Genomic DNA, 57671 nt, shown 5'->3' with positions numbered 1-57671 from the left:
CCGAGCGGATCTCCAAACTCATGGTTCCCCAGCTTAGCTTTGACGACTCCGTCGATCACAAGGGCGTGCTGATCGTCGGCAACTACGGCACCGGTAAGTCGCACTTGATGTCGGTACTGTCGTTGGTGGCTGAAGACGCGGCCTACGCACCGATGATCCGCCACCCCAAGGTCGCAGAGGCGGTTGCCCCGATTGCTGGTCGCTTCAAGGTGCTGCGCATCGAGGTAGGCGGGCTGCAGATGCCACTGCGCCAGATCATCACCCTGCAGCTTGAGCGCTTCCTCGAAAAGATCGGCGTCGATTACACCTTCCCGACCGCCGACAAGGAGCTCAACAACAAGGACTCATTCGAGGAGATGATGGCCGCGTTCGCGGAGAAATTCCCGTACCAGGGCGTCCTGCTGGTTGTCGACGAGTTCCTGGAGTACCTACAGTCCCGTCGGGATCACGAACTGGTGCAGGACCTGGCCATCCTGCGTCAGATCGGCGAGGTCACCAAGCACCTGAAGTTCCGCTTCGTGGCTGGTGTGCAGGAAGCCATCTTTGACAGTGTGCGCTTCCAGCACGTCGCCGACAGCATGCGCCGGGTCAACGAACGCTTCACGCAGATCCTGATCGACCGCCAGGATGTCAGCTTCGTTGTCTCCGCGCGCCTGCTCAAGAAGACGGCCGACCAGCAGAACAAGATCCGCGAATACCTCACGCCGTTCGCCAAGTTCTATGGCTCCATGAACGAGCGGATGGACGAGTACGTGAGGTTGTTCCCCGTTCACCCAGACTACCTGAAGACCTTCGAGCAGATCCACTTCACCGAGAAGCGTGGCGCGCTCAAGACCATCGAGGCTGCCATGCTGGCCATCCTCGACCAGGAAGTACCCACTGACAAGCCGCTGTTCATCAGCTACGAGAATTTCTGGAACACCATCAAGGCCAACTCGGTCCTGCGCGCTGACCCCAACATCAAGGACGTCATGCGCGTCTCCGAGGTGCTGGAGTCGCGGGTCCAGCAAGCGTTCACGCGCCCGGCCTACAAGGCAATGGCGCTGCGCGTCATCAACGCGTTGGCCGTGCACCGTCTGACGACGGGCGGCGACATCCATGTGCCGATTGGCCCGACGGCTGCCGAGCTACGCGATGCCCTGTGTCTGTTCCAGCCGGGCGTAGAGGACATGCCGGGCGATCCGGCCGAGAACCTGCTGTCGATGGTCCAGACCGTCATGCGGGAAGTGCTGAAGACCGTCAACGGCCAGTTCATCTCCAAGGCACCGGACACCGAGCAGTACTACCTCGACCTCAAGAAGGACATCGACTACGACGCGCAGATCGAAAAGCGCGCCGAAGCCCTGTCCGACGACGCACTGGACCGCGCCTACTACAGCGCCGTCAAGGCGCTGATGGAGTGCAGCGACGACCTGCGTTACCCCGGCTTCCAGATCTGGCAGTACCAGCTCGAATGGCAGGAGCGCCGCGTCGAACGCATGGGCTACCTGTTCTTCGGGGCGCCGAACGATCGCCCCACGGCCCAACCCGAGCGCGACTTCTACGTCTACTTCATCCAGCCCTTCGACAAGCCGAAGTTCGCCGACAACAACCTGTCGGACGAGGTCTTCTTCCGCCTCACCGGGCTTGACGACGATCTCAAGCGGCACCTGTCGTCCTACGCGGCGGCGCTCGATCTGGCCTCCACCGCCAGCGGCGGTGCCAAGGCCATCTACCTCTCCAAGGCACAGGATTTCCTGCGTGCCATGAGCAAGTGGCTGCAGGAAAAGCAGATGACCGCGTTCGAGGTTACCTACCAGGGCAAGAAGAAGAATCTGCAGGAGTGGGCCAAAGGCGTGTCTCTGCGTGACCGGGCGCGGCTGGGTGCGGACGAGCGCATCAACTTCCGCGATGTGGTGAACGTGATTTCGGGCCTGGTGCTGGGCCAGCGCTTCGTCGATCTCTCGCCGGAATACCCCACCTTCTCGGTGCTGGTCACCGAGGCCAACCGCAAGCAACTGATCGGCAACGCGCTACGCGCACTGGCCGGCGGCACTCGCACCAAGGATGCGCTCGCCGTGCTCGATGCGCTGGAGTTGCTCGATGGCGACCGCGTCGACCCGGCCAACTCCCGCTATGCGCAGGAAGTGCTGAACCGGCTCAAGGCCAAGGGCCACGGCCAGGTGCTCAACCGCAGTGAGCTGCTGTCGGGTACCTCGGACGTCGAGTACTTCGCGCCGATCAAGTACCGGCTGGAGCCCGACCTGCTGGTCACCGTGCTGGGCGGGCTCGTCTACTCAGGTGACATCGTGCTTTCGATTCCCGGCGACAAGATCGACTCCGGCAAGCTCGTGCAGCTCGCAGAGCGTTCGCTGGAAGAGCTCAAGCAGTTCAAGCACGTCGAGGCACCCAAGGAGATCAACCTCGCGGTGCTGCGTGCCCTGTTCGAGTTGTTCGATCTGCCGTCTGGTCTGGCCCAGAAAGCCAGCCAGGGCGACACCGAGCCGGTCATCAAACTGCAGGAGAAAGTCAGCGCGCTGGTGCCGCGCGTGCTCAAGGCCGGCTCCGACCTACAGCAAGGCAAACTCGGCTTCTGGGGCCAGAACCTGCTGCGCGAAGAAGAAGCCAAAGACTGGCACGCCCGGCTGGACTCGCTGAAGAAGTTCACCGAATCGCTCGCGCCGTACAACACCGTCGGCAAGCTCAAGAACCTGCGCGTCACGCAGGAAGACCTGGACGGCCAGAAGAAGAATCTGGAGATCCTGGCCGCCGTCGAGCGTCTGCTCGAACTGGTGGTGGAGTTGGGCAGCACGGCGTCCTACCTCTCGCAGGCCGAGATGGTGTTGCCCGCCGAGCACCCGTGGGTGAAGCAGGCCGAGACCGCCCGCAAGGCGCTACAGGAGAAGCTGACCCAGGACCGCACAGCCGAGCACGCCGCCGAATACCGGCAGACGCTCAACCAGCTCAAAAAAGACTACATCACCGCCTACATCGCCAGCCACAGCAAGGCGCGGCTGGGCGTGGCCGAGGACAAGACCCGCAACGCCCTGCGCAAGGACGACCGCCTGCTGGCACTGCGCGTGTTGGCCGGCGTGTCGCTGATGCCCACCAGCCAGCTCACCGCGTTCGAAGAATCCCTCAACGGGCTGAAGAGCTGCTCATCGCTGGACGAACCGACCCTGGTCACGACCGCCGTCTGCCCGCACTGCCAGTTCCGCCCGTCTGCCGAGCAGTTGGAGCTGATCCCGGCTGCCAACCGCCTGCACAAGCTGGATGACGATCTGGACGAACTGCTGGTCAACTGGCAGCAAACCCTGCTGGAAAACCTGGAGGACCCATTCACGCAGGACAGTCTAGGTCTGTTGCCGCCCGCATCCAAGAAGCTGATCGATGCCTTCTTGGCCTCACGCAAGCTGCCCGACCCGATGACCACCGAATTCGCCAATGCAGTGCAGGAGGCGCTATCGGGGCTGGAGAAGATCGCGGTCAAGGGCGACGAGATCAAACAGGCGCTGCTGCAGGGCGGCTCGCCGGCCACGCCCGACGACCTGCGCAAGCGCTTCGACACCTTCATGAACGAGCGCTGCAAGGGCAAAGATGCCACCAAGCTGCGCTTCGTGATTGAGTGAGCGTAAGTCTGTAAGTCATATTGATCTGACCAGCTTAAGTTTGAACTGCGAATGCCGCCGCCACGTGGGTTATTAATGCGCGGCAATTTCAAAAATGCTCAGGCCGTCTCACCACGTTCGCTGTTCCAACAAACTTTGAATGAGAGAACCATGAAGCAAATCCAGCACCTTCATAAAGTTGATGTTTTCTACAATTGGATTAGTGCAAATTTGCCCAGCCATATGGGTTATGCCACATATTGGCCTCAGATTTGTTATGACTGGACTACTGAAGTTCCGTTGCACATCGTTTTTGAGAAAAAAGACGGGGTGTTTATTTGGCCATGGAATCACCTCGTAAATCTTCCTTGGCCTCACACTGATATAAATTTCTCAAGTAACGTACCGACTCTTGCCAATGGCTCTCCCTGGGACTACCACAACTGGCATAAGACAGCACTTAATGGTGGCCTTGCCACGCAGTGTTCAAGAGTCCCTGCCAATTTTTGGGATTGGCGACTTCAGGTAAAGCCAAAAAACAATCTGACGTGTGACTTGGATGTTCTCCATCGGCGCAGCAGCGATGGAGTTTGGGTTGGCGTCGAGGCGACCGAGATCTGGTTTGTCGATGAGGATTCAAATAATCTTAATCGTGACTTCTACCAGCACGTTCACAACCTTATCCACTTACGGAAAAGTTTTAATTTCAAAGCGCTGAGAGCGCAGAACAAACTTATGTCGGCACTTGGTGGAAAACACTACCTTGTGCTTCATCAAAACAATCCCGACAAAGCCTCGCTCGTAAGCTCTAGGGTCATGACCTTAGAGCTCAATGTGGACATGATTTCTTTATTGGAAAACAAGACCGGATCAAGGCTCGATGTTAAACGTAACCTAGGGCAGTATTTCGTTTTGTGTGATTTGAAGAGTTTGTTTCTCTAATTCCGCATTCACTACGATTAAGTCCGGAGCTGATGTTTTTAAATAGGAGTTAACTTTATGGGGCAGCTATTTGGGCCTTCTCGAAACAAGTCCGCCAATGCATATACATTTGGCCGTCAATTTTCAAGTGACGATGAACGTCGCAGCCACTATATGAAACTTCTGAAAGAGAGGCTGCAGGACCGTTCATTCCGCAATTCCAACGGCTTTCCCGAAGCTTCCGATGAAGACATTTTGAAGGCATCAGATCCGCCCTATTACACGGCTTGCCCGAACCCTTTTCTTCAGGACCTGTTGTCAACTTTGCCGACCCAGCCGGTTGAGAACTCATATAAGAGAGAGCCCTTCGTTGCCGATGTAAGTGAGGGGCGGAGTGGTCTTTTTTATGATGCACATAGCTATCACACTAAAGTTCCTCACAAAGCGATCATGCGGTTCATTTTGCATTACACGAATCCAGGTGACGTTGTGCTCGATAGCTTTTGTGGCACTGGGATGACTGGAGTTGCGGCGCAACTATGTGGAAACCGGGAGATAGTCGCGTCACTTGGTTACAGAATCGATCAGGCAGGTGTGATCTATGAAAATGTAATTGATGAGGGCAAGCAAGTTTGGAGGGCATTTTCAAAAATTGGTGAGCGCGTTGCCATCCTTAATGATTTGTCACCAGCGGCGACGTTTATCGCCGCCAATTTGAATATTCCGACCGAGGTTGCGTCTTTCAAAGAGGAAGCGGAGTCCGTTCTAAGAGATGTTGAACGTCAGCTTGGATGGATGTATGAGACCAAGCACTCAGATGGACACTCCCTTGGTCGGATCAACTACATTGTCTGGTCTGATGTGTACGGATGCCCTCACTGCGCTCATGAGTTAGTTTTCTGGGATGTAGCGATTGACGCCACACAGGGAAAAATCAACGAGAAATTTAACTGTTGTAACTGTTCTGCTGAGTTGCAGAAAAAGGATCTCGAGCGCTTATGGTCAACAGAAACTGATCCGGTGCTTTGCAAAACGGTTCGGCGGCGTCGCCAAGTACCTGTTTCAATTAATTACAGCCTTGGGAGCAAACGTTATGACAAGCGCCCAGAACCGTCTGACCTTGAACTAATCGCGAAGATCGCATCGGTGCCAGTTGAGGGAAACATTCCCTTAGCTAAGCTGCCTGATGGATTTAATACCCGTCAGCCAAAAGAGTCTCACGATATTGAGTATGTCCATCAGTTCTACACAAGACGCAGCCTCCATGTTTTGGCAGCGCTTAGAAAGAGAGCAATGACCTCGCAGTTTCCTCGTGAGATTTCGTTTTTGATCAATTCTTACGATCTAACTCATAGCACGCTAATGTCCCGAATTATTTTTAAGGGTGGCGGGAAGAAACCTGTTCTGACAGGGTATCAATCAGGAACGCTCTATGTTTCTTCGCTTCCAGTAGAGAAGAACTTAATTGAAGGCTTGAGAAAACAGAAGTTGGGAGTGATTGTCGAATCTCTCCAGCACATTCGGTCGGCCCAATTCGTCTCCACTGGAAGTGCTTCCAATTTGGATATGCCAGATAATTCTGTGGATTACATATTTATTGATCCGCCGTTTGGTGGGAATATCATGTATTCCGAACTTAATTTTCTTTCTGAAAGCTGGCTTGGCGTTCATACAAACAACAAGCTTGAAGCCATTGAAAACAAGATCCAGGATAAAGACATCACCAACTATCGTGCCCTTATGACCTCAGCGTTTGCAGAGGCGTTTCGCGTACTAAAGCCTGGCCGATGGATGACAGTAGAATTCTCAAATACTCAAGCGTCAGTCTGGAACAGCATTCAGACTGCGCTCCAAGAAGCAGGATTTGTTGTCGCCAATGTTTCTGCTCTAGACAAAAAGCAAGGAAGTTTTAAGGCTGTCACGACAACAACGGCTGTTAAGCAAGACCTGGTTATTTCAGCCTACAAGCCAAATGGTGGCCTAGAGGCTCGCTTCGCCAAAGCCGGCGGTAGTGAGGATTCTGTGTGGGATTTCGTTCGAACGCACCTGGGCTATCTGCCAACCGTTAAGGCAAAGGCCGGTGATCTTGAGTTTATTGCTGAGCGCGATCCTCGGATCATTTTTGATCGAATGGTTGCATGGTTTGTACGACACAATTTCCCCGTTCCAATGTCCACCCATGAGTTCCAGGCAGGCCTTTCTCAGCGCTTCGTCGAGCGAGATGGAATGGTGTTTCTTCCGGATCAAGTGGCAGAGTACGACAAGAAGCGTTTGCAGGTTGCCGCTGCGCCTCAGATGGAGATGTTTGTATCTGACGAACGCAGTGCAATAGACTGGCTTTCAGATTTTCTGAAACGTCGGCCATCGACTTACCAAGAACTCAGCCCTGAGTTCATGGGTCAGCTTGGCGCAGGGTGGAAGAAGCACGAGGCTAAGCCCGAGTTGGCTGCTTTGCTAGAGGACAACTTCCTGAAGTACGACGGGACGGGTGAGGTGCCGAGCCAGATCCACAGCTACCTTTCGACCAACCACAAGGATCTTCGCGGGTTGGAGAAGAACAGTCTCGCACTGGTCGCCAAGGCCAAGGATCGCTGGTACGTGCCTGACCCGAACAAGTCCCAGGATCTGGAGAAGAAGCGCGAGAAGGCGCTGCTGAAGGAATTCGAGACCTACAAGACGTTTACAGGTCGCAAGATCAAGGAATCGCGCCTGGAGGTGCTGCGTGCTGGTTTCCGCGCTGCGTGGGCCGCCAAGGACTACCAGACCATCATCGGCATCGCCAATAAGCTGCCAGAGGAAACTCTGCAAGAGGATGAGAAGTTGCTCACCCTCTACGACCTCGCGCTGACCCGTACCGAAGACGGGATCTGAACGTGGCCGGCGGCGGGTTCTCCATCGGCGACTGGTGCTGGTTCACCCGGCAGGCATCGCCGTGCCGCGTGATCGAACGCCAGGACGTGTGGGGCGAGGTCGCTTACCGCGTGTGGCTGCCTGCCAAGGACGCGGTGGTGCGCGCCCGCGCGGAGGACCTTGCCCTGCTGGAAAGCGTGCGCCCGAGCGTGGAGCAGATCCTGCACACCACGGCGGCTGCCAAGCTGCTGGATGCACTGGAGGACAACCTGCTGCTGGCACCGATCCAGTCCAGCGTGGTGCCGCTGCCGCACCAGCTCTATGCGCTGAACCGCGCCATCAGCCGTGACCGCATCCGCTACCTGCTGGCCGATGAGGTGGGCCTCGGCAAGACCATCGAGGCCGGCCTGGTGCTGCGCGAATTGAAGTTGCGTGGCCGGGTGAAGCGCATCCTGGTGGTGGCGCCCAAGGGGCTGGTGCGCCAGTGGCAGGCGGAAATGCGTCTGCACTTCGGCGAGAAGTTTCAGTTCATCGAGCCGTCCGAGCTGGCAGCCTTCCGCCAGTGGCGCAGCGGTGGCGCAGGCGAGGAAGAGAGCCTGTGGCGTATGCACGACCAGGTGATCTGCTCGCTGGATTCGGTGAAGCCGCTGGAAGGCCGTCGCGGCTGGAGTCTGGAGCAACTCAACACCTACAACCGCGAGCGCTTCGAGGACCTGATCTCAGCGTCGTGGGATCTGGTCATCATTGACGAAGCCCACCGCATGGGCGGCAGCACCGAGCAGGTGGCCCGCTACAAGTTGGGCGCAGCGCTGGCGGAAGCCTCGCCGTATCTATTGCTGCTGTCAGCCACGCCGCACCAGGGCAAGACCGATCAGTTCATGCGGCTGATGCAGTTGCTGGACCGCGAAGCCTTCCCGGACGAGAGCAGCGTCAGCCGTGACCGGGTGCGGCCCTTCGTGATCCGCACCGAGAAGCGCGCATCGATCAATGCCGAAGGCCAGCCACTGTTCAAGCCGCGTGTCACCCGGCTACAGGCGGTTGCCTGGCAGGCCCGCCACGGCTCGCAGCAGCGCTTGTACGAGGCGGTGACCGACTATGTGCGCCACGGCTACAACCAGGCCATGGTGGCCAAGCAGCGCCACATCGGCTTCTTGATGATCCTGATGCAGCGGCTGGTGACGTCCAGCACGGCGGCCATCCGCACCACACTGGAAAAGCGCCAGGCCTTGCTCGATGCGCCGCAGCCGCAAGCCAACCTGTTCGAGAACACCAGCGCCGACGAGTGGGCCGATCTCGACGGCCAGTCCCAGGTGGATCTGGCGATGCAGTCCAGTGGCTGGGAGCTGGAGAAGTCCGAAGTCGAGATGCTGCTGGATCTGGCGCGGGAAACGGAGGCCGCCGGCACTGATGCCAAGGCTGAGGCACTGCTGGAGCTGATCTACAAGCTGCAGCAAGAGGAAGGCGACCCGGCCCTGAAGGTACTGATCTTCACCGAGTTCGTGCCGACGCAGGCGATGCTGGCCAACTACCTGGAGAGCCGGGGCTTCTCGGTAGCGACGCTCAACGGCAGCATGGACCTGGAAGCGCGCACACGGGCACAACAGGTGTTCTCCAAGGATGTGCGCGTGCTGATTTCGACGGATGCCGGTGGTGAAGGTCTGAACCTGCAGTTCTGCCACGTCATCGTTAACTTCGACATGCCGTGGAACCCGATGCGGATCGAGCAGCGCATTGGTCGGGTAGACCGTATCGGGCAAAAGCACGTGGTTCGCGCCATCAACTTCGTGCTCGAAGACACCGTGGAGCACCGCGTACGTCAGGTGCTGGAAGAAAAGCTGGAAGTCATCGCACTGGAGTTTGGCGTCGACAAGGCGGCCGATGTGATGGATTCGGTCGAAGCCGACCCCATCTTCGACGAGCTGTTCGTGCATGGCCTGCAGAACCCGGATGCCATAGAACAGGAGTGCGACGCGGTGGTGTCGCAGCTCCGATTCACACTGGCGGAGTCGAAGAAGAACAACGATCTGCTCACCGCAGACCACGATCTGGACGCCGACGATGCCCGCAAGTGGCGCGACCACCCTGCCCAGTTCTGGCTGGAGCGGGCCATCACAAGCGGGTTGGCTGCGCGCGGCGGCTCGGCAACGAAGGTTGGAAAGGCGTGGCGGGTGAAGTGGGCGGACGGCAGCGAGTCAGCACAGGCCTGCTTTGACGCCCGCACGGCGGATGAGAACTCGGAGTTGGAATGGGTCACGATGGAAGACCCACGCGCTCGGGCGGTGATCAGCGAGCTGCCGCGCTTTGTCGCCGGCCTGCCGCTGCCGGTGATCCGCGTGACCGGGCTGCCAGATTCGGTACGCGGCATCTGGTCGCTGTGGGAGATCAGTCTGTTGGCTGAAGGCTTGAGTCGGAAGCGCTTCCTTCCGGTGTTCATCAACGAGGAAGGCCGTCCCTTTATACCGACCGCCAAGCGAGTCTGGGATCTGCTGCTGACTGAAATCGTGGACATCCATGCCGTGACAGGTTCAGATGAGTCGGTGAAGTGGTTCGAGGCATCGCAGGCGGCTGCAAGCACCCAAGGTGAACGGATCTTCACCGAGCTGCTGACCGAACACCGCGCCCGGCTGAAGGATGAACGCGAGCGTGCGGTGTATGCGTTCGAGGCCCGAGGCCTGGCTATTGGGCGTATCGGCCTGCCCGCTGTGCGTGAGCACCGGCGCAAGCGGCTGCAACAGGAACACAACGCACGCGTGGCCGCCATCGATGACATGGGGGCCAGCGTGCCAGATTTGAATGCCGTGATGATGGTGCGCATTGGAGGTGATGCATGAGCCTTTGGACGGAGCGCATCCTGAGCCACTTCACGGCCGACCTCACCCGGCTTTGGGTGGCGTGCGACCCTGATGATGTGTTGCTCGACGAGAAGGTATTGACCGAGCTGCGCGGTCGCGGCTTCGAGCTGATGCTGTACGAAGACCCGTTTGTCTTCCGCGCGGAATATGAGGAACGCTACCGCGCGGCATGGGATCGCGGTGAGCAAGGGCCAGCGCCCTCGCTGGTGCTGCATCTGCGTAGCGCCGACGCGAATGCGTTGCCGTGGGACATCGTGCATCACGGTCGTGCGGTGCGCCTCAGCCTTGCCGATCTATTCCCCAAGCTGTCTTACAGCGCGGTCCAGCAAGTCGAGCCGGAGCATCTTGCGGGGCTGTTTCATGCCCACCAGACGGAATTGCAGAGTGCACGGGGCGAGAACGAGTCGAAGGACTTCATCCTGGAACACGTCTATCAACTGGCGCCGAGGTCGATTCGCAACCCGGTGGACTTCTGGCGTGAGCTGTTACGGCTTCACTTTGCCAACCGCTCGTTGCCACCCCTGTTCGCACAGCACGCGGCAGACATCATTCAAGGCAAGGGACTGTTTACCGACCAACCCGTCGCCACCTGGCTGGCGTCAAAAAGTGGGCTGCTGCGCGTGGTGCAGGATGCGTGGTATCGCTACTTGAAGACACTTGGACTGGATGGCACGCGCACGGGCGAACCGCCACCGCCAGACTACGTCGCCAAGATCGAGATTCCGTTCGATCACTCCGATGTGCAGGTGTTGGTCGACTCCATGTTCCTCGACGGCAGCTTGCATCCGCTGGCGGTGCACAGCGTCCCGGCGGGGATGCCGAGTTGGATCAAGGCGGGGATTGTCCAGGACCCAGCGGCATTGCAGACTTTGGTACTCAAAGGCATTGATGGCCTGATCGAGACGACGCCAACTGCCGCGTCCTCGCACAAGGACTGGAGCGAGTTCGCCAAGCGTTACGGTGAGATCCTGGCCCGCACGCATAGCCTGCCCGGTACGGAAGGCAGCGAACACTTGCCTGCGATCCGGGATCGCATCAAGACATTGCAGGCGCAATCGGACGAGCGACTGCAGGCCTGGGTCGCAGCCAAGCACTACGCCGACCTGATTCTGCAGCCAGTGACCAAAGGCCCGGTGATGGTTCACCACGTACCGCGCTTTTTGCGCCATCGTCGGTCCGCAGGGGAAACCAAGGTGGCTCTGCTGGTCTTCGACGGACTGGCCTTCGACCAATGGGTACAGATCCGCGAGCGCCTTGTCGCTATCACCAAGCGATTCGCGTTCGACGAAGGAACCGCGTTCGCATGGGCGCCGACCGTGACGTCGGTGTCGCGCCAGGCGCTGTTCTCCGGCCTGAAGCCGCGCGAGTTCGACGACTCCATCGACCGGACGGACAAAGAGGAGTCCTTGTGGAAGACGTTCTGGCAGAACGAAGGCGTCAACTCGAATGAGGTGATGTACCGACGCGCGCTGCGCCAGATTGATCAACTGGACGTGCTTGAGGCGGACTTGAACGACCGGCGCCCGAAGGTGGTGGGCCTGGTCATCGATGAGGTGGACGATCGGCTCCACAAGGAGCGATCCAAGAAGGACGTGGCGATGTGGGTCGGCAACTGGCTGACGACCGGTTTTATCGACCGGTTGTTCTCCCTGCTGCTGGACAAGGGGTACCATATCTACCTCACGGCGGACCACGGGAACGTGGAATCGACCGGGATCGGCAGGCCCAACCAAGGCGTGATTGCAGAGACGCGCGGAGAGCGCGTGCGCGTGTATCGAAGCGAGCCACTCCTGGCCGATTCCGCCGCTGCTTATCCCTCCACAGTCAGGCTGGATATCGCTGGGCTACCCGCGGGCTTCATGCCTCTGTTTGCAGGTGGAAGAACTGCCTTTGTGCCGGAAGGCGAGCAGGTGGTGGTCCATGGCGGAGTGTCGGTCGAAGAGTTGATCGTGCCCTTTGTGAAAGTCAGTTATGTAATTGATACCGAATGAATTCATCAACCCCAAAAATTGGCTTTGATCGGTTCATTCAGCTTGATTGGGCGGCTGCTGCACTGAACGTTCGTGCAGGCCTGGCTGGACTAGCTGATCTGAATGCACTGCTTGATGCCGCCGAACTTGGAATGGAAGCCAAGAAGAAAACGCGCACTGTCCTGAATCGCCTGTGGCTGGAGCCACGCTCTGAACTTACTGACTTCGCGGATCGCGGCGCAGCCATACACGAGATGCAGCCAGACATTCCCGTCTCAGCGCTCTGCTGGGGAATGTCCGTGGCGACGTACCCTTTCTTCGGCAAGGTCGCCGAGTTTGTAGGCCGCCTGTCCGCTATTCAGTGCGACTGCGCGTCTGCCGAGGTCCATCGACGCATGAGTGAAGCTTATGGGGAGCGCGAAGGTACCCGGCGTATGACCAATATGGTCATCCAAAGCCAGGGGAGCTGGGGCGCGGTTGAGCGCGTGGAGAAGGGTAGGCGTGTGATCAGGCTTGCGCCTACTGTGATCGACAACGACGAAGTCACGGCATGGTTAATCGAGGCGGCAGTGCGCTACTCCAGTAAGCCAGTTTCGCTGTCCAGTCTGCAGTCGCTGCCAGTGCTCTTTCCGTTCGCCCTGACGCGACCACTTGGATACGTGGTGTCGAAGAGTGCCAACCTCAGCATTCGTGCGGAGGGGCCTAGTGCTCAATTGGTTGCCTTGCGCTAGGGGCGCGATTACTCATGCGTCGGTTGATGCATCGAAAATCGTTCCATCGTCCGCGCTAGTGACCCAGCCCGGAAGAACCGGGCCAGCGTAGAGCTGAGACTTCGCCCAGCATGAACCCTGTGGATCACAGGGAATCAGGCGATGAAGAAACCCCGATTTGCCGGTGAGCAGATTGCCCACGCGCTCAAGCGGGTGGCGCTGGGCATGGCGATCGGTGTGCCACAAGATTGGCATTGCGGATGCGACGTACTACGTGTGGCTGCGATTGTTGGATGAGGAACACCGCAAGCTCAAGCAATTGGTGGCCGACCTGAGCCTGGATAAGGTGATGCTGCAGTCGATGGTCATAAAGAAGCTCCTATGCCTGCTCAGAAGCGTGCTTGGGTGAGGTGGCTGCAGGATCGATTTGGTAGCAGTGAGCGGCATGCGTTGCGGATCGTGTCAATGTCGCGCCCGGCATTTTCCTGAACGCCCAAGGTGCTTGACAGTAGTGCTATTCGTCGGTGGATGCGTCAGATTACTCAGGCACGGATTCACTACGGTCAAGATCCGTTCACTTTTGCAGTAGTGGACCTTGACGATAGTTTTTCGCAGCCCAGTATCGACTCGCGCCTACAAGTTCTATTCGATGACATTTTTAGAGAGCGCGAGTCATTTGTAGACTTGGCGAACTATTCTGGTGAATAAAGGAAATGAAGCCAAAGAGTTCGTTAAACGCGGATTCGGGTTTCAGTTCTGCTTGATTTTGGAGTTGCGAACGCCCGCTCGTAGCCTGAAGTAGACAATGGGTTCGTTAGCAGGCATCTACGCTGCCAAGGGAAATCACTCCGGCCTAACCTCCCGACAAGCCCACTCAGCCAACCCCCGGCAAGCCAAAAACAACCCATCAACCACCCCCTCATCCAAATGCCGCTCTGGCTCCGCTGCCACCCGGCAGCGGTCCGCCGAGTGCAGCACCTCCAGCACCGTCAGCAGCCCGACCAACGCGCGCTCGGTCTTCGCCAGGCTCACGCGGCGCCCGGGTGAGACGTCGTTCTCCGGCCAAGGCAGTCCATCGGCGCCCTCGCAGCCGCGCATGCGCTTGAGGATGCCGAGCAGGGAGTTCAGGTCGGGCAGGGGAGTGTCGTCGTTGATGGGCTCAACAACGGTGTACGAAGAGAAGGTGTCGGATTCATTCATGGCGTCGGCTTCCGTGGCTGTGCTTAACAGCGCCACCGCGAAGAGGGTGGCGGACGGTGCGGGTTGCAAACCGGGACGCAGAGGAGTGACCGGCGGGCCCGAAGACCCCCACGCACCGTCCGCCATATAGGCCGACGGTTTGCCAGTCGGCACCGCCTCAAGGACGGTGCCGACTGGCAAGCGTATTCACTCTGCGTCTCGGGTTTGCACGCCCGGCCACCCGGTATCGGTGGCGCGTCATGGTGTTTACGCCGCCGCTTCGAATGCCAATAGAAATTCGCGAAGGAATCGCGGAATTCGAGAGCGGAGAACTATTGTTGCACGCACCATTTGTGCAGCACGCGACGCCAGTAGACGCATTCGCGCAGCCGCCCTGTCGATTGCGAATCAAGGTGGCGCAATCGCCCATGCCACAAGCGAATAGCGCGACAGCCTTCTTTGCAACAGTTCTTAGTCCACCTCGCCAAGCAACGGCACGCGATCAGCCGCACATCCCGAAAAGCGGTTCAAACCCGACACCGCCAGCGAACCTCGCACCATTAATCAACGCCAGCCTCAGCCGCATTCCCCACCAGCAACTCAATCATCGCCCGCGCCGCAGCCGATTGCCGCCGATGCGGCGCATAGATCACCGAGAACGGCCGCGATCTCCCCCGCAGCTGCGGCAGCACTTCCACCAACTGCCCACGCTGCAATCGCTCGCGCACGATGAACTCGTAGCTCTGGCAGATGCCGATGCCCTGTTCGGCCAGCGACACCACGCCCAGTACATCGTCGGAGGTCTCGATGGACGAACGCGGCAGCCAGTCCACGTCGCGCCCGCCGTCGCGGAAGATCCAAGGCGCCAACCGCCCGGTACGCGGCATCACGAACGGCAGGCACAGATGCTGCTGCAGGTCGTCCAGCGTCTGCGGCGTGCCGCGGCGTTGCAGGTAGTCCGGTGCGGCCACCAGCAACAGCGGCGCGTCTTCCAGCTTTCGCCCCACCAGCCCGCTGTCCGGCAGCTGGCCCAGGCGGATGGCCAGGTCGAAGCCTTCGGCCACCAGGTCCACGTTGCGGTTGGTGATGTTCAGTTCCACCTGCACCTGCGGGTACTGCTGCGCAAAGCGCGCCAGCACAGGCGGCAGCCGGTAGTGGCCATAGGTGGTGGGCACGCTCAAGCGCACGCGGCCGGCCAGCGCACCGTCCTGGGCCAGAACGTCGCGCTCGGCGTCGTCCAGCAGGCCAAAGGCGGTGCGCACCTGTTCCAGATAGAGCCGCCCGGCGTCGGTCAGGCCCACGCGGCGGGTGGTCCGCTGCAGCAGCTGCCGGCCTAGCCGCGCTTCGAGGCGGGTGATCGCGCGGCTCAGCACCGAGGGCGTGGTGGACAGCGCCACCGCGCCGGCGGTGAACGAGCCGTGCTCGACCACCGCCAGGAACACTTCCACATCGCCCAGGTAGTCGAACTTGCGGCTCATTTGGCTCTCCGTGGAACAGATGTTTTGCGATAGGGCCAATTTATCGCCGCTGGGGCGATGAATAAAGTGGCGCCCACTCCCCGATAGGAGCTCCCCATGAACCTGATGACCCGGCTGGCCGCAGCGCTGGCCCTGACCCTGGCCGCCAGCGGCGCGCATGCCGCCAACGTGCTGGTGGTGCTGTCCGATGAAAACCACCTGGACCTGAAGGACGGCAAGGTGCTGTCCACCGGCTTCTATCTCAACGAGCTGATGCAGCCGGTCAAGCTGCTGCTGGATGCGGGCCACGAGGTGACCTTCGCCACGCCGCAGGGGCGGGCGCCGACGGTGGATGCGTCCTCGGTGACGCCGGCGTACTTCGGCAACGATGCCGCGCAGCTGATGCTGCACAAGAATCTGCTGGAGAAGCTGGCGCTGACCTCGCCGACGACCTCGCCGGTGGTCAGCCTGGCGCGCGTCGAGCAGCAGGGCTACGCGCGTTTCGATGCGGTCTACATTCCCGGTGGCCACGCGCCGATGCAGGACCTGCTGAAGAGCCCGGCGCTGGGCCGGCTGCTGGCCGACTTCCACCAGCGCAACAAGACTACTGCGCTGGTCTGCCACGGGCCGATCGCGCTGCTGTCCACGCTGCCGGATGCCGCGGGTTTCGTGGCAAAGCTGGAGGCGGGCGCGACGCCGGCCACGCCGAAGTGGATCTACAGCGGCTACCAGATGACGGTGATCAGCAACCAGGAGGAAGAGCAGGCCAAGCCGCTGCTGGATGGCGGTGAGATGAAGTTCTACCCGCAGACGGCGTTGCAGCGGGCGGGTGCGAAGTTCAGCAGCAATGCCACGCCGTGGACCGGGCATGTCGTGGTGGACCGCGAGCTGATTACCGGGCAGAACCCGGCTTCGGCGTTGGAGGTGGGGCAGCGGTTGGTGGAGCGGTTGAAGTAGGGCGGGCTCTGCATCGCATGCGGTGCCGTGGCACCATGGCGGACTGGCTTCGTCCTTCCGGGCGGGGCCGTTTTCCCAGGGAAGCCCTCGAACACGACATGCGAACGTCCTTCTTCATTCTCTCCGCCCTGTGCTTTGGCCTGCTGTCTGGCTGCGCCAGTGGCCCGGAGGAGCACGCCTCAAGCCGCGAAATCACCGGTGCGTTCGTGGCCGACGATGGCCAGCTGTACCTGCTGCCACGCTTTGAAGAACCGATGCGCTTCAATGCTGCACCGTTCCGCGAGTACCGCGCGCTGATGGACAGCCCGCTGCGCGAGGCGGTGGCCTGCGCGCAGATGTACTTCCATGAGGACTGGCGCGACCCGGCCAACAAGGCCAAGGTGCACGGCAGCTATGCGCTGCTGCTGCGGCCGGAGCAGGTGACGCCGGAACAGGCCGCGCAGTTCAAGCTGGAGCGGATTGAGGTGCTCCCGCGCGAGGCGAAGTATGTGGATGAGCGTGCGCGCTACTACCTGCCGCAGGACCGGAGCCGTTATGCGCTGGCGTTTGATCGGGCCTGCAATCTTTCAAAGAAGGGCGGCAGCTACTACAGCGCGCTGTTCGAGGGCGACGGCGAGCGGGTGAAGTTGCCGGACGCTGCTGCGTTGGCGGAGAAGGGGAAGCTGGCGCAGCCGATCAGTGCGCGGGCGCAGCGGATCCTGCCGGAGAGGGAGGGCAAGCCGGGTGTGGGGACGGCGGCCGGCAAGGTGCTGGGCGCTGCGTTGATTCCTGTGGCGGTTCCGGTGTTTGTGTTGAGCCTGCCGTTCCTGGGGCCGGATCATTGGAAGTAATGGGGCGCGCCAGGTGAGCCTATGATGTCACCAGGCACGTTCATCGCATGCATGCCAATGCTGGCACCAGCCCTTGAACAGAACAGGCTCAGCGCAGCGGGACAAGAAGCTCGGCGATCAGCCCACCATCCTCGCCAGGCTTCATGTCCAGCCGTCCTCCGAAGCGTTCGACGATGGCCAGGACAATGGAAATGCCCAGTCCTGCGCCATCGCTGTGCTGCCGCCCCTGATCGCCGCGCCAGAAGCGTTGCCCGATCTGCTTGGCGTGCTCGGCGCTCAAGCCAGGGCCACGATCGGCTACCTGTAGCCGGCAGAAGCCAGCGGTGCCATTGAAATCCACCCGCAGTTCGACGCTGCTGCCCTGTGGTGAGTATCGCAGGGCGTTGTCCACCAGATTGCGGAGTGCAACTTCCAGCATCGACCGTGGAATGGCGCTGCCTGCATCGATCCCCTTGGATTGGATGGTCAGTCGCGTACGGGAGTCACCTGCAGCATGGCTGGCGACGCCGTTGACCACGTCCATGACCGAAGCGCATTCGTCTCCCTCGCTGGTGGATGCCTCCGTGCGCACCAGCGTCATCATCTGATCCAGTGTTCGCCGCAGGCGCTTCACGCCTTCCTCTGCACTGGCGAGCGAGCTCACTACGTCTTCGCCATCGCTTATCTGGGCGACCTGCAGATGCGTGTCGATCACTGTCAACGGTGTTCGCAGTTCGTGCGCTACTGCGTCGGTGAATGCCCGCTGGCTGGACAGCGTCCGGGCCAGGCGTTTGAGAAGCCCATTCATGGCACCCAGAACCGGATGCAACTCAGAGGGGGCAGGGCTCAACGAGATTGGTGAAGTGTCGTCCGCGTGCTTGGCACGCAGTTGCTGGGACAGCGTCTTCAGCGGGGCCAGACCCCGTCCGATGCCAATCCAGAGCGCCGCAAGGCCACCCAGAAGCGCAACGAGGAACGGCAGGCCGGCGGCAGCGAGCAGTTCATTGATCAGCGTGTCGCGTTGTTCGATGCGGTCTGCTGTCGTGATCTGATAGCCATTGGTGCGAAGCACATAGACCCTCCACTTCTGTCCCATGACATCTCGTGTGCTGAAGCCTGCCGGCAACGACTCGAACTCCGAATGGGGCCCGTTGGCCGTTCGAGCCAGAACGTCTCCGCGCAGGGGCCGTATATCGCATGCGATGCCGTCCTTGCCGATGAGGCGGACGGACTCGCTGAAATCCGATGTTGCCGAGCTTGGCGCCAGCGGTGCCTGCTCCAGAAGGCCCGCGACCATGCGCGCTGACATGGCCAGCCGCCCATCGAGGGTTCGATCAAGGTTCGAGTGAACACCACGCATCATCAGGGTGGCAGCGGTTGCCCACAGCAGAAGCAGCGACAGACCGGTAATCAGTACTGCTCGAAGGCGCAGGCTCATGGTGTGGGTCTCCATCCCAGGCGATAGCCAAGACCACGTGCCGTCTCGATTGCAGTGGCTCCCAACTTTCGGCGGATGTTGTGGATATGCACGTTGAGGGCGTTGCTGCTGCCGTCTTCGTTCAAGCCATACAGGCGCTCATTCAGAAGGTTGGCCGAAACCCAGCGCCCATCGGTGCTGGCCAGGTGTGCCAGAAGATCGATCTCTCGACGGGACAGCGTGACTGACGCTTCATTGAACCAGGCCAAACCACTCTCCGGTTCCAGGCGCAGGGGGCCGGCCACGATCGCCTGCGCAGCCCGGCCCTGGGTCCGCCTGACCAGTGCATGCAGCCTGGCTGCAAGCTCGCGAAGATCGAATGGCTTGATCATGTAGTCGTCTGCACCGGCATGCAGGCCTTTCAGCTTGTGGTCGATCGCATCGCGCGCGGTGAGGATCAGAACGGGAAGCTGGGGCTCGAAGACGCGGACGCTGGCGAGAAGGTCCATGCCGTCACGATCGGGAAGACCAAGATCAAGCACCAGCGCATGAAAGGTGTCTTCCCTGTGGCTGGCTTCTGCGTCCTGGGCCGTGGTGACATGGCGAACGGCGATGCCGTGCTTGCGCAGGCCAGCCACGATGCCCTTGCCAATCAGCTGATCATCTTCCACCAGCAACACGCGCATGTCCGCCTCAGCATTTCACCATCATGAGGGCATGTTAGGCCAGAAATGAGCGTGTCGTCAGTGAAAAAACGTGTATCCACAACGCTTTAGTCTCGCTTAATCGGACAGGTGCATCCTTCAGCCGAGTTTGCCTGGAGGGTTCTGATTTGACTTTGTATTGGCGCGTATTGTTGGCCTTTCTGCTGTGCTGGGGCGTGATCGGCAGCGCGGCGGCGAGTGCTTTTCTTCCTTCCTGGGGCAACAGCAATCCGGAGTTTCTTGAAGCCGCCGACGTGTTCAGGCTGGGTGCGGTTCAAGAGCAGGGCCCCAGGATGTCGGCAGCCGGGCATGTTGCCGACGGCTACTACGTCTACCGCCACTCGATCAGGTTGGTCGACGCGCGCGGGAGTTGGATCGACCTGGATCTTCCCGCCGGCCAACCGAAGCATGATGAGTTCTTCGGCGATACGCAGATCTATACGGGAAGTGACCTTCGCCTGCGTTGGCCCACGACGGCCCCTGGCCCACTGACGTTGCATTGGCAAGGTTGCGCGGACGGTGGCATCTGCTATCCGCCACAGAAAATGCAGGTAACACTGCCGATAGTGCGGGACGCGCCAGCACCGCCCGCAGCAGGCGCACGTGCTCCTTCCCCGGTGGCTGCGTCCGTTGATCGTCCGGCATTGCCCGCAATCGATGATGCGGCGCCTTCGCCGCAGGCGGGCGCAGCACAGGCGCCCCCCGTGCCGAAGCCGGCTCCTGCAACGTCTGATGCCGGTGTCGCAGTAGAAATGGCGGAGGATCAGGCGGCGGCCGAGAAGCTCTCGACGCTGGGGCCGGTCACCGGGGTGCTGCTCTTCTTTGGTTTCGGCCTGCTGCTGGCGTTCACGCCCTGCACGTTGCCGATGATCCCCATCGTCTCCACACTGGTCGTCGGCAACCAGGCGGGGCCGCGACGCGCGTTCCTGCTGTCCTTGACGTATGTGCTGGCGATGGCGGGAACCTATGCGGCCGTCGGGGTTGCCGCCGGGTTGGCAGGGGCCAATCTGCAGGCGATGTTGCAGTCGCCTTGGTTGCTCGGGGCCTTTGCCGCGCTGTTCCTCATCCTGGCAAGTTCGCTGTTTGGCCTGTTCGAGCTGCGCCTGCCTTCGGCCCTGGTCAACCGCATCGGCGCTTCCGGCCAGGAGCGTGCCGGCGGGCGCGTTGCAGGTGCTGCTGCACTGGGCTTCCTCTCGGCATTGCTGGTCGGGCCGTGCATGACCGCGCCATTGGCGGGCGCGCTGCTCTACATCGGCCAGACCGGCAGCGCGCTGTACGGTGGGCTTGCGTTGTTCGCCCTCGGGCTTGGAATGGGTTTGCCTCTACTGGCCATCGCCGTGTTCGGGGCACGCGTTCTTCCGCGGCCCGGTGCATGGATGGAGACCGTGCGAGTGGTCTTCGGCTACGTCATGGTTGGCATGGCAGTGATGATGTTGTCCCGGTTCCTGTCCGGCACGATGGGGCTGTTGCTCTGGGGCATGTGGATACTCTCGATCGCGATTGGACTGATCGCGTGGGGCCAGGCCGTGGCAGCGAGGCGTCGCCTGGCGTGGGCGCTGCGATCCGTTGCGGCCTTTGCGGGCCTGTGGTCTGTGCTGATGCTTGTGGGTGCAGCAGCCGGTGGGGAATCCAGCTTGCAGCCGCTGGCGCATCTGCGAACAGCAGCAAGCATGCCCGGCACCGGCAGTGTGGCCTATGTGCAGGCCAAGTCCATTGAGGACGTGGATGTTCGAATCGCCGAGGCCGGTGCACGCGGTCAATGGACACTGATCGACTTCTATGCCGACTGGTGCGTCAGTTGCCACGTGATCGAGCGCGAGGTATTCGGGCATCCTGAGGTCTCTTCTCGCCTGGCCGGCATGCAGGTCGTGCGCCCGGATGTGACGCGTAACGATGAGCAGGACCAGGCCTTGCTGAAGCGATGGCAGGTGCAAGGGCCTCCCACGATCATCCTGGTGGGGCCGGATGGACGGGAGCGCAGGGCGCAGCGCGTTGTCGGTGAAGTCGATGCGGATGATTTCATGGCTCGCCTCGATCGGGCGGGGGCACCATGATCGGCATCGGGCCGTTCTCCATCGACATGGTGATCTTCGTGCTTTCTGCGCTGCTGGCTTGGTGGGTGGCACGGATGTGGGCACGCCGACTGCCCGATTCGCCCCACAAAGCGGCTGGCAGCCTGTTGTTCGATGCTCTGCTCGTGGGGCTGCTGGTTGCGCGGCTGGCGTACATCGCGAGGTGGTGGAAGGAATACACGCAGGCGCCTTGGTCGATGATTGCGATCGGTGACGGTGGATTTTCCTGGTGGATCGGCACGCTCGGCGCGCTGTTGTTTATCGCCTGGCGCACGCGATCGGCACGAGCACTGCGGGTACCTGTTTCTGCGGGTGTGCTGGCCGGTGTCCTTGCGTGGGCGGCGGCCGGTGGCGTACTCGTCCTGCTGCAGCGCTCGGCACCGCCCTTGCCGAGCGACCCGTTGGTGATGCTCGATGACCGTCCGGTGAGCTTGGACGCGTATGTGGGCCGGCCTGTCGTCGTCAATTTGTGGGCGACATGGTGTCCTCCGTGCCGTCGTGAAATGCCGGTGCTGGAGCAAGCGCAATCGCTCTATCCGGAAACTGCATTCGTCATGGTCAATCAGGGCGAGCGAGCGACGGTCATCCAGAGTTTCCTCGAACGTGAGGGGTTGAACCTGGACCATGTTCTGCGTGACCCGGCATCGGACACGATGCGCGTGATGGGCGCGCGCGGCCTGCCTACCACTCTCTTCTTCGACAGCGAGGGGCGTCTGGTGGATACGCACATGGGCGAACTGACGATGGCAAGTCTCAAGAACACCCTCATGCGTCGATTTGCGCAGAAATCTTCAAACACCACAGATCGGGAGTAACAGCACCATGTTTGCAAATCCTTCGAGTCGTCGTGCATCCCTCGGAGTGTGTCTTCTGTTGACGGCGGGTTGCAGCCAGGCGGGGACCGCCGACGAACCACCGGCCATCACCGCGCTGAAAGGCCAGGGGCTTTCCATCGTGAAGGAATTTGATGCAGGGGCGGAGGTGCGTGCCTTCGCTGCGGTCGCGGGCGATCAGCCAGTCGCGGCCTACCTCACCAGGGATGGCAATGTCATCGTTGGCACACGGTTGGATGCCAAGGGCAACCGCATCGATGATCCCACCCTGCAGGAGCTGGTGGCCAAACCAATGGCGGAACGTACCTGGGCGCAGTTGGAGTCCTCCACCTGGGTGCTTGACGGAAAAGCTGACGCGCCGCGGGTGATTTATACCTTCAGTGATCCCAACTGTCCCTACTGTCATCGCTTCTGGGATGCGGCGCGGCCGTGGGTGGACGCCGGCAAGGTCCAGCTTCGGCACATCTTGGTTGGGATCATCAGCGAAGACAGCCCCAACAAGGCAGCAGCGATCCTTGGCGCTCCCAACCGCTCTGCCGCACTGCTGGAGAACGAGCACACGTTCGAGCGAGGCGGCATTACACCGGCCAAAAGCATTCCCGCCGACGTAAGCAAGACCCTGGAAGATCATCAGATGCTCATGCTGACGCTGGGGTTCCGCGGAACGCCTGGCATTGTTATCCGCGATGGTCAAGGTGTTCTCAAGAAGTACAACGGAATGCCGCAGCAGGGGGCGCTTTCCGAGGTGCTTGGGCCGCGCTGATTCGCAGCGCACTGTCGACAGCGGCTTGATCGGCACTTATCGACAGGCCATGGGTTCTGCATAGGCCTTGGCTCGGCGGAGGTCCGAGCTGGGCCAGACCGTGCATGGCGTAGATCTACTGACACCTCGGTTTGCCAACTGCTACACAGCTGAGCTGCCATTGCTGCCAAGCCTTGGCATCGATGCCGGCCTTCATCGCAATGCCTTGCAGCTCCGCCCAGTTCCTCGGCGAAGGCGCGGCCAGCAGCCCGCGCATGAAGGCCTGCATCTTCGCTTCGCCCAACTGTTTCTCCAACGAGAGCAGCAGCAAAGGGGCATAGACATAGCGATACATCTCGCCCAGGTCCGAGTTGCCGTCGATGGCATCGAACGCGGGCAGCGGCTTCTCCTGCTTATCGACGGCCGATTGCAGTCGCGCAATGTAGCGATCCGCCGCGGCATCGCCACTGATCTCGCGCAGCGCCTTGATCGACAGGAATTCCGCGCTGGATTCCAGCAGCACCCAGAAGTAGGGGCCCTGCGGACGGTTCAGCGTGCCGAAGTAGTAGTGGCCCATTTCGTGTGCGATGTACTGCACACGCCGCTCGGCGTTCTCGCCACCGGCCAGCAATGAATCGGCCACGTTGCCGATGCTGCCGCTCATGGCGATGGTCGGCCAGGTGGCAAAGCCCCATTCGCTGCCCTCGCGGTCGCGCTCGATCTGGTTGAGGGTGACCATGCGCAGGAAGGTGGGGCGGTCGGCCAGCGGCACGCCCATATAGCGGCTGTGCACGTCGGCTATCTTCTGCACCGTGCTGGACAGTGCCTCGACCTTGGCCGCGGGCAGGGTCTCATTGAGGATCGTGACCTGCGCAGTGCGGGTGATCGGGCCGCTGCCGCCGAACAGCAGGATCGGCCGCGAGTTGTCGCTGCGGAATCGCCCCTGCGCGCCTTCAATGGCCGGGCTGCCGTTGAGATACAGGAACCGGCAGCCGCTGCAGTCCACCTGCAGGTCGTAGCGGCTTTCGCTGCTGCGCACGCGCACCTTGGGTTCGAACGCCTGCGGTAGCCACGCGGACTGTTCGGTGAAGCGGGCGCTGTCGCCGTTGAAGGCCATCAGGCCCTTGAAGTCGGTCGGGGCATCGTGCCGGGCGTAGACCGGGAAGGTGCCCACATACTGCACGCAGAGCGTGGCGGGTGGCTTGGCCACGGTGTACACGCGTGCTTCGCCATCCACGCCGGGGTCGTACCAGCCTTCGAAGTCCAGCGGCGCGCCATTGCCATCGGTGACCCGTGCGACATTCAGGCCGGCGTTGAGCACGAACGAGCCCATCGATTCGGCAGGTCGGCTGGATACGCAGACGTTGCCTTCCACGCGGCCGGTCGCTATATCCACCCGCACGCTGCCGGTGGTGAGCGGTGTGGCGTCTTGAGCAGGCGGCGCGGCCTGGCTGATGGCAGGGGCGAGCAGTGCGACAACAACGGCGGGCAGCAGGGCCTTGCAGGGGTTCATCGGGCCATCCATGGGTGGATTGGGGTGACTATAGGGGCAATGTGAAAGTCTGCCGAGAGGGGGCATCCACGGATGGCGTGGATCTACTGATCCGCGCGTGGAGTGGATCTAGAGGACTACACTGGCTGCCTGTGCCCGATGGAAGCTCGCCCATGTTCAGTGGAAAGGTCGCGGTGGTTACCGGCTCCACAAGCGGTATCGGTCTTGGCATCGCCACAGCGTTGGCGCGGCGAGGCGCCGATATCGTGTTGAACGGATTCGGCGATGCAGCGGAGATCGAACGCATCCGTTCCGACCTGGAAGCCGAGTTCGGCGTGCGGGTGGCGCATGACGGTGCCGACCTGTCCCGTGGCGAGGCGGTGCGCGGAATGATCGATCGCGCCGTCGCGACGATGGGCCGCATCGACATCCTGGTGAACAATGCCGGCATCCAGCACACCGCGTCGATCGAGGAGTTTCCGGTCGAGAAGTGGGATGCGATCCTGGCGCTGAATCTCTCGGCGGTGTTTCATTCCACGGCGGCGGCCTTGCCCCACATGAAGCAGCAGGGCGCCGGCCGCATCATCAACATCGCATCCGTGCACGGGTTGGTGGGCTCGGTGAACAAGTCGGCCTACGTGGCGGCCAAGCACGGCGTGGTGGGATTCACCAAGGTGACCGCGCTGGAGAATGCGGGCACTGGCATTACCGCCAACGCGATCTGCCCAGGTTGGGTGCGAACCGCACTGGTTGAGCAACAGATCACTGCGTTGGCGGAGCGCGAAGGCACGGATCAAGAGTCCGCCGCGCGCGCGCTGTTGGCCGAAAAGCAGCCTTCGTTGCAGTTCGTGACGCCCGAACAGCTGGGCGAGATGGTGGTGTTCCTGGCCTCGGACGCCGCCGCGCAGATCACCGGCACGGCGTTGCCGGTGGATGGTGGCTGGACCGCACGCTAGCGGACCCGCATCGGCCGCATTTCCGACGCCGCAGCAGCCAAGGCGCCTGCGGCGTCGTCCCGACGCAGCCGTTTACTGCGGCTTCGCAAACACATCCAATCCCTTGCCGGTCTCCAACAACGACTTCAGGCTCGACAGCACGATCGGCCAGCCCTGGCGGATGCCGGTGTCCATGCCGCTGCCGGGTTCCAGTTCGTCATGGGTGACGGTCAGCCGCACCATGTCCTGGTAGGGCACGATGTCGAAGGTGACGCGGCTGTAGGCATCCGGGTTCTCCGCCTGCGAGGCGGCGGCCCAGGTGATGACCAGTCGCGAGGGTGGGGTGCTTTCCACCACTTCGCCGACCAGTTCAACCGAGCGCGTTTCGTTGGCGCGCACATGCTGCCAGCGAGAGCCGGGTTTCCAGTCCGAAACGTTTTCGTGGCCCCAGTAGCGGCTGGCGATCTCGGGGCGGGTGATGGCCTCGAACACCTTCTGCGGCGTGGAGGCGATGTAGATCACGTGGATGAAGCGGGTGGACTCTGCGGACATCGTCATTCTCCTTCCAGTTCTCGTTTCAGGTCATGCAGCAGGCTCAGGCGCTGCTGCTCGAACTTGCGTACCCAGCGTTCGTACACCTCGTGCAGCGGCACCGGGTTGATGAAGTGCAGCTTCTCGCGGCCACGGCGCACGGTGCTGATCAGGTTGGCGTCTTCCAGCAGGCCCAGGTGCTGGGTGACCGATTGCCGGGCCATGTCCAGGTGCTCGCACAGCTGGCCGAGCGTCTGCCCGTTGTCTTCGCAGAGCAGATCCAGCAGCGTCCTGCGCGTGGGGTCGGCCAGTGCCTTGAACACCTTGTCTGCATTCATGCGGGGCGTCTTCAATTCCAGTTGTCGATCCTGATGTCGTGTGGGTTGGGCTGGCCCTTGCCGGATTCCACCAGCGCTTTGAGGCTGAGCAGGAAAACCGCCCACTTGGTACTGCAGTGGGAGGTGAACTCGACGCGTTCCTTCCAGCCGTCATGGGTGAACAGGACGATGCAGTAGTCGCTCTCCTGCTTCAGCACGAAGCGCGCGTGGGTGCCGATCCATTCGGCGGGACCGGCGAGGAACCGCCACAGCACGAGCTCGCCTGGAATGAGTTGTTCCAGCTTCATTTCCATGGCGCCGATTTCCTGGCCGTTGTTCGTGAAGCGCACCTTGACCGAGCCGCCGGCCACGCGGTCACCATGGGTGTCTTCGGCCCACCAGGCGGCGACGCCTTCGGGGGTTGCCAGCGCCTGGTACACCTGGCTTGCAGGGGCCTTGATGCCGACCCTGTGTGCGATATCGACCATTGCAGGTTCCTCGCGGTGGGCGGGCAGGCGCCGTCCTTGGGTGGACTATAGGCAGGTAAATGCCTGCATGTCAAATCCGGCTCACGGACTTCCAGCCCTGGTAGTGCCGGCCGCTGGCCGGCATCCTCGTCGCAATTGATTGAAGCGTTGAAAGGAATGCGCACATGACTGAAGCAGGAAAGGAAATCTTGAACATCCGCCGCGCCAACGTAGACGATGCCCCTGCGGTGCTGATGCTCTTCGACGAAGTCATCGAATGGTTCGTGTCGATCGGCAACCTGCAGCAGTGGGGTAGCGAACCGTGGTCGACGATGCCGCGCCGGATCACCCAGGTGACCGATGCCTGCGCGCTGCCGGGTGCATGGGTGGCGCAGAACGAGCAGGGTGACGTGCGCGCGTTCCTGGCGCTGGGCGAATCGATGCCCTATGTGCCGGCGCCCACCGTGCCGGAGCTGTATGTGCGGGTACTGGTGGCATCGCGTGACGCCCGCGTGCGCGGCATCGGCCGTCGCTTGATGGCCTTTGCCGATGAGCAGGCACGCGCTGCCGGGCTCGACCATCTGCGCGTGGACTGCTACGGCGGTGGCAACGGTGATCTGGTGCGCTTCTATGAGACCTGCGGCTACACGCGCATCGCGCCGTTCAATGTGGATGGCTGGCCGGGCATGCTGCTGGGGCGACAGCTCTGACGTGGCTGCGTCATTCGGTCACAGCGTGCGTGCAGGAAACGGTACATCGGTTCGGCGCTAGAGTAGGGGCATGACCTGCATGGAATGGCTGTGTCATTCCACTGCGGGTTCCTGATGACCCCCTCCAGGAAGGAGCAACGCATGTACTACAGCAGTGGCAACTACGAAGCCTTCGCGCGCCCGCGCAAGCCCGCCGGTGTCGATGGCAAGCGGGCTTGGTTCGTCGGTTCGGGCCTTGCCTCGCTGGCCGGCGCCGCGTTCCTGGTGCGCGATGGCCGCATGGCCGGTGAGCGCATCACCATTCTCGAGCAGCAGCAGATTGCCGGAGGCGCGCTGGATGGCCTGAAGGTGCCTGAAAAGGGCTTCGTGATCCGTGGCGGCCGCGAGATGGAAGACCACTTCGAGTGCCTGTGGGATCTGTTCCGCTCGATTCCGTCGCTGGAGATTGAAGATGCCAGTGTGCTGGACGAGTTCTACTGGTTGAACAAGGACGACCCGAACTATTCGCTGCAGCGTGCCACGATCAATCGCGGCGAAGATGCGCACACCGACGGCCTGTTCACCCTGAGCGAACAGGCGCAGAAGGACATCATCGCGTTGTTCCTGGCCACCCGGCAGGAGATGGAGAACAAGCGCATCGACGAGGTGCTGGGTCGCGACTTCCTGGACAGCAACTTCTGGCTGTACTGGCGCACCATGTTCGCCTTCGAGGAATGGCATTCGGCGCTGGAGATGAAGCTGTACCTGCACCGCTTCATCCACCACATCGGCGGCCTGCCGGATTTCTCGGCGCTGAAGTTCACCAAGTACAACCAGTACGAATCGCTGGTGCTGCCGCTGGTGAAGTGGCTGCAGGACCACGGCGTGGTGTTCCAGTACGGCACCGAGGTGACCGACGTCGACTTCGATCTGGCGGCCGGCCGCAAGCAGGCCACGCGCATCCACTGGACGCGCGAGGGCGTGGCCGGTGGCGTGGATCTGAGCGCGGATGACCTTGTTTTCATGACGATCGGTTCGTTGACCGAGAACTCGGACAACGGCGACCACCACACGGCTGCGCGATTGAATGAGGGGCCGGCGCCTGCCTGGGACCTGTGGCGCCGCATTGCCGCGAAGGACGAGGCCTTTGGCCACCCGGACGTGTTCGGCGCGCATATCCCGCAGACCAAGTGGGAATCGGCGACGGTGACCACGCTGGATGCACGCATTCCGGCCTACATCCAGAAGATCGCCAAGCGCGACCCGTTCAGTGGCAAGGTGGTGACCGGCGGCATCGTCAGTGTGCGCGATTCGCGCTGGTTGATGAGCTGGACGGTGAACCGCCAGCCGCATTTCAAGAACCAGCCCAAGGATCAGATCGTGGTCTGGGTGTATTCGCTGTTCGTGGATACGCCCGGCGACTACGTTAAGAAGCCGATGCAGGACTGCACCGGCGAGGAGATCACCCGTGAGTGGCTGTACCACCTGGGCGTGCCGGTGGAAGAAATCGACGAATTGGCCGCGACCGGCGCGAAGACGGTGCCGGTGATGATGCCGTACATCACCGCGTTCTTCATGCCACGCCAGGCCGGTGATCGCCCGGACGTGGTGCCGGAGGGCGCGGTGAACTTCGCCTTCATCGGCCAGTTCGCCGAATCGAAGCAGCGCGACTGCATCTTCACCACCGAGTATTCGGTGCGCACACCGATGGAAGCGGTGTACACACTGCTTGGGATCGAGCGCGGTGTGCCCGAGGTGTTCAATTCCACCTATGACGTGCGCTCGCTGCTGGCGGCGACCGGTCGCCTGCGCGATGGCAAGGCGCTGGATATTCCCGGGCCTGCGTTCCTGCGCAACCTGCTGATGAACAAGCTTGACAAGACCCAGATTGGTGGCCTGCTGCGCGAGTTCAAGCTGGTGCAGGAGGACTGAGCGCGCGTCAGCGTGGAGGGGAACGCGCCGGCAACACCGGGGATCAGTCTGCCAGCACGTTACCCGCTCCTTCGCCATAGGTCGCCCTCGCGCTGCCACACACGGCGTAGCTGGCAGCGCTGGCTGGCAGGCCAGTGGCCTTGATGCCGCGCCGCGAATCGCCGTCAAAGACCTCGGCGTAGCGTTCGGCGGCCAGCGCGTCATCGGGCAGCATGTACAGCAGGACGCGCTGCAATGTGGATTGCCCCTGCAGTGGCTGCGGCTGCCGGAACGCGGGCACCTGCACGCGCGCGCTGTGCCACCGCTTCGGCGCGTCTGCAGTCTGCCAGCGCACCTGCAGGGGCAGGTTGAGCGGCAACAGCGCGGGGCTGACCGGGTAGCCGTAGGCCGTGCAATCCCGGGGCGCTTCCGGGATGTTCGCGATGGCCCCGTCGCCGATGTCCAGTGTGAGGCCATTGATTTCCATCCGCAGGATGGGCGCACTGCCGTAGTTGTGGATCTTGAACAGCGTCAGGCCTTCGAAGCGGCTGCGCTCCAGATCATCGGTGGTGAAGCCACTGAGGCGTGCGAGCGCGGGCGCGACCTCTACGTGATCGCTATAGTGGTAGTAGATATGCACGAGCTCGGGTGTACCCGCACGTCGCCAGGCCGCGTTGAATGGCGCAAGGTCAGGGTAGGTCCGACGGACCAGCGGCACATCGGTGACGGCGCGATCTCCAGACGGTGTGGCGTAACGGTAGTGGTCGACGGAGCGCTTCAGGCGCGCTTGTTCATACGGGAAGGCCCTGTCTGCATCGGACTGCGGGTTGGGGTAGCGGTGGAAGGCCAGGAAGCGCTCGGGCGTTTCGCCCTGCATGGGCAGGTCCGGGCCAGCGCCAGAACCGGTGGATGCATACGGCGAGGTGTCCAGCCAAAGGGGTTGCCCGCTGAGGTTGACGTGCAGCTCGGCGATGGATGCGCGTGAGCCGCCGGCCAGGCTGTCCACACTGCCTTGCAGGACGTGCCACAGTGGAATGATGAGCATGGCGGCGGCGGTTGGCACGAACATCAGCACGTGTATGCGGCCGGGCACCTGCCCGCGCTGTCGCACCATGTAGCGCAGCCACACCAGCAGCAGGACCAGCAGCAGCGGGAGGCCGACCCAGATCGCGATGGTGGCCAGCGCCACGACGCCCCAACCCAGGTTGGGGCTGGCCACGGCAATCAACGAGAGCGTGGCGATCAGTGCCGCCAACAGCAGCGATACGCCGATTCCAACGCGGTAGGTCCTGTAGGGGCTGTCGGTCATCACCGGTCCGTCGGCAGTGCGGGGCATGCCCCTATAGTGCAGTGGTGGTGATGGCGTGGAAAGTCGTCTACGAAGAGGGCGGGGGGCCTTGCCTGCCGGCCAGAGGCCGGCATTACCCGGGGTTCAGCAGCCGACCAGACGGTCCGCACTGATGCCGTTGCGATGCTGGCTGCGGTACTCGGTGGGGCTGGCATCGACCTGGCCACGGAAGTGCCGACGGAACGACTCCTGCGAACCAAAGCCGGCCTGCTCGGTAATCCACTGCAGTGGCCGGTCGGTGGTTTCCAGCAGCTCACGCGCGAAGGCCACGCGCTCGCGGATCAGCCAATCGATGGGCGACAGGCCGGTGGCTTCCAGGAACTGCCGCTGCAGGGTGCGCTGGCTGAGCGCGGCCTGCTCGGCGAGGCTGCCTAGCGAGTGCGGCTCGCGCAGGTTACGGCGCATCCATTCCATCAGTTTTGCCAGGCGCGTGGGCTCGCCGTTGGGGATGGCCCGGCTGACGCGCTGGCTGCGCCCGGCATCGCGCCAAGGTGCCAGCACCAATCGCTCGGCCACCAGATTAGCCACGCGCGCGCCGTAATCCTTGCGCACCATGTGCAGCATCATGTCCATGCCGGTGGCCGAGCCGGCCGAGGTGATGATGCTGCCGGTGTCCACGTACAGCACATCCTCGCGTACGTCGATGCGTGGGAACTCGCGCGCGAGCGCTTCGGTGAGGCGCCAGTGGGTGGTGGCCTCGCGGCCATCGAGCAGCCCGGCCCAGGCCAGCACGAACGCACCGGAGCAGATCGAGGCGATGCGTGCGCCGCGTGCGTGGGCGCGGATCAGTGCATCGAGCAGGGCCTGCGGCGGACGTTCGCTGGGCTCGCGCCAACCGGGGATGACGATGATGTCGGCGTCATCGACGCTCCTTAGATCGTAGGGTAGCTGCACCTGGGCGCTGCCGAGCATGCGCAGTGCGCCGGGTTCGCCCGCGCACAGCTGGGTGCGGTACCAGGCCACGCCCAGTTCAGGCCGTATCGGTGCGAACAGGCCGACCGCACAGCCGAACTCGAACAGCCCCTGGCCGTGGCAGGCGACGATGGCGACGAGCGGGGCGGCGGGATCGGCGGAAGGGCTGTGCATGGCCTGATGCTACGGGTGGTGGTGCGTGACGCAGAGTGGTGCGCGGGCATGAGGTGATGCCTGCGGGGTATATGGAGGCCGGGATTGGAGGCCGGGGTCGGATCCCTTCCGGAGGAAGGGCTCTGACCCCGTGTATTCAGGCCGCCTAACGTCATTACCAGCAGTCATGTGGGTGGCCGGATATGACGGTTGGGTGACGCGATCCCGCCTGTCGCAACAGGTGAACAGGCCCTTGAATGGAAGCGTGTTTCCGGCCCACTTCCACGAGCCCCCATGCCTGCCGCCCACCATCCTGTCCCGAGCACTCTTGCCGTCCTGATCGCCGCTGCCCTCGCTGCATCGCCCAGCCATGCGGCGGAAGCCGATGCAGACCCTGCCACCACTGCAGCTACCGCCAATGTGGCGGCCTCCACGCTGGATGCGGTGGTGGTCACCGGTTCACGCACCAGCACGCGTACGGTGAAGAATAGTTCCACACCGATCGACGTGATCTCCGCCGAGGACCTCGCTGCTACCGGGCAGGGCAACCTGCTGGAAGCGCTGCAGCGCAGCCTGCCGTCGCTGAGCCAGATCGGCGGCTACCAGAGCGATCAGGAGAGCCTGATCCGCGGCTATCAGCTGCGCAACCTGTCGCCGGGCTACACGCTGGTACTGGTCAACGGCAAGCGCCGCAATGCCAGCGCCTATGTGAGCGGTGCCAATGGGGGCGGCTTCCCCGGGCACGCCTGGGCTGACCTGGCGTTGATTCCGGTCTCGGCCATCGACCATGTGGAAGTGCTGCGTGATGGTGCCTCCGCCATCTACGGCTCGGACGCGATCACCGGCGTGGTCAACGTGATCCTGAAGTCGCAGGCGCACGGTGGTGATGTGTCGGTGGAGAGCGGGCAGAGCACCGATGGTGATGGTTCGCGAACCAGCGTGCGCGCCAACGTTGGCCTGCCGTGGGGCGAGGATGGCTTCGTCAACCTGTCCGGCGAGACCACCCGCCAGCATCATGCGATCCGAACCCGTCGCTACATCGACGGCTACCTGAGCTATCCGGCAGTGGATGGCAGCGGCAATCTGGTGGCGCTGCGGCCGAACAATCGTTTGCCAGCAGGTGCCACGCCGAATCCGGCCGAGGCCAACCGAAATGCCGAGGCCAACACCATCCTCAGCTCGCCGTCGTATGCGTTGAAGGCCTTCGCGGTGAACGTGGGCCATGGCCTGGGCGAGAGCGCGCAGTTCTACGCCAATGCTACGGCCAGCGATCGCACTGCACAGGCGATCCAGAATTTCCGTCTGCCGGCGACCATCTTCACCACTTACAGGGCTCCCGGCGTGCTGAGCGTGTTTCCGGATGGCTTCCTGCCGGTGCTGGAAACCAAGGAGAAGCAGTACACCGGTACGGCCGGGGTGAAAGGCCAGATCGCGGGTTGGGACTATGACGCCAGCCTGACCGGCAACCGCAGCGCCGTGCGCACCTATACGCGTAACTCGGTGAACTACTCGCTGCCGTATCCCGGTTCACCCACTGATTTCTATGACGGCAAGCTGGACTACCAGCAGGGCATCGCAAACCTGGACCTGCGCCGTGGCTTCGAGGTGGCGGCATTTGCTTCGCCGCTGGAGGTGAGCGCGGGCGCCGAGTATCAGCACGAGCAGTACGAGCGCGGCGCAGGGCAATGGGAGTCGTATACCGGCTTCGGCGCTGCAGCCTTCGTCGGCTATTCCACTGCGGACGCGGTGAAAGCCACCCGTAACAGCAAGGCGGTGTACGTGGGTGCGGCCACCAACATCACCTCGCGCTGGTACCTGGATGCGGCCGCGCGCTGGGAAGACCACTCCGACTTCGGCAGTGTCTCCACCGGCCGCTTGACCACGCGCTTCGACTTCACCGACGCGCTGGGTGTGCGTGCCACGGTCAGCAATGGCTTCCACGCGCCCAGCCTGGGTGCGCAGTTCTACCAGGCCACCGGCAGTTGCCCGTGCGGGACCACGCTGGTGGCGCAGGTGTCTTCGCCCGCGGCGATTGCGTTGGGTGCCACACCGTTGAAGCCGGAAAAGGCCACCAACTACAGCCTGGGCGTGACCTGGGACCCGAGCCCGGCGTTCCACCTGGCAGTGGATGCCTATCAGATCGACATCCGCGGCCAGCTCGGCCAGTCCAGCCAGATCGGCTACAACGCGCAGGATCCGGCGCGCATTACCGACAACAGCGGTACCGTACTGAGCGCGGCGCAGAAGAACACCATCGACGCATTGCTGGGGTCGGCCGGCATCAGCATCCTGCCGGGTGATGCGTTCTACGCCAGCTACTTCACCAACGTGGGCAACACCCGTACGCGCGGTGTGGAGTTGACCCTGGAAGCGAACCAGGAGACGGCGTGGGGCAAGCTGCGCTGGAGCTACGCGGCCAACGTCGGCCGCACCACCATCCAGAAGGTCAGCGACATTCCGGCGGCACTACAGGGTTTGCCGAACATCAACCTGCTGACCAAATCCAGCGAGTACGCGCTGCGCTTCCGCACGCCCAGCTATACGCAGGTGGCGGGACTGGGCTGGCAGAACGGGCGCTGGCGCTCGAATCTGGACTTCACCTACTACGGGCCGATCAAGCGCCTGAACAACGGCGTGGAGTACAGGCAGCCGCCGGTGCTGGTGACCAACCTGTCCGGTGGCGTGGAGCTGGGCGCGGGCTGGAGTGCGGCGCTGGGCATCAACAACGTGTTCGACAAGCGCACCCGCAAGGTGCCGGAGTACGCGCGCAGTGCCACCGATGTGGCGAGCATCGAGACCACGTGGGACAGCGGCGATGTGCTGAGCAATGTGGGTGCGTACTGGTACGGGCGGGTCAGTTACCGGTTCTGAGGTGGGAAGCAGTCGAGCATGGCTCGACTCTACAAAAGCGAAAGGCAGCCGAGCATGGCTCGGCTCCATACGGGAGCAGTTCATGTCTTCTGCATTGAGGGTGGTTGCATTGGTGGGGTCGCCGACCAGCTCGGCGACGTCGCGCACGTTGTTGCTGGTACGGCATCTGCTGGACTCGCTGCAGCAGCGGGTGCATGCCAGCGTGGAGCTGGTGGAGCTGGCGCCGATCGCGCGTTCGCTGGGCCAGTCGCTGTCGCGCGGCGAGGCGGAGCCGGCGGTGGAACGGGCACTGCAGACCATCGAAGCGGCGGAGCTGCTGGTGGTGGCCGCGCCGGTGTATCGCGGCTCGTATCCCGGCTTGTTCAAGCACCTGGTCGACTTCATCGAGCTGGAGGCGCTGGTGGATACGCCGGTGCTGCTGGCAGCCACCGGCGGCAGCGAGCGACATGCGCTGGTGATCGATCACCAGCTGCGGCCGTTGTTCAGTTTCCTGCAGGCGCACACGCTGCCGATCGGGGTGTATGCCACACCGGCCGACTTCGAGGGCGAGCACATCAGCAGTGCGGCCCTGCAGGCGCGCATCGAACTGGCGACCGAGCGTGCAGCGAGGCATCTGGCCACGCAGGCACTGGCGGTAGCGGCGCCGCTGCGACGTATTGCCTGACGCCATAACCGACGGCGCTTTGCTTATGGCTACGCCGCATCTGCGTGGCCGGATCTGACCGCCGATTGTCGCCAGCCGTCGCTGCTGCGGCTGCTGGCATCTCTAGCATCGATATCGAAGCGGCATCGCATTGCCGGCCCCGATGAGGACGACCCCTGTGACTTTCGACGCGGCAAGCAAACCCATCCTGTTCCTGCTCGACCGTGAGTTCGAGGACGGCCAGATTCCCGGCCAGCGCTTCTTCTGTCGGCACAGCCTGCTGCTGGAGGGCGCGCTGTCGAGCATCGATGGCCTGGACGCGCAGCTGGATGTACGCCGCATCGGCTTCGCGCGGCCGCGCCGCGAGGTGATCGCCGAGATCGGTGAGCAGGACCAGTCACTACCCAAGCTGGTGTTGCCGCAGGGCGTGCGCAGCGAACTGGCCAGTGGCGCGCACCAGGACCGCCAGTACATCTCCGGTGCAGAGCCGATCCTGGCCGCGTTGAACGGCTTGCTCGGCATTCCCGTGGCCCACCCCTGAGCGAGGACGTGACCATGAGCTATCAGATCAGCGTGCTGGACAAGAGCCCGGTGGCCGAAGGTGCCTCGCCGGAGCAGGCGCTGCGCAACAGCCTGCAGCTGGCGCAGCGCGCCGAGCAGCTGGGCTACCACCGCTACTGGTTTGCCGAGCACCACGCTACGCCGACGCTGGCCAGCCCTGCACCGGAAGTGCTGGCTGCGTGGGTGCTGGCGCAGACCCGGCGCATCCGCATCGGCAGTGGCGGGGTGATGCTGCGCCACTACGCGCCGTACAAGGTGGCGGAGAACTTCAACCTGCTGTCGGCGCTGGCGCCGGGGCGTGTCGATCTGGGCGTGGGCAAGGCCCCCGGTGGCCTGCCGGCCTCGACCGCGGCGCTGGCAGCCGGGCGTCCGGCGTTCGCCGACTTCGACCAGCAACTGCGTGACCTGGAAGGTTATCTGTCCGGCGCCGACACCGAGGCACAGGCTCGGCCGGTTCCGCAGCAGGCACCGGAGCGCTTCCTGCTCGGGGCCAGCCCGCAGAGCGCGCAGCAGGCGGCCGAGCTGGGCTGGCGCTTCGTCTACGCCGCGCACTTCGATGGTGACCCGAAGCATATCGAGGCCGCGTTCGATGCCTACCTCAGCGTTTCAAAGCAGCCGCCGCTGCTGGCCACGGTGGCGTTCGCCGCCCCAACTGCCGAAGCCGTAGCGCGTCATATCGGTGCGCTGCGCGTCTACAAGCTGCACCTCGGTCCCGGGCAGACGGTGAACCTGCCCAGTCCCGAAGCAGCTGCCGAGTATGCGCGGCAGGTGGGCGTGGCCGACTTCCGCATCGAGGAAACGCGCCCCAGCGTGTTGTCCGGTGATGCGCAGCACGTGCGTGACGAACTGGATGCGCTGCACCGGCGCTTCGGCGTGGGCGAGTTCATCCTCGATGCGCCGGTGGCCGACCTTGATGCACGCCTGACATCCCTTGAACTGCTGTCGCCCGCGCCGCGCGCGGCGGTGGCCTGACCTGCAGGAGCGATTCCCATGAGCACGACCCCGCGCCACATTCCGTTCGGCATCATGCTGCAGGGTCCTGGCAGCCACATGCATGCCTGGAAGCATCCCTCCAATCCGGCCGATGCCAGCGTCAACCTGCAGTTCTACATCGACATCGCGCGTACCGCCGAGGACAACGGCATTGCCTTCGGCTTCGTAGCCGACGGCCTGTACATCAACGAGAAGTCGATCCCGCACTTCCTCAATCGCTTCGAGCCGATCTCGCTGCTGTCGGCGCTGGCCACGGCGACGAAGAAGATCGGCCTGGCGGGCACGCTGTCGACCTCCTACAGCGACCCGTTTACCGTGGCCCGGCAGTTCGCTTCGCTGGACCTGCTCAGCGGCGGTCGTGCGGGGTGGAACGTGGTGACGTCGCCGCTGGAGGGTTCGGGGCGCAACTACGGTCGCCCGCACCCGGAGCACGCGCTGCGCTACCAGATCGCCGACGAGTACCTGGACGTAGTGCAAGGGCTGTGGGATTCCTGGGACGACGATGCCTTCGTGCGTGAGCGCGACAGCGGCACGTTCTTCGCGCCGGACAAGTTCCGCCGCCTTGACCACAAGGGCCGCTTTTTCCAGGTGGAAGGGCCGCTCAACATCCAGCGTTCGCCACAGGGGCAGCCGGTGATCTTCCAGGCCGGGTCGTCCGACGATGGCATCGCGCTGGCCGGCAAGTACGCCGATGCGGTGTTCACCCATTCGCCATCGCTGGAGGAGACCCGCGCGTTCACCCAGAAGGTGAAGAACTCGGCGATCGCCCACGGCCGCAGCGGCAATGACGTGAAGATCTTCCCGGGCATCGGCCCCATCGTCGGTCGCACTGCCGAGGAGGCTGAAGCCAAGTACCAGGCGATTGCTGCGCTGGCCACGCTGGAGGATGCGCTGGCCTATCTCGGCCGCTTCTTCGACCACCACGATTTCAGCCAGTACGATCCGGACGCGCCGTTCCCGGAGCTGGGTGACATCGGCAGCAATTCGTTCCGTTCCACCACCGACCGCATCAAGCAGGATGCGCGTGAGAAGGGCCTGAGCCTGCGCCAGGTGGCGCTGGAAGCGGTGAGCCCACGGCCAAATTTCATCGGTACGCCGGAGCATGTGGCCGACGAGCTGATCCGTTGGTTTGATGCCGGTGCCAGCGACGGCTTCATCCTCGGTTTCGCGGCACAGCGCGAAGGCCTGGACGATTTCGTGACCCAGGTGCTGCCGATCCTGCAGGCGCGCGGCTACCACCAGCGTGAGCTGGAAGGGCAGACGCTGCGAGCGCATCTGGGCCTGCCGTACAAGGCCAGCCGCCATTCGACCGACGCCGAACCGGCGCGGAAGGTGGGGTAAGGCGATGAGCGGAGAAAGCGCGGCAGCACCGGGCCATGCCCGGCGGAATTCCCCAACGACTGGCGTGCTGCCGGAGATCGCGGCGCGCGCCGAGGCCGCCATCGCGATTCGCCATGACCTGCACCGCCACCCGGAGCTGGCCTTCCAGGAACACCGCACCAGCGCTCGCGTGGCCGAGCTGCTGCAGCAGTGGGGCTATGAGGTGACCACCGGCCTCGGCGGTACCGGCGTGGTCGGTACGCTGCAGCGCGGGCAGGGCAGCCGTCGCCTTGGGCTGCGTGCCGACATCGATGCACTGCCGATCCATGAGGACTCCGGCCTGGCCTACGCCAGCCAGAACGAGGGGCTGATGCATGCCTGCGGCCACGACGGGCATACCGCCATCCTGCTGTCCGCCGCGCATTACCTGGCCCATCACGGCAATATCGACGGCACCCTGCAGCTGGTGTTCCAGCCGGCCGAGGAGACGGGTTCGGGCGCATCGAAGATGATTGCCGACGGCCTGTTCGAACGCTTCCCGGTGGATGCGATCTATGGCCTGCACAACTGGCCGGGCGTGCTGGTGGGGCACTTCGGCTTTGTCGATGGCCCGGCAATGGCGTCGGTGGACTGGGCGCGGCTGAAGGTGATCGGCAAGGGCGGCCACGGCGCCGAGCCACAGGGAAGCGTCGACCCGATTCTGGTGGCAGCGCACATCGTCACCGCGCTGCAGAGCGTGGTGTCGCGCAATGTCGATCCGCGGCAGATGGGCGTGGTCACCGTCGGTTCGATTCATGGCGGGCAGGCCGCCAATGTGATTCCAGACGTGGTCGAGCTGAAGCTGACCGTGCGCGCCTATCTGCCGGAGGTGCGCGACACGCTGCGGCGTCGGGTCACCGAGATTGCCGAGCAGACCGCCGCCGCGTTCGGCGCGCGCGCCGAGATCGAGTTCCCGCGCGGCTTCCCCAGTGTGATCAACCACCCTCAGCAGACCGCCTACATCCGTGAGGTGGCCGTGCAGGGCTTCGGCAGCGAACACGTGGTGCCCGAATTCGCGCCGCGCACTGCCAGTGAGGATTTCGCGTTCCTGCTGCAGGCGCGGCCCGGCAGCTTCGTGTTCGTCGGCAACGGCGACAGCGCACCGCTGCACAGCCCGCGCTATGTATTCAACGACGCCGCCATCGCACCCGCCGCCAGCCTGTGGGCGCGGCTGGCCGAAGACTATCTGGTGAAGGACGTGGCATGAGCAGCAACGAACGCTTCCTCTACACCTCGGTGGACGATCCACTGGCCCGTCCACTGTTCGATGGACTGGAACAGGAGTACGACAGCCGCTACGCCGATGTGCGCCGACGCATCGGCGGCAGCGCCCGCGAGGAGCTGCAGCGCTACCCGGCGCAGGCCTTTGCTGCGCCGGTAGGGGCGTTCGTATTGCTGCTGCGCGACGGTGTGGCGATCTCCGGCGGTGCCTTCATGCCGCACCGGGATGCGGACACCGCCGAGTTCAAGCGCATCTGGACGTTGCCCGGGCTGCGCCGCCAAGGCATCGCGCGACGGGTGCTGCAGGAGCTGGAAGAGCAGGCGGCGCGCCAGGGTTACGGGCGGGTGTTCCTGACCACCGGCTTCCGCCAGCCCGAAGCGGTTGGCCTGTATCTCAGCCACGGTTACACCGCGCTGTTCGATCTGGATGCCGATCCGGAATCCATCGCCCACTTGCCGTTCGAGAAGCGTCTTGGCGTATCGGCACCCGCCGTTGTGCCATCACAGACCGTGCTGCACGGAGCCCACGCATGAGCACGCCTTCGACCGCGCTGGATGGAATTGCCACACGCCCGGCGCCAACCCCGGCGTTGAAGATCGTGCCGGCCCGGCATCCACTACAGGTGGTCGGAACCCTTCTGGCGTTGGCGCTGATCCTGATCGGGCTGCAATCAGTGTTGGGCAATCCGCGTTGGGGCTGGGGCACCTTTGCGGAGTGGTTCTTCGCACGCCCGGTGCTGGAAGGCCTGGGTCGCACGCTGCTGCTGACCGCGCTCGGCACCGGCCTCGGCTTCGCGCTGGGCACGCTGCTTGCGCTGGCCCGCGTCTCTGGTTCACCGCTGCTGTCGGCAGTGTCGTGGGGCTATGTGTGGCTGTTCCGCTCGATCCCGCTGCTGGTGCTGTTGCTGCTGCTGAACAACCTGGGCTATCTGTACAGCACCATCGAACTGGGGATTCCGTTCACCGGCATCAGCCTGTTCTCGTACCCGACCACACAGTTGATCGGTGTGTTCACTGCCGCGGTGCTGGGCCTGACCCTGAACCAGGCCGCGTTCTCGGCCGAGGTGATCCGTGGCGGCATTCTTTCGGTCGACCACGGCCAGTACGAGGCCGCGGCCGCGCTGGGCCTGCCACGTGGCCGCCAGGTGCGCCGCATCATCCTGCCGCAGGCGATGCGCTCGATCCTGCCGGCAGCGTTCAACGATGTGATCGGCCTGGCCAAGAGCACGTCGGTGGTCTACGTGCTGGCGCTGCCGGAGCTGTTTTACACGGTACAGGTGATCTACCGACGCAACCTGGAAGTGGTGCCGCTGCTGATGGTGGCCACGGTCTGGTACCTGGTGATCCTGACCGTGCTGTCGCTGCTGCAGCGGCGCGTGGAGCAGCGCTTTGCGCGCGGCCAACTGCAGCGCGAGCGTTCGGTATCGCGTGTCTCGTCACCGACGCGCGCCACAGGTGAGGCTGCACCGCGCGTGGTCAATCGCCCGCGCATCGCCGCGCAGGTTGAAGCGGGCGAGGGGGCATCGGTGTCGCTGCATGGCGTAGGCAAGGTGTTCGGCGACCAGCCGGTGCTGGAAGACGTGAACCTGGACCTGCGCGCTGGCAGCGTGACGGTGCTGATCGGCCCGTCCGGCGCTGGCAAGTCCACGTTGCTGCGGCTGATCAACCACCTGGAACGTGCCGACAGCGGTTACGTGACCGTCGGCGGGCAGCTGATCGGCTACCGCCGCGATGGCGACACCCTGTACGAGCTGCCCGAACGCGAGATCCGCCGCCGTCGTGCGGAGGTGGGAATGGTGTTCCAGGGCTTCAACCTGTTCCCGCACCTGACCGCGCTGGAGAACATCATCGAAGCGCCAATCGCGGTGCGTGGCGTGTCACGCGCGCAGGCCGAGCAGCAGGCGCGCACGCTGCTGGAACGGGTTGGTCTGGCCGACAAGGCCGATGCCTTCCCGCGCCAGCTGTCCGGCGGCCAGCAGCAGCGCATCGCGATTGCTCGTGCGCTGGCCCTGCAACCGAAGGTGCTGCTGTTCGACGAACCGACCTCGGCACTGGACCCGGAGCTGGTGGCCGAAGTGCTCAGCGTGATCGAGGAGCTGGCAAGCTCCGGCACCACGCTGGTGATTGTCACCCACGAACTGAGCTTCGCCCGCCGCGTGGCCGACCACGTGGTGATGATGGACCAGGGGCGGGTGATCGAGCAGGGCACGCCCGAGGCTCTGTTCGAGCGCCCGCGCCAGCAACGCACCGCCGATTTCCTGGCCAAGACCCTGTAAACCCGGAAGGAAGACCATGAGCCCTGTAGCACCGCGTCGCCCCTCGCGCAGCACCCTGTTGGTCGTGGGTGTGCTGGTCATCGGCATCGCCGGCATCGTCTACTCGCGCGTGCGTCAGGCGCCGGATACCGGCACCGTGGCCGCAACCAGCCTGGCGGGTGCGAACACCACCATCCTGAAGGGCACGCTCGATCCGAAGGCGCAGGCGTTGATCCCGGCAGACTATCGCTTTGTCACGCCCGGTACGTTCACCGTGGCCACCCATCCGGGGCAGCTGCCGCTGGCCGACTATGGTACCGACAGCAAGGACGTGGTCGGCATCGAGCCGGACATCGCACGGCTGATTGCCGATGGGCTGGGCCTGAAGCTGGTGATCGTGCCGGTGGCGTGGGCCGACTGGCCGCTGGGTCTGGAATCAGGCAAGTACGACGCGGTGCTGTCGAACGTGACGGTGACCGAAGAGCGCAAGAAGAAGTTCGATTTCTCCAGCTACCGTTACGACCTGCTCGGCATCTATACGCGCAGTGATGGCCCGATCCAGAAGATCGAAAAGCCGGCCGACGTTGCCGGGCTGAAGGTGGTGGTCGGCGCCAGCACCAACCAGGACCAGATCCTGCGCCAGTGGGACCAGCAGAACATCGCCGCTGGCTTGAAGCCGGTGGAGTACCAGTACTTCGATGACGCCGTGGTTGGGCGGCTGGCGGTGATCACCGGGCGCGCCGATGTCTCGTTCGAGCCCAACGCCACTGGTGCCTATTCGGCGCGCGATGGCAAGGTGCGGCGTGTGGGCCTGTTCCCGGGGGGCTGGCCGAACGCCGCAGCGATCTCGGTGACCACACGCAAGGGCAGTGGCCTGGCTGATGCGGTGACGCAGGCGCTGAACACCCAGATCGGCAGCGGCACCTATGCGCAGGCGCTGAAGCGGTGGAATGTGGCCGAGGAGGCCGTGCCGCAGTCGCAGACCAACCCGCCGGGGCTGCCGACGCTCTGATGCCGGGCATGGCCCGGCAGCTACCGCTGCTTTTGTAGAGCCGAGCCATGCTCGGCTGCAGTTCGCGTGGTGTGCGATGCGTTGAGCATGGCTCGACTCTACAAGAGCATCCACGCATGGCGTGGATCTACTCGCAGAGTCTGATTTCTGTAGAGCCGAGCCATGCTCGGCTGCATTACCAGACCGCTTCCAACGTCCGGAACGGTTTCGCCAGGCGCACGCCCTCGGCATCGAAGTCGGAAACGCTGCGTCCATCCACGCGCACAGACTTCGGCGCGGTCCGGTTCGGCCACCACATGCGCACGGCGGTGTCCTTGCGCAGCCCCTCGCCAATCACCACTGTCAGCAGCCCGTCGCGCTGCCGCGCCTGCATCTGCAACGTGCCATACGCGGTCGGCAGACGCTCCACCGCCAATCCATCGCCCGCCACCCACGAAGGCGGTGTCCCCGGCAGCAATGACAACGCGTCATCGTCCTCGCGCATCAACATGCCGAACAGCGTGCGGCCGTATTCGGCACCGATCCAGGTATGCGGCATGTCGCCCAGGTAGCGCGGGAAGCGCAACCGCGAATGCACCACTTCGGCCAGCACCTGCCACTCAAGCGGGCGCCGATCATGCAGCAGTCCCTGCAGCAGTTCGTCGGCGGCCTCGGGCTGGCCTAGATGCACGTAGCTCAATACATTGCGGATCTCGTACGGGGTGTAGGCATACAGCGCCCCGGGCTGGCTGCGCTTGCGCACGTCCTCCAGATAGCGGGTGAAGGTGGTCCGCAATGCATCTGCCGGCAGCACGCTCTGCGCACCGGTGGGGTCCAATGCAATCGAAACGCCGGTGGGATCACCATCGCCCAGATCCGCCGAGGACGGAATGAAGTCGATGCCCTTCCACGCCATCGTCGCCCGGATCGAGGCATGCAGTGCGTCGTACAGCGCCTTGTACTGCTCACGCGCCCAGCGTGCGGTCTCGTGGTCACCCAGCGATTCGGCCAGCCATGCACCGTCGTGCCAGCCCTTCAGGCCCCAGTAGTCATCCCAGTAGCTGTGGGTGGGCGACGGATAGCCCTCATGGCTGATCGACGGCGCAAGAATGCCCGCGAATCGCTCCGGCGCCGGCTGGTCGGCCTTGTAACCGGGCACCAGCGTGCGCTCGCGCAGTTCCTGCAGGAAGCGCAGTGCGGCCTTCACTTTCGGCAGGTACGCGCGCACCGACTCCGGACCACCATCGAGGCGGGCGACGTCGGCGACCAGCGCCACATACTGGCCCTGGCTGTCGTACTCGATATCCGAACCGAAGCCGGTGTTGACGCTGCCATCGTCGTTGAGGATGGGCGAGACCAGGCCGTTGCCGTGCACGCCATGTTCGCTGTACCAGGCCAGATAGTCGCGCGCGACCTTGGCTTCGCCCATGCGCAGCAGCACCGCCGAGGTGGCCATGCCATCGCGGATGAAGGAGCGGTTGTAGTTGCGCGGGCCGGGCTGCATGGCCGGGCCGGTCTGGTTGATCAGCATGTAGGCAGCCTGCGCGCGCAGCATGTCGACCAGCGAGGGATCGGGCAGGCGCAGGCCGACCTGGCCCAGCCGCGCCTGCCAATCTGCGGACGCCTGCGTGGCCAGCGTCTCGAACGCCGCATTGGCATCACGGGGCAGCGTGGTCAGGTCAAGCGCAGGCGCTTCGGGCAGCACGCCATTGGCATCGGCAGCGGCGGTGCCGAGTGGGAACGCCACGACCACCGCATCGCTGGTACCGGGGGCGAGGCGGATCCGGTAGCTCAACGCGGCCGCGGCCAGTCCTTGCTCATCGCGTGCCTGCTGAGCGGCAGGCAGACGTCCGGCTGCGATGCCGGCGGTGATTTCCGTTGCACCTTCGTTGCCGAACGGCGCGGCTCCGGCAGCATCCACCGGCGTGAGCGAGCGCAGCAGCGTGCGGCCGTTCACGCGCACCGTGTTGGCTTCGACGGCGACCTCGCGGATCGGCGACAGCCCGCCGTTCTGCCACGGCGGGTTCATCTGCATCGGTCGTACCGCCAGTGTCAGCGTGCCGTCGATCGTGGCGGTGCCGGTGTTGCGCAGGCGGTGGCGGACCAGGGTGACCGGTTGCCCGCCGCGTTCGATGGCGAAGGCCTCGCTGCGTAGTTCCAGTCCCGGCTGCGGTGCCCACGTGGCAGACGGCATTGGCTTCCAGCCGTCGCTCAGCGCGTGCTGCACCTTCTGCCCGGCGGCCCCGGCTGCGCTGCCGTCGGCATTGCGCCAGATCGGCTGCACCAGTGGTGCGCCCTTGAAGGCCTCGACGTTGCCGTACTCGTCGAAGATCGACTTCTGCCGGCCCGCGTGCACGCCGACCGCAGTCCAGTAGGTCTGCTGCATCTGCAGCGAGGCGGGGAACAACGCGCGCTGTGCGCCGCTGGCGGCGATCTGGTAACGCTTCATCGGCGTCATCACCGCCTTCGGGCCGAGCAAGCGGATGCGTGCCACCTGGGGGGCATCGCCGTCGACGTTCAGCCGCAGTGCCTGCAGGTCCAGCGGCGCGCTGGCCGCGAGCCAGCTCTGCTGCCGGGTTGCCGCCTGTGCATCCGTGGCCAGTTCGTGCCAGCGGCCCTGGGCATCGCGTGCCTGCAGGCGCGCAGCGCCGTGCTCATTGGCCCAGTCCACCGCCAGCCCGGTGCTGGACTGCGCGCGCGGCAGAACGATGTCGAGTGTGTGGGTACCGCCCTTGCCGGCGGGAATCGCCACCGCACTGCCGCCCTGCCAGAGTGCCGCGGACTGCGTGGCATCGAGTCCGGCCACGCGCGCACTGAGCGTGGTGTCCAGCGGCTCCATTTCGAAGATGGACACGCCCCAGTCGGAAGTGCGCTGCGGGCTGGCCAGACGCAGGTAGCGGGCCTGGCGCGGTGCGAAGTACAGCGTTTCGATGCCGCCGAGCGAATCGGCCATGGTGTAGGCGGTCTGCCACTGCATGCCGTCCAGCGAGGTCTGCAGCGAATAGCCTTCCGGGTTGGAGACGTCCCAGGTGAGGCGTGCGCCGGCCAGCATTGCTGGCGCGCCGAGGTCGATCTGGAACCAGTGGCCCGGACTGAAGGCACCGCCGGTCACTGTTTTCGGATCGTTGTCGATCAGGTGGCTGATGGCCATCGCCGGAACCTGTTGCGACGACGCACTGGCCTGCCACTGGTCGCGGGCTGGCAGGTTCTGGGCATGCGCGGACATGGCCAGCCCGACAAACAGCAGGACCGCGGTGGGGCGGAAAGAGGAGGGCAGCTTGAGGACCGTGGAGCGTTCAACGCGAAATGCCATTACAGACAGCCTCGCAGGTTCGGCCGGGATCGGGCGAGCGCTACGCTAGCAAGTGATGTAACCGTTTACATGACGCGCTGCGGTAAGGGATGCGGCGGGCGTTGACGGATGTGGCTCTGGACGCATGGCCAGGATCGCCTAGGGTCATTGCCCAAGGTCGAATTGCCCGGGTTGTCATTTGACAACCCAGGTATGTCATGTGCAGACTAGGGAGAACAAGGAATGTCTCGTGCTCGTCATCCCGACAAGGACATCGAATGGGTACTGCGGTTCGCGGAAGCTCGAGGTTGGACCCTCCGTGTAGGTGGGAGCCATGCGTGGGGCCGCATGTATTGCCCTTACAACGACACCGACTGCCGATGTGGAGAGTTCTGCGTCGTGAGCATCTGGAGCACGCCGCGCAGTCCTGGCAATCACGCGCGCGCCTTGCGCCGTGTGGTCGAGAACTGCAGTCGTGAGCAATGAAATCAGGCGTTGATGGAAGTGAGGTGGCAGATGATGGAATTCAATTTCACCCTGAAGTACCGCTTGCCGGACATCTGCGATGACGTGGGTGTGCTCGAGCGGCGGCTGGTAGAGGCGGGGTGTGACGATGCCCTTCTGGGCAGCGGCCTGCCCGGAAGGATGGCGCTGGCCTTCTGCCGTGACGCTGACAGCGCGGTGGCTGCGTTGTGCTCGGCCGTCGATGACGTGCAACGGGCCGTGCCGGGTGCCGAACTGGTGGAAGTGAGCCCCGATCTGGTGGGGCTCACGGACGTGGCCGATCTGCTCGGGGTGTCACGCCAGAACATGCGCAAGCTCATGCTGGCCAACCCGCAGTCGTTTCCAGCCCCGGTGCACGACGGCTCAACCTCCATCTGGCATCTCGCCGACATTCTGGGGTGGATGCGCGCGCGCGGCAGCGAGAAAGTCACCACGGAAATGTCCGATCTCGCCGCCGCCGCACTGCAGCTGAATCTGGCACGCGAAGGGCGCAGGCTGCAGCCCAAGGTGTAGTGCAGGGCGACCGCATCAGCGCCGTCATCACCGCTGGCGTCCTGCAGGGCGCTCGAAGGCGCCTTGCAGGTGCGCTGCCACTCCCGCTTCAGCCTCGTGGCGAGAGCAGGTCTGCGAGACCGATGGCGGTGTACATCTCGCGTCGCATGCGATCGGCAACGGCATTGACCACTTCGGCGCCGTCCTGTGAGGGGTCTACATGTACCCGGAACGGCCGATGTCCGTGTGGCAGGCCCACGACCCGCACGATCTGCCGCGCGACCTCCTCGGGATCGGCATCTGCAGGCTCCAACCCTACCAGGCCCTTCAGCGCCTGGTCGGCGACACCGGCGTAGGGACCGTTCTCATAGTCGGCCGCGATGGCGGTATCGGCGGGCGTGCCCGAATGCAGGAAATGGTTGGTGCCCTTGGTGAATGCACCCGGCACCATGATGGTGGTCTCGATGCCCCACCGCGACAGTTCGGTTGAATAGGACACGGCCAGTGCATCCATGGCTGCCTTGGCGGCGAAATAGGGCGCAAGGAACGGAGGAGTGCCACCGCGTGTGGAGGACGAGCCGATCCAGACGAGCAGGCCGTTGCCACGGCGGCGCAGGTGCGGAAGCGCGGCACGGTTCACCCGCTGTGTGCCCAGTACGTTGACGTCGTACTGCTGCATCAGCTGTTCCGGGGTGAACGCTTCAGCCGGCCCGAACACCATGTGCCCGGCGTTATGCACGATGACGTCGAGCGCGCCTGCGTCGGTCAGCACCTGTTCGACCGCCGCCTGGCTGGACGCGTCCGACTGTACGTCCAGTTCGACGCTGCGAAGGTCGGCGTGATGCGCGTCTGCCCACTGTGCGATGTCGGCCACCCGCGTTGCATTGCGCCCGCGTGTTTCGCGCATCGAGGCGTAGACGACGTGGCCGGCAAGGGCCAGTGCCTTGGCGGTCATCAGGCCGAAGCCGGAGGATGCGCCGGTGATCAGGATGGTGTGTGACATGGGAGCTCCAGAAGAAGAGAGGGTCATGGCCGGGCGCGGGCCAACAGGCGCTGCGGCACGGTGTGTGCGGTCCAGGCGGCCAGTGAACCGAGGGCGCTGGCCGCGGCCAGCTCGGAGAGATGGGCCAGCGAGGGCTCAAGGTGGGCCGCGAACCAGCTGACCAGTCCGAGGAAGTACCCCAGCAGGTTGTTCAACACCGGCAGGCCACGCAGGGCAACCACGCACAGCGCTACGACCAGTACAACGACGGGCACGGCCAACGAGGGATCCAATGGGTGAGAGAGCAGGCCCACTGCAAGTGTTGCCAATGCGCCGATGCCCAGCCCGAACCAGACGCAGGCCAGGTTTTCGATCGTGGAGCGCGTGCCCTGCAGCTGGGTGAAAAAGGCAATCCAACCGATGAACATCGTCCACACTGGCCAGCCGGCATGCAGCGCTCCGGCTGCGGCGAAGGCAGCGGTGACCGCTGCGGTCACGGTGACGAGGGCGTAAGCGCTGCGGGAAACGGGGATCGGATTCATGGCGTCTCTCCGTGGTTCAGACCGCGCCGCCGTTGGCACGCAGAACCTGACCGTTGATCCACCCGCCGTCGGTACCGGCCAGGAAGGCCACAGCAGCGGCGATGTCATCCGGCGTACCCAGGCGTTCAAGCGGGCTCATCTTTGCCAACCGGTCGATCAGTTCGGCTGACTTGCCTTCCAGGAACAGGCTCGTTGCCGTCGGGCCCGGTGCGACGGCGTTCACGGTGATGCCGCGGCCGCGCAGCTCCTTGCTGAGGATGGCGCTCATGGTTTCCACCGCCGCCTTGCTTGCCGCATAGACGCCATAACGCTCGAGCTTGAATCCGACCACGCTGGTGGACAGGGTGACGATGCGGCCGCCATCGCGAACCCGTCGTGCGCTCTCGCGCAGCACATTGAACGCACCCTTCAGGTTGATGGCGATGAGGCGGTCGAACAGCGCGTCTTCGCTTTCGGCCAGCGCAGCGAGTTCCAGTACCCCGGCACTGTTCACGACCACATCGATACCGCCGAAGCGGGCCTCAATGGCATTGAACAGGGATTGCACCGCCTGAGGATTGGCAACATCGGCTTGAAGTGCGATGGCCTGGCCGCCGTTGGCCATCAGTTCGGCGGCCAGTGCTTCGGCTTCTTCGTGACGGCCGGCATAGTTGATGGCAACCGAGAAGCCATCGGCGGCGAGGCGGCGGGAGATGGCGGCACCGATACCGCGCGAGCCGCCGGTGACAAGGGCAACGGGGGCTGAGGAAGCGATGTTCATGTTCAGATCCAGGAAGGTGCACCCACATGGCGCACGATCATCCTGAGCGTAATTTCCTGACGGATAATCCCCCTTGATCCGCCAATATTATCCGGATGGTCGAACAATCAGGCGGCCGACCCGCTGCAGGTCCCCGTCCGGGCCCCCAGAGGCGGCTGCGCCTGCTGCAACACCCGCGCGAGGCGGGTGCGGCAGAGGGTTCCAGGCAAGGGCGGTTGCTGGTTACAGCTGCACCTGCTCCCACCAGCGCGTGCCGGCGCTAGGCGCCTGCATGTCCAGCGCTTCGCCCATCATCGGCGTGGCGACCGGCACGCTGTTTGCCTCCGCCAGGGCGGTGATGTGTTCGAACGGCTGTTGCCATGCGTGCAGCGCCAGATCGAAGGTGCCGTTGTGGATCGGCAGCAGCCACTTGCCGCGCAGGTCCAGGTGCGCCTGCAGGGTCTGCTCGGGCTGCATGTGCACGAAGGCCCAGCGCGGGTCGTAGGCACCGGTTTCGATCATGGTCAGGTCGAACGGGCCGTACTTCTCACCGATGGCCTTGAAGCCGTCGAAGTAGCCGGTGTCGCCACTGAAGAAGATGCGGAAGTCGCCGTCCTGGATCACCCACGACGCCCACAGGCTGCGATCGCTGTCGCCCAGCCCACGGCCGGAGAAATGCTGGCCCGGGGTGGCGGTCAGGCGCAGGCCGCTGGCTTCGGTGGACTGCCACCAATCCAGCTGTTCCACCTTGCTGGCGTCCACGCCCCACGCAATCAGCTGGTCGCCCACACCCAGCGGTGCGATGAAGCGCGCGGTCTTGCCGGCCAGCTGCATCACCGCGGCATGGTCCAGGTGGTCGTAGTGGTTGTGCGAGAGGATCACGCCGGCGATCGGCGGCAGTTGGTCGATGCTGATCGGCGGCGCGTGGAAGCGGGCCGGGCCCATCCATTGCACCGGCGAAGCGCGCTCGGAGAACACCGGATCGGTCAGCCAGTACTGCCCGCGCAGCTTCAGCAGGATTGTGGAATGCCCAAGCCGGAACAGGCTGCGATCAGGCGCGGCGTCCAGGGTGGCGCGGTCCAGCGGCAGCACCGGAATGGGGTGGGCGGGCACGGTGCCCTTGGGCTTGTTGAACAGGAACGTCCACCAGATCTCCGCGCCATCGCGCAGGCCCATCGCCGGACGCGGCAGGGCATTGCGGAACTTGCCGTCGCGGTACTGCGGCGATTCGGGGAAGTCGGGGAGGGACCAGGACTTGCAGAAGGTGTAGGCGGTCACGGCGAGGATTCCAAGCAAAAGGACAAGGAGCAGGCGCTTCATGGGTGACGTCCGCTGGGTACACTGCACAGTGTAGTTTCGTGTTTTTCAAAAGTACACTGCCGGGTGTAAAATGGTGGCGTCCGTTCAGCTATCCGGTTTCCGCCATGTCCCGTGCCCCGCAACGCCTGACCGACCGCAAACGCGAAGCCATCGTGCGTGCGGCGGTGGAGGAGTTCCGGGCATCGGGCTACGAGGCGACCAGCATGGACCGCATCGCCGAGGTGGCGGGGGTCTCCAAGCGCACCGTCTACAACCACTTCCCGAGCAAGGAAGCGTTGTTCTCGATGATCCTGGAGGAGCTGTGGGAGCGCAGCGTGGCCAGCGACGCACTGCCGTACCGCGCCGACCAGCCGCTGCAGGCGCAGCTGATGCAGCTGCTGGGGCAGAAGCTGGAGCTGCTCAGTGATGCCAACTTCATCGACCTGGCGCGGGTGGCGATGGCCGAGATCATCCATTCGCCGGAACGTGCGCAGGCCATCGTCTGCCGCATGGGCGAGAAGGAAAGCGGTGAGAGTGCGTGGATCCGTGCGGCAATCGCCGATGGCCGGCTGCGCCAGGTCGATCCGGAGTTCGCCGGCCACCAGCTGCACGGGCTGGTGAAGAGCTTTGCATTCTGGCCACAGGTGACGATGGGGCAGGCGCCGTTGAACGAACAGGAGCGCGCACGCGTGGCCGAATCGGCGGTGGCGATGTTCCTGGGTTACTACGCGGTCTAGCTGGCGGCGAAGCGGCGGAACTCGTCGGCCGGCAGCGCCGCCGAGTACAGATAGCCCTGGCCGACATCCACACCCAGTGCGCGCAGTTGCTGTTCCTGCGCGAGGGTTTCGGTACCCTCGGCCACTACGATCGCGCCGCAGCGGTGCGCGACTTCGACGATGAAGCGAACGATCGACTGCGACTTGGCGTCGGACAGCGTGGCAATCAACGCCTGCTCGATCTTGACCTCGGCGATGGCCAGCTGCGAGAGCAGGATCAGGGTTGAATAGCCGGCACCGAAATCATCCAGTGACAGCGTGACCTCCGCCGCCAGCAGCTGTGCGATGTTGGCATCGACCACGTCGCGTTCGACGATCTCGGTCCATTCGACGATTTCCAGGCGCAGCATCACGCCGGGCACATCGTGCAGTGCCAGTAATTCCTGCAGGCGCAGGCCGAAGTCGGGCAGGCGCAGTGACTCGGCCGAAACGTTCACGGCGATCTTCAGCTGCGAGCCATCGCGTCGGCAATGCTGCAGGAAGTGGATGGCCGACTGCAGCGTGGCCCATTCCAGTTCAGCCAACCGCCCCTGCCGGCGCAGCAGCGAGATCACCCGCATCGGCGCGATCAGCCGGCCCTCGCCGTCGCGCATGCGCAGCAGTGCTTCGGCGCCGACCAGCTGGCGATCCTGCAGACGATGCTTGGGCTGGTAGCACAGGGGGGCATCTCCCTGCTGCAGCCAGCGTTCGAGGGCGACTTCGATCAGGGCGTCGATCTCGCTGTCGCGCTGGATCGGGTCGTCGAAGAACACGACGCCGGATTCGATCGCACTCAGCGCCACGGTGATCGCGCGGAACGGAAGATGTCCTTCGTCGGCATCGGCGGGGGGCTTCAGTTCGACCACCGCACAGCGGAACAGCGGCCGGAAGCCGGGCCAATCGCGGCCGACCCGATCGGCCAGGTTGCTGGCCAGCTCGGTGATCTGCGGCTGCGTGCGCAGTTCGAACAAGGTCAGGTCGCGCACCAGGATCGCCAGCGCGGCATCGCCGAACTGGTAGATCTCCAGCTGCCCGGCTGGCAGCGAGGGCAGCAGCCGATGCACCTCGTCGGTGCTGTCGCGCTGCCACAGGCCGTTGTCCTGCAGCGGACCATAGCGCAGGCGCAGATCGCGCAGGTTGCCCATCTCGGCCACGATCAGGCAGGCCTTGCCGATGCCGTCGTTGTTGCGCCAGTAATGTTGCAGGCGTTCGCCAAGTGCACGCATGTTGGGCAGGCCACTGATCGGATCGATGCGCAGCCAGGCCTGTTCGCGCTGACGCTGTGCATCGATCTGCGCATCGTTGTAGACCAGCGCGAACACCGCGCCGAGCATCAGCAGCGATAGTGGCAGTGCCAGCAGCCGCTGGATTGCCAATTCCTCCACGGGCAGCCGATTGGCGCCGATGATTGCGACGCCCAGTGCCAGGCCCAACGCAGTGACGGCGATACGCACGCCCCAGGCCTGCAGGATCACGCGCAGCGAGAGCTCATTGAGCATGCGCGGGTGCAGGCGCCTGCGCAGCCAGACGCCGGCCAGCATCTGCAGCGTGGCCTCGAGGCCGGCTGGCAGGAAATACTGGGTGCCGGCAAACTGGTAGCGCGCCAGCAGGCTGGCGGCCAGGCAGGTCAGGCCGCCGCGCCAACCGCCCAGCAGGCCACTGACCAGCAGGATGTCGAAGCCGAGGTGCAGCTTGACCACACCCTGGGTGTAACGGGCCACGAACCAGGAATTGAACAGGTAGATCAGGCCCAGCGCCACGCCGACATACAGGCGACGGCCTTCAATGGCGTGCCCGGCGCGGCGGGTGGCGATCAGCAGCACGCCGATCATGCCGATCACCGCCGTGGCCTGCAGCAGGTACAGCGGCAGGCTGGGCAGGGCGCTGTCCAGGACCTGGGCCGAGACCCGTGAAAGCGCATCCATAGCAGGTTCCCGCCTGTGACCGACGGCCAGTGACGAGCAGCGTAGTCGCAGCAGCGCGCAGGTTCAATTGCGCTGGCTGCGTTCGGGCAGGAGGTGTTCGGCCATGAAATCCACGAACGCGCGTACACGCGGCTGCTGATGGCGATGGCTTGGCCAGAGGGCCCAGAAGGTGCTGCGCTCGGTGCTCCATGGGTCCAGGACGCTGACGAGTTCACCGCGGTCCAGCGCATCACGCGTGGCGAAGTCGGGCAGGCACGCAATGCCATGGCCATCAATGGCCATGTGCAGGATCGTCTCAAGATGATTGGCAGTCATTGCGGCAGTCAGCCGCGGCTCAGTGCCTCCCTCATGCGTGGGCAGCGGCCAACGTTCGATCAGGCCGGTGCCGGGAAAGCGATGGAGGAGGCATGCGTGGCCGCTCAGATCATCCGGGTGCTGTGGCGTGCCGCGCTTGGCGAAGTACGCAGGGGCGCCCACACAGAGCAGGCGGGCACTGCCGAGGTTGCGGCCGTGCAGCCTGGAGTCGGCGGGGTTGCCCGTGCGGACAACGGCGTCGAAGCCCTCCTCGATGACATCGACAAGACGGTCGCTGAAGTGCAGGTCGAGTTCAATGGCGGGAAAGCGGTGCGCAAAGGCCGATAGCACCGGCAGCATCAGTCCGCTGGCGAGTGGAAGACTGACCTTCAGGCGACCGCTGGGCGCGGCCTGGGCGTCGGTCAGCTCGCGCTCCGCTGCGGCGACCTCGGTCATGATGCGACGGCAGCGTTCAAGGAACTGCTCGCCTTCGGCAGTCAGGCTGACGCTGCGGGTATTGCGATTCAGCAGGCGGGCACCCAGGCGCTCTTCCAGCCGGGCGATGGTCTTGCTTGCCGCCGAAGGAGTGATGCCACGCTGTCGTGCTGCGGCCGCGAAGCTGCGTGCCTCGGCGACCAGAACGAAGAGGCTGAGACCGGCAAAGCTGTCCATGACGTGGCCATTGATGACGTTCATGTCATTAAAGCACGGACACAACGATGGATTTTTACGCGACAGCGTCGTCGATAGCATCAATGCGGTGGCGCCTGGCCACGCTGGAGTTTCATCGACATGTCAGTTGCTTCTGTTGAGACGGCCGGATCATCACGCTTTGGAGTGGTGCTGGCGGGCTGCCTGACGGCGCTCACCATTCCGTTGAGCATTGCCAGTCCCGCCGTGGGCATTCCCGCCATCCGGGACGCGCTGGGCGGTTCCCCTGCGGCGTTGTCCTGGATCATCAACGCTTATCTGTTGACCTACGGCTGCACCACGCTGGTGGCCGGTGGGCTGGCCGATCTGCATGGCAGGCGCCGGATCTGGCTTCTGGGCGGCGCGTCGTTTGCGCTGGTCACCGGCATGATCCCCTTGATGCCCGATGTGGCGTGGATCAATGCACTGCGACTGCTTCAGGGGATGGCGGCGTCGGCTGCGTTTGCCGGTGCGATGGCGTCGCTGGCGCAGGTGTTCGACGGCCAGGCGCGGGCCAGGGTGTTCAGCCTGATCGGCACCACCTTTGGTGCAGGAGCCGCAGGCGGTCCGCTGCTGGCAGGCGGATTGATCGATGCGCTGGGCTGGGAATGGGTGTTCTTCCTGCCTGCGTTGCTGGCCGCCCTGACCGTACCGCTGGTCGCCCTGTCATCCGTCGAATCGAAGAGCACCGGTTCGCCACGCCTGGATTGGCTGGGCGCCGTCACCTTCATGCTGGCGCTGGGGTCACTCACCTACGCCATGATCGTGCTGCCGGAACGCGGCCTGTTGCATCCGCAGACGCTGGTACTGCTGGCGCTCTCGATGGTGTTGCTGGCCGCGTTCATTGCCGTCGAGCGCTCCCATCGAACACCGCTGCTGGATCTCGGGCTGTTCCGCAACCGGCGCTTTGTCGGCGTGCAGATTCTCGCCGCTGCGCCTGCGTTCTCGTACGTCGTCCTTTTGGTGGTGCTGCCGGCGGGGTTCATCGGTGTTGAAGGGCTGCGGCCCACCGAAGCCGGACTGGCGATGGCAGCACTGTCTGCACCCTTGCTGGTTGTGCCCCTGGTTGCCGGTTACCTGCTGCGCTGGATTCCGGCGCGGACGCTGTGCTGTGCTGGCCTGCTGATCGGCGCGCTTGGGCTCGCATGGCTGGCCCAGGTGTTCCAGCTACCTTCGGTGCGCTGGATGCCGATGCTGGTCATCGGGATCGGCATCGGTCTGCCTTGGGGGATCATGGATGGCCTGGCGGTCAGCGTGGTTGGCAAAGAGCAGGCAGGCATGGCCGCGGGCATCTTCAACGCAATGCGACTGGCAGGCGATTCCATTGCCCTCGCGCTTGTCGGCATCATGCTTTCTGCCCGGATTGGCGGGAGCGTAGCGCTGGAAGCCGGCGTCGTGGCCCGTGCAGCTGTGCACCGGCTGTCCATGGGCGACCTTGGCGGAGCGGTGGAGGCATTGCCCGGCGTTTCGAGAACGGCGCTGGCCCAGGCATACATGGAGTCCGTCCGTGGCCAGCTGTTTGTCCTGGCGATGGCGACCGTGCTGACCGCCATCGTGCTCGGGTACCTGTTGCGCGAAGAGGTCGAGCCTGGCCTGCGCAGAGTCGGTCAGTAGCGCGGGTCGGCGATGGCCGGCAGCACCAGTTCGCGCACGAAGCCGGACGGTGACAACTGCAGCAACGCGCGCACCATCGCAACGACGTCGTGCACCGGCACCAGCTCGCCGTCGCCGCGCGCTGCGGCCTCTGCCACCGGCACCGACAGTGCATCGTCGGTGTTGAGGTAGCCCAGCTGCAGGCTGGTCACCGCCAGGCGGCGATCGCGGAAGCCCTCGCGCAGTGCATCGGCGATGCCGTTGAGTGCGAACTTGGATGCGCCGAACGCCACTTCCGGGCGGCCGCTGCGTGGCAGTGCCGAGGTCGAGCCGGTCAGCACCAGCTGCGGGCGTGGTGCGCCCAGCACCCGCGGCAGCAGGCGCTGCAGCAGCACCAGGGTCGCGGTGATGTTGACGTCGACCAGTTGGGTGAGCGCGGCATCGGTTTCGTCGAGGAAGGCGTACTCGTCGCTGAAGGCGGTCTGTTCCCAGATGCCCAGGTTGTGGATCAGCACATCCAGATCGGCAGGTGCCTGTGCTGCGATGTGGTCGGCAGCCACGGTCGGCTGGGACAGATCGGCTTCGATCCACTGCAGGGTGACGCCCTCGGGGCATTCAATATCGCGCGGTCGGTTGCTTGAAACGCCGATGACGGTGTCGCCTGCACTGCACAGGCCTTCCACAAACGCCCGACCGAGGCCCCTGCTGGCGCCGATGACCATCAATTTCATGTTGCTTCCTTGTTGTACTGCGGCGGCCTCAGTCGACCGCCAGAACGGTGTCCCAATCGGCGAACGCACGCAGGCCGCTGCGTTCGGCGGTAATGATCGAGGCGGTGTTGTCGAGCTGGCAACGGTACTGCGGCTGCAGCCCGGCCGCCCGCGCGGACACGGCCATGGCGTGTACCAGCTGGCGCGCGTGCCCGCGACCGCGGGCTTCGGGAAGGGTCAGCACGCCCATGTCGGCCAGGGCCGGATCCAGGCTCCACGGGTACATGCTTCCCGCGGTAACCAGCCGCTCGCCATCGAAGGCGCCGAACACCTGCCAGTGGTCCAGCTCGACCCAGGCGGCATCCAGATCCTCCTCGCTCGCGCTGGCCTGGAACCCGTCGAACGTGGCTGCGTCGGCCGGGCCAAGACGGCGGATATGTGGCGGTGCAGGGCGCTCGGCCAGGGCTGCAAGTTCTGCGGCAGGGAAGTAGAAGACACGATCCGCGCCATGCGTGCGCTGGCCGAGCTGCTGCAGGCGCAGTTGCAGCTGCGGGAGCGTCCAGTGCGGCTGCGCGTGCAGTTGCAGGCGAGCGGCCAGGGCCGGGCGCAGCAGTGCGCGCGCGGGGCCCACGACCGGCTGCAGCAGCATGCCGTCCTCGCCCTCATCGAAATCATCGCTGCACGCCAACTGCAGCAGCGGATCATCCTGCAGCATGCGCTGCCCGGAGAACACGCTGCGCCAGGTCGCATCGATCAACGGGGCAAACACATCATCCATGACCGGTGTCTCGCTCAGTGCCGGGGCAGGTCCACCTGCAGGCCGGCGGCCTTCCATTCGGGGTAACCGGCGGCGAGCCGCTGCGCGGTCAGTCCGGCCTCGCGCAGCATCGCCACCGCATCGTTGGACAGCACGCAGTAGGGACCGCGGCAGTACGCGACAATGTGGACGGCACGCGGCAGTTCGTCCATCCGTGCACGCAGTTCTGTAACGGGAATGTTCAGCGCGCCGGGCAAGTGGCCCAGATCGAATTCCTCACGCGGCCGCACATCCAGCAGCACCACGCTGCTGCGTTGTTCCAGCAACTGCTCGACAGTCAGGCCTTCCAGAGCATCGCGGCGCTGCAGGCTGTCGTGGATCACGCCGT

Annotated in this window: 47 protein-coding genes (2 of these 47 cut by a window edge); 27 read left to right on the top strand and 20 right to left on the bottom strand. The window is 63.9% G+C overall.

Going from position 1 to position 57671, the window contains the following annotated elements; all coding sequences use genetic code 11:
- From AC5O77_RS06955 to AC5O77_RS06925, 7 genes are all read left to right on the top strand, one after another.
- Positions 1–3608: the 3' portion of a DUF6079 family protein gene (locus AC5O77_RS06955; protein WP_494506628.1), read on the top strand. It extends 121 nt beyond the left edge of the window; the window shows 3608 of its 3729 coding nt (coding positions 122–3729); its start codon lies beyond the left edge, outside the window; its stop codon occupies positions 3606–3608.
- Between the two features lie 75 nt (positions 3609–3683).
- Positions 3684–4529, top strand: a complete 846-nt coding sequence (locus AC5O77_RS06950) for a hypothetical protein (RefSeq protein WP_494506627.1) — start codon at positions 3684–3686, stop codon at positions 4527–4529.
- Positions 4530–4586: 57 nt separating this feature from the next.
- A complete protein-coding gene (locus tag AC5O77_RS06945) occupies positions 4587–7379 on the top strand; it encodes a DNA methyltransferase (protein WP_494506626.1) in 2793 nt (930 codons plus the stop codon).
- 2 nt (positions 7380–7381) lie between these two features.
- On the top strand, positions 7382–10189 hold the full coding sequence (locus tag AC5O77_RS06940) for a DEAD/DEAH box helicase (protein WP_494506625.1): 2808 nt from the start codon (positions 7382–7384) through the stop codon (positions 10187–10189).
- Positions 10186–12201, top strand: coding sequence for a BREX-3 system phosphatase PglZ (gene pglZ, locus AC5O77_RS06935; protein WP_494506624.1), 2016 nt, complete (start codon positions 10186–10188; stop codon positions 12199–12201). Before AC5O77_RS06940 ends, pglZ begins: the two co-directional genes overlap by 4 nt.
- A complete protein-coding gene (locus tag AC5O77_RS06930) occupies positions 12198–12911 on the top strand; it encodes a hypothetical protein (protein WP_418081565.1) in 714 nt (237 codons plus the stop codon). Before pglZ ends, AC5O77_RS06930 begins: the two co-directional genes overlap by 4 nt.
- 163 nt (positions 12912–13074) lie before the next feature.
- Positions 13075–13299, top strand: a complete 225-nt coding sequence (locus AC5O77_RS06925; protein WP_494506623.1) for a hypothetical protein — start codon at positions 13075–13077, stop codon at positions 13297–13299.
- A 434-nt stretch (positions 13300–13733) separates the two neighbouring features.
- On the opposite strand, the gene AC5O77_RS06920 is transcribed toward AC5O77_RS06925, so the two are convergent.
- Both AC5O77_RS06920 and AC5O77_RS06915 read right to left on the bottom strand, forming a co-directional pair.
- Positions 13734–14090: a hypothetical protein gene (locus AC5O77_RS06920; RefSeq protein WP_285311446.1), complete on the bottom strand. Its 357-nt coding sequence runs from the start codon at positions 14088–14090 to the stop codon at positions 13734–13736.
- 539 nt (positions 14091–14629) lie between these two features.
- Positions 14630–15547, bottom strand: a complete 918-nt coding sequence (locus AC5O77_RS06915) for a LysR family transcriptional regulator (protein ID WP_494506622.1) — start codon at positions 15545–15547, stop codon at positions 14630–14632.
- Positions 15548–15643: 96 nt separating this feature from the next.
- Between AC5O77_RS06915 and AC5O77_RS06910 the strand changes: the two genes are divergently transcribed.
- Both AC5O77_RS06910 and AC5O77_RS06905 read left to right on the top strand, forming a co-directional pair.
- Positions 15644–16483, top strand: coding sequence for a type 1 glutamine amidotransferase domain-containing protein (locus AC5O77_RS06910; protein ID WP_494506621.1), 840 nt, complete (start codon positions 15644–15646; stop codon positions 16481–16483).
- Positions 16484–16581: 98 nt separating this feature from the next.
- Positions 16582–17313, top strand: a complete 732-nt coding sequence (locus tag AC5O77_RS06905; RefSeq protein ID WP_494506620.1) for a hypothetical protein — start codon at positions 16582–16584, stop codon at positions 17311–17313.
- Positions 17314–17401: 88 nt separating this feature from the next.
- Here AC5O77_RS06905 and AC5O77_RS06900 read toward each other — a convergent pair whose 3' ends face one another.
- Both AC5O77_RS06900 and AC5O77_RS06895 read right to left on the bottom strand, forming a co-directional pair.
- Positions 17402–18730 carry an ATP-binding protein gene (locus AC5O77_RS06900; protein WP_448122843.1) on the bottom strand — a complete coding sequence of 443 codons (1329 nt, stop codon included), beginning with the start codon at positions 18728–18730 and terminating at the stop codon, positions 17402–17404.
- The gene (locus AC5O77_RS06895) at positions 18727–19395 is read right to left on the bottom strand and encodes a response regulator (RefSeq protein WP_293795139.1); all 669 of its coding nucleotides are present in this window, start codon (positions 19393–19395) and stop codon (positions 18727–18729) included. The genes AC5O77_RS06900 and AC5O77_RS06895 overlap by 4 nt, the downstream gene beginning before the upstream one ends.
- 170 nt (positions 19396–19565) lie before the next feature.
- On the opposite strand from AC5O77_RS06895, the gene dsbD reads away from it, so the two are divergent.
- The 3 genes from dsbD to dsbG are packed head-to-tail and all read left to right on the top strand — an operon-like array spanning position 19566 to position 23081.
- Positions 19566–21467: a protein-disulfide reductase DsbD gene (gene dsbD, locus AC5O77_RS06890; protein WP_494506619.1), complete on the top strand. Its 1902-nt coding sequence runs from the start codon at positions 19566–19568 to the stop codon at positions 21465–21467.
- Positions 21464–22300, top strand: coding sequence for a prolipoprotein diacylglyceryl transferase family protein (locus AC5O77_RS06885; protein WP_494506618.1), 837 nt, complete (start codon positions 21464–21466; stop codon positions 22298–22300). Before dsbD ends, AC5O77_RS06885 begins: the two co-directional genes overlap by 4 nt.
- Positions 22301–22307: 7 nt before the next feature.
- A complete protein-coding gene (dsbG, locus tag AC5O77_RS06880) occupies positions 22308–23081 on the top strand; it encodes a thiol:disulfide interchange protein DsbG (RefSeq protein ID WP_494506617.1) in 774 nt (257 codons plus the stop codon).
- A gap of 115 nt (positions 23082–23196) precedes the next feature.
- On the opposite strand, the gene AC5O77_RS06875 is transcribed toward dsbG, so the two are convergent.
- Complete coding sequence (locus AC5O77_RS06875) at positions 23197–24573, bottom strand: M1 aminopeptidase family protein (RefSeq protein ID WP_494506616.1); 1377 nt, start codon at positions 24571–24573, stop codon at positions 23197–23199.
- A 152-nt stretch (positions 24574–24725) separates the two neighbouring features.
- Between AC5O77_RS06875 and AC5O77_RS06870 the strand changes: the two genes are divergently transcribed.
- Positions 24726–25508: a 3-hydroxybutyrate dehydrogenase gene (locus AC5O77_RS06870; protein ID WP_494506631.1), complete on the top strand. Its 783-nt coding sequence runs from the start codon at positions 24726–24728 to the stop codon at positions 25506–25508.
- Between the two features lie 72 nt (positions 25509–25580).
- On the opposite strand, the gene AC5O77_RS06865 is transcribed toward AC5O77_RS06870, so the two are convergent.
- The 3 genes from AC5O77_RS06865 to AC5O77_RS06855 are packed head-to-tail and all read right to left on the bottom strand — an operon-like array spanning position 25581 to position 26823.
- Positions 25581–26039, bottom strand: a complete 459-nt coding sequence (locus tag AC5O77_RS06865; protein ID WP_032129304.1) for an SRPBCC family protein — start codon at positions 26037–26039, stop codon at positions 25581–25583.
- 2 nt (positions 26040–26041) lie between these two features.
- The gene (locus AC5O77_RS06860; protein ID WP_005416268.1) at positions 26042–26356 is read right to left on the bottom strand and encodes an ArsR/SmtB family transcription factor; all 315 of its coding nucleotides are present in this window, start codon (positions 26354–26356) and stop codon (positions 26042–26044) included.
- Positions 26357–26367: 11 nt separating this feature from the next.
- A complete protein-coding gene (locus AC5O77_RS06855; protein ID WP_494506615.1) occupies positions 26368–26823 on the bottom strand; it encodes an SRPBCC family protein in 456 nt (151 codons plus the stop codon).
- A gap of 164 nt (positions 26824–26987) precedes the next feature.
- On the opposite strand from AC5O77_RS06855, the gene AC5O77_RS06850 reads away from it, so the two are divergent.
- Together AC5O77_RS06850 and AC5O77_RS06845 are read left to right on the top strand one after the other, a co-directional pair.
- Complete coding sequence (locus AC5O77_RS06850) at positions 26988–27512, top strand: GNAT family N-acetyltransferase (protein ID WP_317217118.1); 525 nt, start codon at positions 26988–26990, stop codon at positions 27510–27512.
- Between the two features lie 141 nt (positions 27513–27653).
- Entirely contained in the window at positions 27654–29423 is a 1770-nt protein-coding gene (locus AC5O77_RS06845; protein WP_494506614.1) for an oleate hydratase, read from the top strand.
- Between the two features lie 43 nt (positions 29424–29466).
- On the opposite strand, the gene AC5O77_RS06840 is transcribed toward AC5O77_RS06845, so the two are convergent.
- Both AC5O77_RS06840 and AC5O77_RS06835 read right to left on the bottom strand, forming a co-directional pair.
- Complete coding sequence (locus AC5O77_RS06840) at positions 29467–30738, bottom strand: hypothetical protein (RefSeq protein ID WP_494506613.1); 1272 nt, start codon at positions 30736–30738, stop codon at positions 29467–29469.
- A 96-nt stretch (positions 30739–30834) separates the two neighbouring features.
- Positions 30835–31836 (bottom strand): helix-turn-helix domain-containing protein, encoded by a 1002-nt coding sequence (locus tag AC5O77_RS06835; RefSeq protein WP_494506612.1) that lies wholly within the window; start codon positions 31834–31836, stop codon positions 30835–30837.
- Positions 31837–32109: 273 nt separating this feature from the next.
- Between AC5O77_RS06835 and AC5O77_RS06830 the strand changes: the two genes are divergently transcribed.
- The 9 genes from AC5O77_RS06830 to AC5O77_RS06790 all read left to right on the top strand — a co-directional run bounded on the left by AC5O77_RS06830 (position 32110) and on the right by AC5O77_RS06790 (position 42730).
- Positions 32110–34686, top strand: a complete 2577-nt coding sequence (locus AC5O77_RS06830) for a TonB-dependent receptor plug domain-containing protein (protein WP_494506611.1) — start codon at positions 32110–32112, stop codon at positions 34684–34686.
- Between the two features lie 82 nt (positions 34687–34768).
- Positions 34769–35350, top strand: coding sequence for an FMN reductase (msuE, locus tag AC5O77_RS06825; protein ID WP_494506610.1), 582 nt, complete (start codon positions 34769–34771; stop codon positions 35348–35350).
- Positions 35351–35492: 142 nt separating this feature from the next.
- Positions 35493–35870: a DUF3088 family protein gene (locus tag AC5O77_RS06820; protein WP_219626372.1), complete on the top strand. Its 378-nt coding sequence runs from the start codon at positions 35493–35495 to the stop codon at positions 35868–35870.
- Between the two features lie 14 nt (positions 35871–35884).
- A complete protein-coding gene (locus AC5O77_RS06815) occupies positions 35885–36862 on the top strand; it encodes an LLM class flavin-dependent oxidoreductase (protein ID WP_494506609.1) in 978 nt (325 codons plus the stop codon).
- A gap of 18 nt (positions 36863–36880) precedes the next feature.
- Positions 36881–38224 (top strand): LLM class flavin-dependent oxidoreductase, encoded by a 1344-nt coding sequence (locus tag AC5O77_RS06810; protein ID WP_049421303.1) that lies wholly within the window; start codon positions 36881–36883, stop codon positions 38222–38224.
- A 4-nt stretch (positions 38225–38228) separates the two neighbouring features.
- A complete protein-coding gene (locus AC5O77_RS06805) occupies positions 38229–39449 on the top strand; it encodes a M20 aminoacylase family protein (protein WP_494506608.1) in 1221 nt (406 codons plus the stop codon).
- The gene (locus tag AC5O77_RS06800; protein WP_006362507.1) at positions 39446–39997 is read left to right on the top strand and encodes a GNAT family N-acetyltransferase; all 552 of its coding nucleotides are present in this window, start codon (positions 39446–39448) and stop codon (positions 39995–39997) included. The genes AC5O77_RS06805 and AC5O77_RS06800 overlap by 4 nt, the downstream gene beginning before the upstream one ends.
- On the top strand, positions 39994–41739 hold the full coding sequence (locus AC5O77_RS06795; RefSeq protein WP_494506607.1) for an amino acid ABC transporter permease/ATP-binding protein: 1746 nt from the start codon (positions 39994–39996) through the stop codon (positions 41737–41739). Before AC5O77_RS06800 ends, AC5O77_RS06795 begins: the two co-directional genes overlap by 4 nt.
- A gap of 16 nt (positions 41740–41755) precedes the next feature.
- Positions 41756–42730 carry an ABC transporter substrate-binding protein gene (locus AC5O77_RS06790; RefSeq protein WP_494506606.1) on the top strand — a complete coding sequence of 325 codons (975 nt, stop codon included), beginning with the start codon at positions 41756–41758 and terminating at the stop codon, positions 42728–42730.
- 175 nt (positions 42731–42905) lie between these two features.
- Here the strand turns inward: AC5O77_RS06790 and AC5O77_RS06785 are convergent, their stop codons facing one another.
- Positions 42906–46022 carry a galactose-binding domain-containing protein gene (locus AC5O77_RS06785; RefSeq protein WP_494506605.1) on the bottom strand — a complete coding sequence of 1039 codons (3117 nt, stop codon included), beginning with the start codon at positions 46020–46022 and terminating at the stop codon, positions 42906–42908.
- Positions 46023–46520: 498 nt separating this feature from the next.
- Between AC5O77_RS06785 and AC5O77_RS06780 the strand changes: the two genes are divergently transcribed.
- Positions 46521–47018: a helix-turn-helix transcriptional regulator gene (locus tag AC5O77_RS06780; RefSeq protein ID WP_494506630.1), complete on the top strand. Its 498-nt coding sequence runs from the start codon at positions 46521–46523 to the stop codon at positions 47016–47018.
- An 88-nt stretch (positions 47019–47106) separates the two neighbouring features.
- Here AC5O77_RS06780 and AC5O77_RS06775 read toward each other — a convergent pair whose 3' ends face one another.
- The 4 genes from AC5O77_RS06775 to AC5O77_RS06760 all read right to left on the bottom strand — a co-directional run bounded on the left by AC5O77_RS06775 (position 47107) and on the right by AC5O77_RS06760 (position 50580).
- On the bottom strand, positions 47107–48000 hold the full coding sequence (locus tag AC5O77_RS06775; RefSeq protein WP_012510839.1) for an SDR family oxidoreductase: 894 nt from the start codon (positions 47998–48000) through the stop codon (positions 47107–47109).
- A 23-nt stretch (positions 48001–48023) separates the two neighbouring features.
- Positions 48024–48521 carry a DUF1097 domain-containing protein gene (locus AC5O77_RS06770; RefSeq protein WP_012510840.1) on the bottom strand — a complete coding sequence of 166 codons (498 nt, stop codon included), beginning with the start codon at positions 48519–48521 and terminating at the stop codon, positions 48024–48026.
- Positions 48522–48537: 16 nt separating this feature from the next.
- Positions 48538–49281 (bottom strand): SDR family oxidoreductase, encoded by a 744-nt coding sequence (locus AC5O77_RS06765; RefSeq protein ID WP_100468275.1) that lies wholly within the window; start codon positions 49279–49281, stop codon positions 48538–48540.
- 222 nt (positions 49282–49503) lie between these two features.
- Entirely contained in the window at positions 49504–50580 is a 1077-nt protein-coding gene (locus tag AC5O77_RS06760) for an MBL fold metallo-hydrolase (protein WP_494506604.1), read from the bottom strand.
- Positions 50581–50684: 104 nt separating this feature from the next.
- On the opposite strand from AC5O77_RS06760, the gene AC5O77_RS06755 reads away from it, so the two are divergent.
- Positions 50685–51296 carry a TetR/AcrR family transcriptional regulator gene (locus AC5O77_RS06755; protein WP_049398557.1) on the top strand — a complete coding sequence of 204 codons (612 nt, stop codon included), beginning with the start codon at positions 50685–50687 and terminating at the stop codon, positions 51294–51296.
- On the opposite strand, the gene AC5O77_RS06750 is transcribed toward AC5O77_RS06755, so the two are convergent.
- Complete coding sequence (locus tag AC5O77_RS06750) at positions 51293–53239, bottom strand: EAL domain-containing protein (protein ID WP_494506603.1); 1947 nt, start codon at positions 53237–53239, stop codon at positions 51293–51295. The genes AC5O77_RS06755 and AC5O77_RS06750 overlap by 4 nt on opposite strands.
- A gap of 63 nt (positions 53240–53302) precedes the next feature.
- On the bottom strand, positions 53303–54229 hold the full coding sequence (locus AC5O77_RS06745; RefSeq protein WP_494506602.1) for a LysR substrate-binding domain-containing protein: 927 nt from the start codon (positions 54227–54229) through the stop codon (positions 53303–53305).
- A 96-nt stretch (positions 54230–54325) separates the two neighbouring features.
- Here AC5O77_RS06745 and AC5O77_RS06740 point away from each other — a divergent pair, with 96 nt between their 5' ends.
- A complete protein-coding gene (locus AC5O77_RS06740; protein WP_494506601.1) occupies positions 54326–55837 on the top strand; it encodes an MFS transporter in 1512 nt (503 codons plus the stop codon).
- On the opposite strand, the gene AC5O77_RS06735 is transcribed toward AC5O77_RS06740, so the two are convergent.
- The 3 genes in view from AC5O77_RS06735 to AC5O77_RS06725 are tightly spaced (at most 28 nt apart) and all read right to left on the bottom strand, a layout consistent with a single transcriptional unit that may run on beyond the window.
- Positions 55831–56547, bottom strand: a complete 717-nt coding sequence (locus AC5O77_RS06735) for an SDR family NAD(P)-dependent oxidoreductase (protein ID WP_494506600.1) — start codon at positions 56545–56547, stop codon at positions 55831–55833. The genes AC5O77_RS06740 and AC5O77_RS06735 overlap by 7 nt on opposite strands.
- 28 nt (positions 56548–56575) lie before the next feature.
- Positions 56576–57304, bottom strand: coding sequence for a GNAT family N-acetyltransferase (locus AC5O77_RS06730; protein WP_494506599.1), 729 nt, complete (start codon positions 57302–57304; stop codon positions 56576–56578).
- A gap of 14 nt (positions 57305–57318) precedes the next feature.
- Positions 57319–57671, bottom strand: the 3' portion of a protein-coding gene (locus tag AC5O77_RS06725) for an ArsR/SmtB family transcription factor (RefSeq protein WP_478482454.1). 313 nt of this gene lie beyond the right edge of the window; only the last 353 of its 666 coding nucleotides appear in the window; its start codon lies beyond the right edge, outside the window — the gene reads right to left on this strand; its stop codon occupies positions 57319–57321.

The sequence above is a fragment of the Stenotrophomonas sp. INTA L402-1 genome (assembly GCF_059295135.1).
The sequence above is the reverse complement of the archived record's forward strand: the minus strand, read 5'-3'. Positions and strand labels throughout refer to the sequence as shown.

Bases quoted from the DNA above. Each gene is read 5' to 3' on its own strand.
- AC5O77_RS06950 (WP_494506627.1), top strand. From the start codon at position 3,684: ATGCGCGGCAATTTCAAAAATGCTCAGGCCGTCTCACCACGTTCGCTG.
- AC5O77_RS06945 (WP_494506626.1), top strand. From the start codon at position 4,587: ATGGGGCAGCTATTTGGGCCTTCTCGAAACAAGTCCGCCAATGCATAT.
- pglZ (WP_494506624.1), top strand. From the start codon at position 10,186: ATGAGCCTTTGGACGGAGCGCATCCTGAGCCACTTCACGGCCGACCTC.
- AC5O77_RS06930 (WP_418081565.1), top strand. From the start codon at position 12,198: ATGAATTCATCAACCCCAAAAATTGGCTTTGATCGGTTCATTCAGCTT.
- AC5O77_RS06920 (WP_285311446.1), bottom strand. From the start codon at position 14,090: ATGAATGAATCCGACACCTTCTCTTCGTACACCGTTGTTGAGCCCATC.
- AC5O77_RS06915 (WP_494506622.1), bottom strand. From the start codon at position 15,547: ATGAGCCGCAAGTTCGACTACCTGGGCGATGTGGAAGTGTTCCTGGCG.
- AC5O77_RS06910 (WP_494506621.1), top strand. From the start codon at position 15,644: ATGAACCTGATGACCCGGCTGGCCGCAGCGCTGGCCCTGACCCTGGCC.
- AC5O77_RS06905 (WP_494506620.1), top strand. From the start codon at position 16,582: ATGCGAACGTCCTTCTTCATTCTCTCCGCCCTGTGCTTTGGCCTGCTG.
- AC5O77_RS06900 (WP_448122843.1), bottom strand. From the start codon at position 18,730: ATGAGCCTGCGCCTTCGAGCAGTACTGATTACCGGTCTGTCGCTGCTT.
- AC5O77_RS06895 (WP_293795139.1), bottom strand. From the start codon at position 19,395: ATGCGCGTGTTGCTGGTGGAAGATGATCAGCTGATTGGCAAGGGCATC.
- AC5O77_RS06885 (WP_494506618.1), top strand. From the start codon at position 21,464: ATGATCGGCATCGGGCCGTTCTCCATCGACATGGTGATCTTCGTGCTT.
- dsbG (WP_494506617.1), top strand. From the start codon at position 22,308: ATGTTTGCAAATCCTTCGAGTCGTCGTGCATCCCTCGGAGTGTGTCTT.
- AC5O77_RS06875 (WP_494506616.1), bottom strand. From the start codon at position 24,573: ATGAACCCCTGCAAGGCCCTGCTGCCCGCCGTTGTTGTCGCACTGCTC.
- AC5O77_RS06870 (WP_494506631.1), top strand. From the start codon at position 24,726: ATGTTCAGTGGAAAGGTCGCGGTGGTTACCGGCTCCACAAGCGGTATC.
- AC5O77_RS06865 (WP_032129304.1), bottom strand. From the start codon at position 26,039: ATGTCCGCAGAGTCCACCCGCTTCATCCACGTGATCTACATCGCCTCC.
- AC5O77_RS06860 (WP_005416268.1), bottom strand. From the start codon at position 26,356: ATGAATGCAGACAAGGTGTTCAAGGCACTGGCCGACCCCACGCGCAGG.
- AC5O77_RS06855 (WP_494506615.1), bottom strand. From the start codon at position 26,823: ATGGTCGATATCGCACACAGGGTCGGCATCAAGGCCCCTGCAAGCCAG.
- AC5O77_RS06850 (WP_317217118.1), top strand. From the start codon at position 26,988: ATGACTGAAGCAGGAAAGGAAATCTTGAACATCCGCCGCGCCAACGTA.
- AC5O77_RS06845 (WP_494506614.1), top strand. From the start codon at position 27,654: ATGTACTACAGCAGTGGCAACTACGAAGCCTTCGCGCGCCCGCGCAAG.
- AC5O77_RS06840 (WP_494506613.1), bottom strand. From the start codon at position 30,738: ATGCCCCGCACTGCCGACGGACCGGTGATGACCGACAGCCCCTACAGG.
- AC5O77_RS06835 (WP_494506612.1), bottom strand. From the start codon at position 31,836: ATGCACAGCCCTTCCGCCGATCCCGCCGCCCCGCTCGTCGCCATCGTC.
- AC5O77_RS06830 (WP_494506611.1), top strand. From the start codon at position 32,110: ATGCCTGCCGCCCACCATCCTGTCCCGAGCACTCTTGCCGTCCTGATC.
- msuE (WP_494506610.1), top strand. From the start codon at position 34,769: ATGTCTTCTGCATTGAGGGTGGTTGCATTGGTGGGGTCGCCGACCAGC.
- AC5O77_RS06820 (WP_219626372.1), top strand. From the start codon at position 35,493: ATGAGGACGACCCCTGTGACTTTCGACGCGGCAAGCAAACCCATCCTG.
- AC5O77_RS06815 (WP_494506609.1), top strand. From the start codon at position 35,885: ATGAGCTATCAGATCAGCGTGCTGGACAAGAGCCCGGTGGCCGAAGGT.
- AC5O77_RS06810 (WP_049421303.1), top strand. From the start codon at position 36,881: ATGAGCACGACCCCGCGCCACATTCCGTTCGGCATCATGCTGCAGGGT.
- AC5O77_RS06805 (WP_494506608.1), top strand. From the start codon at position 38,229: ATGAGCGGAGAAAGCGCGGCAGCACCGGGCCATGCCCGGCGGAATTCC.
- AC5O77_RS06800 (WP_006362507.1), top strand. From the start codon at position 39,446: ATGAGCAGCAACGAACGCTTCCTCTACACCTCGGTGGACGATCCACTG.
- AC5O77_RS06795 (WP_494506607.1), top strand. From the start codon at position 39,994: ATGAGCACGCCTTCGACCGCGCTGGATGGAATTGCCACACGCCCGGCG.
- AC5O77_RS06790 (WP_494506606.1), top strand. From the start codon at position 41,756: ATGAGCCCTGTAGCACCGCGTCGCCCCTCGCGCAGCACCCTGTTGGTC.
- AC5O77_RS06785 (WP_494506605.1), bottom strand. From the start codon at position 46,022: ATGGCATTTCGCGTTGAACGCTCCACGGTCCTCAAGCTGCCCTCCTCT.
- AC5O77_RS06780 (WP_494506630.1), top strand. From the start codon at position 46,521: ATGGAATTCAATTTCACCCTGAAGTACCGCTTGCCGGACATCTGCGAT.
- AC5O77_RS06775 (WP_012510839.1), bottom strand. From the start codon at position 48,000: ATGTCACACACCATCCTGATCACCGGCGCATCCTCCGGCTTCGGCCTG.
- AC5O77_RS06770 (WP_012510840.1), bottom strand. From the start codon at position 48,521: ATGAATCCGATCCCCGTTTCCCGCAGCGCTTACGCCCTCGTCACCGTG.
- AC5O77_RS06765 (WP_100468275.1), bottom strand. From the start codon at position 49,281: ATGAACATCGCTTCCTCAGCCCCCGTTGCCCTTGTCACCGGCGGCTCG.
- AC5O77_RS06760 (WP_494506604.1), bottom strand. From the start codon at position 50,580: ATGAAGCGCCTGCTCCTTGTCCTTTTGCTTGGAATCCTCGCCGTGACC.
- AC5O77_RS06755 (WP_049398557.1), top strand. From the start codon at position 50,685: ATGTCCCGTGCCCCGCAACGCCTGACCGACCGCAAACGCGAAGCCATC.
- AC5O77_RS06750 (WP_494506603.1), bottom strand. From the start codon at position 53,239: ATGGATGCGCTTTCACGGGTCTCGGCCCAGGTCCTGGACAGCGCCCTG.
- AC5O77_RS06745 (WP_494506602.1), bottom strand. From the start codon at position 54,229: ATGAACGTCATCAATGGCCACGTCATGGACAGCTTTGCCGGTCTCAGC.
- AC5O77_RS06740 (WP_494506601.1), top strand. From the start codon at position 54,326: ATGTCAGTTGCTTCTGTTGAGACGGCCGGATCATCACGCTTTGGAGTG.
- AC5O77_RS06735 (WP_494506600.1), bottom strand. From the start codon at position 56,547: ATGAAATTGATGGTCATCGGCGCCAGCAGGGGCCTCGGTCGGGCGTTT.
- AC5O77_RS06730 (WP_494506599.1), bottom strand. From the start codon at position 57,304: ATGGATGATGTGTTTGCCCCGTTGATCGATGCGACCTGGCGCAGCGTG.